Raw genomic sequence first — 57,671 nt, 5'->3', positions numbered from 1 at the left:
GAGCAAACTTAAAATCAACCACCAATAAATTTGCAAACCTTCAAGTTCTAAACCAAAAAACATTATTTTTCTCCTTTGCCCATAAGTGGAGTATGTCCTGCATGTGCGTCAAAACCTTTTTTAATCTGAGTAAGTATTATTTTAACTTCTGCAATCAATAAGGCTGTAAAAAGTACTGCAAAAATCCAAAATGAAATTTGAACATTGACTTTTCCAAGTTGTGTTGCTGCGATATGTACGGGAAGTAAGTCTTGAATTGCCCAAGGTTGTCTGCCTACTTCAGCAACAATCCAGCCTGCTTCAGCGGCGATATAACCCAATGGAATGGATAACAAACACACCCAAAGTACTTTTCTAAATTTCTCAATATCATTTGCCATAGTAAGATAAAGTGTAACGATGAAAAGTAAAAAGAAAAAACTTCCTAAAGCAACCATAATATGAAAGCTATAAAAAGTTAAAGCCACAGGCGGAATAGTATCACTTGGTTTTTCTAAATATCCATAACCAAAATCTTTAAAATGAGTTTCTAAAATAGATTTGTGATTTGCCATAGCTATTGTATCATTGTTTTCTTTAGCAAGTTTATAGTCTTTTAGAGCTTGTATAGCGATTTTTCCTCTATCGATACGATTTTGCATAGGTTCTATACCTTTGCTTTCATTTCCATAGATTAAATCTTCAATTCCTGGAACAAAAGAATTTGGATCACGGTTTCCTAATATAGAAAGAGCGTAAGGTATAGTAATGTCAAATAAAAACACACTTTCGTTATTGTCTATGGTTTTTTTAGGGTTTAAAATTCCAAAAGGCACAAGCCCTGCACGATGTTCACCTTGATAAACCCCTTCCATAGCTGCAAGTTTCATAGGTTGAGTTTGAGTTACACGATAAGCACTTTCATCTCCGCTGAAAAACAAAAAGATTGAACAAACCAAACCAAAACTAGCTCCTACAACTAAGCTTTTTTTAGCCTCGATAATATAACGTCCCTTTAACATAAACCAAGCTGAAATTCCTATTACAAATAAAGCTGAAATCACATAACCACTGCCTATGGTATGTAAAAATTTTGAAATAGCCACAGGAGAAAGTGCTACTTCAAAAAAGCTTTGCATTTCATTTCTTGCTGTATCAGGGTTAAAGCTCATTCCTACAGGATATTGCATCCAACCATTTGCCACTAAAATCCAAAAAGCAGAAAGATTACTTCCTATAGCCACACACCAAGTTGAAAGTAAGTGAAAACCCTTACTTACTTTATCCCAGCCAAAAAACATAACTGCAAAAAAAGTAGCCTCTAAAAAAAATGCCATAATACCTTCAATCGCCAAAGGTGCACCAAAAATATCTCCCACAAACCAGCTATAATTTGCCCAGTTTGTTCCAAATTCAAATTCCATTATAATACCTGTAGCTACACCGATAGCAAAATTTATAGCAAATAATGAAAGCCAAAATTTGGTGATTTTTTTCCATCTTTCATTTTTAGTTTTTACATAGATAGTCTCCATGATAGCAATGATAAAAGATAAGCCTAAGGTTAAAGGCACAAACAAAAAATGATAAAGTGCAGTTAAAGCAAACTGCGCTCTTGACCAATCAACGCTATTAAGTTCGTTCATTTATTTTCCTTCGAGTGTAAGATTTTTGAGTACAAAAGTGCTTTTTTCTTTGTCGCTTTTAAAAATAGAATTAAAATTTACATCAAAAACAAAAAGTTTTAAAATCACAAACATAACAAAAAGTTTGATAAAGATAATTTTCCAAAGGGTCTTTCCAAGAGTTAAATTTTTAAAACCTTCTTTGTAAAAATTAAAAATTTGAGAAATACTAAAATATAAGTGTTTAAGATGCATGTAAATTCTACCTTTAAAAACAACAAAATAAAACATTTTAAGAAGCGGAAAATTATAATGAAAATTATGTTATTATTTTCTTAAAAAATTTAAATACATAATCAAGGTTTTTAATGCAAAAAATTAAAGTTTTTATTTTTTTTATGATTTTTTTCTTTAATGAATGTTCTTCTAAATTTTGAAAATGTAAATCCTTTGGGGCGTTCATTTGGAGAATTTGAAGATACTAATTCTTTTTCTTTAAAACTAGGACTTGAACCTATTTTTCCTACTAATCAAGAAATTCCAAGTTTAATTAGCAATGCTGATTTAGCACTTATTACTCCTATTTACCCCACCTTTAACTAGTAGCATCAACAATAATGCAATAAGACAACTTGCAAGTGGAGCAAACCCCTTAGATATCTTAATGATACAAGAAATAGGAACTTTACTAAGAATAGCCACTCCAACAGGACGCCATGTGCAACAAGGTGGAACGCCTATTGATGAATATGAGTAGAATTTGAGGACTCTTTCAAGACCTGATAGGGTTTTTATTTATTATTCTCGCGTTGATGTAGGAGCTAATCGTGTAAATTTAGCTATAGTTTCAAGACCCATTATAGGAATTCGCGATGGAAGTGATGCTTTTTTCAATATCTATGCTTTAGCCAATGAAGGAACAGATGTAGGAGCAATTATCACAGCCCATAAATACACATTTTGTAAATATACCTCAAGTTAACTGGATGATAGCAGGGGATTTTAACCGTGATCCTTCTACTATAACAAATACAGTGGATAGAGAATTAGCAAATAAAATTAGAGTGGTTTTTCCAACTAGTGCAACTCAAGCAAACGGAGGACTATTGATTATGCAATTACAGGAAATTTAAACAGACAACAAGTCTATACTCCACCACTTTTAGCTGTGATTTTGATGCTTGCAAGTTTAAGATCATTTTCCAGTTAATTTTAGAAAATTTTAGGACATTTAATATGAAAAAAATTGTTGCTTTATTTTTTATGTTTATAACTTTAGCCTTTGCAACTCCTACTGGAGATTTGAAAGATTTTACCGAAATGGTTTCTATAAGAAGCTTGGAAACGGGAATTTTTTTAAGTGCCTTTAGAGATATCTCAAAAGATCCTATTGATCAAAATTGGAATATTAAAGAAATTGTTTTAAGCAATGAGTTAAAACAAAAAGATAAATTAGCTAATGAACTTCCTTTTGGTTATGTGCAATTTACAAATCCACAGGAAAGCGATCTTTGTTTGGCCATTCTAGAAGATGGAACCTTTGGAGCAAAATCTTGTCAAGATAATCTAAAAGATAGTAAACTAGAAACTGTATTTTCTATAATGCCAACAACAACTTCAGCTGTGCAAATTTGTTCTTTAGTTTTGGAATCTGATGAATGTATGGTAACTTTTTAATCCAAATATTCCTACACAAAAACGCTTTAGAATAGCCCCTTGCACCTTAGATCCTAATTTTTTATGAAGTAAACGAACTAATGATTATAACTCCACCTTTAACAGCTTCTACCCCTTTAGAATAAGATTTTTTCTTGTTCTATTTTTATATTTATTTAATATTTATGATATTACAAAAATACACAAAATAATCAATAACAACACAATATAATTTACTTTACTCTATAATTTTTTTATTTTAATTTAATTTTTTGTTACAATAAATTTATACATAAATAATTATCAAGGAGGAAAAATTGGAGCAAATTTTAACATGGCAACAAGTTTACGACCCTTTTTCAAACATTTGGCTAAGTGCTTTAGTGGCATTTTTACCTATACTATGTTTTTTAGTTTGTTTGGTTGTTTTAAAACTTAAAGGTTATCAAGCAGGTTTTTTAACTGTTATACTTGCTACTTTGGTAGCTTTATTTGCCTATAAAATGCCTTGGAATTTAGTGGGCGCAAGTTTTATTCAAGGCTTTACAAATGGTATGTGGCCTATAGCTTGGATTATCATTGCGGCAATCTTTCTTTACAAACTTTCTATCAAGTCGGGTTCTTTTGAAATCATTAAAAAAAGCGTGATGAGCATTACTCCAGATCATAGAATTCAAGTGATTTTAATAGGTTTTTGTTTTGGTTCATTTTTAGAGGGTGCTATAGGTTTTGGTGGCCCTGTGGCTATAACTGCTGCACTTTTAGTAGGACTTGGTTTGCGTCCTTTGCAAGCTGCAGGACTTTGTCTTATCGCAAATACCGCTCCTGTTGCTTTTGGTGCGGTGGGAATTCCTATTATTGCTATGGCAAATCTTGTCGGCATAGAACAGCATTCAGTTTCTGCCATGGTAGGTAGAATGCTAGTTCCTTTAAGTCTTACTATACCTTTTTTCATAGTTTTTTTAATGGATGGATTTAAAGGCGTTAAAGAAACTTTTCCAGCTATTTTAGTTGCGGCACTAAGTTTTACAACTACTCAATTTTTAAGCTCAAATCACTTAGGAGCAGAATTACCTGATATTATCTCAGCTGTAGTTTCTTTAGCGGTTACAACTGTATTTTTAAAATTTTGGAAACCAAAAAATATTTTTAGATTTGATAATGAAAGCAATTTCACTCAAGATAACACTCTAAGCTTTAATCAAATTTTAAAAGCTTGGTCGCCTTTTATTTTACTCATTGTTTGTATTATCATTTGGACACAACCTTGGTTTAAAGCTCTCTTTGATAAGGATGGAATTTTAAGCTATACAAGCATTACTTTACAATTTAGCAATATCACAACTGGAATTTTAAGCCCTTCTATCACAGGCATAGGAGAAGCTAAGCCTTTATCTTTGGCTTTAGGTATAGATTTAATCAATGGAAAAACCGTAGCTCAAGCAGGAACAGCGATTTTGCTTGCAGCTTTTTTAAGTATAGCTATTTTAAAAATCAAAGCTGAAGATGCAGCAGGATGCTTTTGGGCTACTTTAAAAGAAATGGCTATACCTTGTATCACCATAGGTTTAGTTGTGGCTTTTGCTTTTATTTCTAAAAATAGTGGTATGAGCACTACTTTAGGACTTGCTTTTGCACATACAGGTGATGCTTTTTCTTTCTTTTCACCAATCATTGGCTGGATAGGGGTATTTTTAACAGGCTCTGATACAAGTGCTAATTTACTTTTTGGAACCTTGCAACAAGTAAGTGCTCAAAAACTAGGTGTTAGTGAAGCTTTATTTTTAGCAGCTAATTCAGTAGGTGGGGTCGTTGGAAAGATGATCAGTCCACAAAGCATTGCTATAGCTTGCGCAGCAGTTGGGCTTGTAGGAAAAGAATCTGATCTTTTCAAATTCACATTAAAATATTCTGTAGCTTTTATTATTTTAATAGGAATTTGGACTTGCATTATAGCTTTTTTCTTACAAGAAATCATCCCTGAAGTTATAGTGAAATAATTAAAAAATTTAAGTTTTGCTTCAACAAATATTCGTTTTTAGAATATTTGTTGGAAAATTTACTTTGCTTTTATTTTTATAGGATTAGAATATTTATCCTAAATTATCCCAAAAGGAGAGATCATGAAAAAGGTGTATTTTTACGCCACATGCTTAGGAAGTGCTGCTATGCAACAAAGCGTTTTAAATGCAATAAAACTTTTAAGGCGTGAAGGTATTGAAGTGATTTTTAAAAAAAATCAAACCTGTTGCGCTCAACCTTCTTTTAACTCAGGTTATTTCGATGAAAGTCGTGAGATTGCTTTATATAATGTGGATTTATTTGATAAAGATTACCCCATCGTTGTGCCAAGCGGATCTTGTGCGGGTATGATGAGTCATGACTATAAAGAACTTTTTAAAAACAAACCTGAATTTTCTAAAGTCAAAGATTTTAGCTCTAGAGTCATAGAACTTTCACAATACCTTGATGAAGTTTTAAAAGTAGATTATGAAGATAAAGGTGCACCTATAAAAGTAACTTGGCATTCTAATTGCCATGCTTTAAGAGTGCAAAAAAGCATACAAGCGAGTAAAAATCTTATCAAAAAACTAAAAAATGTAGAATTAGTAGAACTTCAATACGAGGAAGAATGTTGTGGTTTTGGCGGAACTTTTTCAGTAAAAGAGCCTGAAATTTCAAATGCTATGGCAAGAAGTAAAATTAAAGATATACAAAGTAGCGGTGCAAAATATCTCATCAGTGGCGATGGAGGTTGTCTTTTAAACATAGATGGCACAATGAAAAGAATGGGTTTAGATATAAAAGGCATACATTTATATGACTTTTTACTTAAACGCTTGGAAGGAGAAAGACTATGAGTCAAAAAATTCCTCACGAACAAATCGTTCAAATTAAACTCAATGACAAGCAAATGCAAGAAAATTTAATGACTGCCATGCATACTTTACAAAAAAATAGACTCAATGTTATTGATGCTAGATTTAAAGACTGGCAGGGTTTAAGAGCTAAAGCTAAACAAGCTAAAAACAATGCCTTAATGAGTTTAGAAGAAAGGCTTTTAGAATTTGAAAAAAATGCTACAAAAAATGGCATTAAAGTGCATTGGGCAAGTAGTGATGAAGATGCCTGTGAAATCGTCTATGAAATCATGAAAGAAAAAAATATTACCAAGCTTTTAAAAGGTAAATCTATGGCAAGCGAAGAAATAGGCCTAAATCACTACCTAGAAAAAAAAGGTTTAAAAGCTATAGAAACCGATCTTGGAGAGCTTATTTTACAGCTTAATGAAGAGCCTCCTTTACATATAGTTGTACCTGCTATACATAGAAACCGCCATGAAATCGGAGAAATTTTCAAAGAAAAATTAGGAGCGAATTTAGAAAACAATGAACCTGAAAGTTTAAATGCGGTAGCTAGAGAGCATTTAAGAAAAGATTTTGAAGGCTTAAAACTTGGACTTAGTGGGGTCAATTTTGCCATGTCAAGAGAAGGAGCTTTTTGGCTTATAGAAAATGAAGGAAACGGTAGAATGTGCACTACAGCACCTGATATTCATATCGCACTTTGCGGCATAGAAAAAGTCATGGAAAGCTTTGAAGATGCGGCTACTATGGTTTCTTTACTCACTCCTTCAGCCACAGGACAATTTATACCAACTTATAATAATATCATTACAGGCCCTAGAAAAAATGGGGATTTAGATGGTCCTAAAGAAGTGCATGTGATTTTATTTGATCACAATCGCTCTAAAATGTTAGCTCATGAGGATTATTATGAGGCTTTGCGTTGTATTCGATGTGGGGCTTGTATGAATTTTTGCCCTGTTTATGATCAAATCGGCGGACATGCCTATCAAACCACTTATCCAGGACCTATAGGAGAAGTAATCAGTCCTAATATTTTTGGTATAGATCATACAGGAGATATTTTAAATTTCTGTTCACTTTGTGGGCGTTGTTCTGAAGTTTGTCCAGTGCAAATTCCTTTGGCTGATCTTATTCGTAAATTAAGATGTGATAAAATAGGACAAGGTAAAAATCCACCTTTAGGAGCAAATAATGTTCATCGCAATGCCTTAGAAGCCTTTGCTTTTAAACAATTTAAAAATATCGCAACCAATGGCAATAAATGGCGTTTTTCACTTTCAAAAGCACATTATTTCAACTGGACGGTACAAAATTTCGCAAGCGTTTTACCTGTGATTAAAAAATGGCACGCTTTTAAAGAATTACCTCAAATTAAAATGGATCTTTATAAAGAAGTGCAAAAACTAGAAGGAGTAAGCTATGAGTAAAATCGATGAAATTTCAAGCAAAAGTAAAGCAAGTATTTTAGAACATCTTAAAAAAGCTTACAAAGAAACAACGTTCACACGCATTGAAAGTATAGATCCTGTAGAACATATCCAAACCACCCAAGATATGCTTGCAGAAATGAAACAAAAAATGAATGATAACAAATACATCGTTGAAAATGCTACAAAAGATACCTTAGAAGAAAAAATCAATGAAATTATCGCAAAATATGACTTTAAAAGTATGATTTATGGGCTAGATTTAAATTTAAATTTAGAACAAATCAAAGCAGAAAAAAAGATTTGCTTTGATAAAGAAATCGAAAATTTAAGATCTGAGGTTTTTCATAGTGATTTTTCCATCATTCATGCAAGAGCAGGGGTAAGCTCTCACGGAGTTGCACTTGTACCTTCAAGCAAAACTCAACCTAGAATGCTAAGCCTTGCACCTAAACTTTGTATAGTGCTACTTAAAAAAGAAAATGTTGTTAAAAGTCTTAGCGAGGCTTTAAATTTGGTAAAAAAAGAAAATGAAATCTTACCTACTAATATCTTATTTATAGCAGGGCCTTCAAGAACAGCAGATATAGAACTTATCACTATTTTTGGTGTTCATGGGCCACAAATTGCACATATTATTATTTACTGATTCTATACTAGAATCAGTAAGTCTTAATTTTTAATATTAATTATATATATTTTTTATATTATACAAATATAAATAAAATAAATAATTTTTAATTAATAATATTTTAATAAAATATAATATTTCACTCAAATATATGAAATTAATTTTAAATACAAAAATTAAAGAAGGTGCTTTTGGATAAACTAATTCCAACTTGGAATGAAAAATAGAGTATTCATGACACAATGATTGACATTCAACACCAAAAACTTTTTGAACTTGCAGCAAAAATAGAAAATATGGTTTATAAATTTGTTCAAAGAGATGAGTTAAAAGAAATTTTAATAGAACTTTTTAACTATAATAAAAGAACATTTTAGCAACGAAGAAGATTATATGCAATAAATTCATTATCCTTGTTTAAATGAACACAAAATCATGTATAAAATATCATTCATGATATGTCTTATCTTATACAAAACATAAAAACCACTAATGATTTAAAAGAGAAGCTTTACACAGTTTCTAAAAAATTGCTTTTAGAACATATACTCTATGAAGATATGAAAGTTGAACAATATAGAAGTTCTTCTTTAGCTTCTGAAGATGATGGGGGAGGTAAGCTTTGAAGAAGTCAAAGAAGAAAAAGATGATGAAAATGCAGTTTATCTTTATACATGTGAATGCGTAGGACAAATGCATGATGTACCTTTTGGAATTCATCAAAAATTCAACTTAAGGGTGTAAAATTTAAATGTAAAAAATGTAAAGAAGCCATACAGTTTTATAAAAAATATTCAGAAAATTTCTAATTAACTATTTATGCGTTAAAATAATAAATAAAGTATAAGTTAGTCAAAGAAGGAAATTTAATGGATAAAAAATAAAATATTTTATTTTGGATAAATTTGACTATTCCTATCCTATACTAACCAAAGATACAAAATGCTCATTTTGTGAAAATTTTTTCCCAATAGAATATAGCTCAAACTTAAAAACAATAGAAAAAGAATGTCCATTTTTCAATAATAAAATGGACATTAAACCTAAAAACTAAGCCTTAGTTTTACTTACAATATTAATAATATTTGAAGCTACTTCATCAGCAAGCTCTAAATGAGAAGTAAAGCCTACACAAGAACAATTAATCTCGCCTAAAACATATTTATCATTGCCCTTTTCATCAGTATCTAAAATAAAATCAGCCGTCCAAATCAATGGTAAGTCGTAATTGCCTAATCTTTCCCTTACCTTAGGAAGCTCGCCTAAAAACATATCCACCAAAGTTTTCCAATCTTCTGGCTTATCATAACGATATTTTGCCCCACTAAAAAGCGTAGCAGAAAAAGCATCGGCATCTTCGGCTGGTTTTTTATGTACTACATTTACAGGAGTGTTATAAAGCATTAAAAGTCTGATTTCACCTTCTTTAATGCGCGGTAAAAAAGTCATATCCACAAGCATACCATTATCACCTATGATATATTGCTCACAAAAATCCATAAATTCCCCAAGCTCTCTATGTTCTACATGATTATCCTTAGCTTCCGTACACTTGATTTTTGTGTTTAAAGGCAAACTATCTCCACTAACGCTACCCTCTACACTCACACGCCAAATTCCCTCTCCTGTAGAGCCACGATTTTGCTTTAAAACCCTTTCACCTTTAGCCAAACTTTTTGGAAAATTTTCTTTAAAAGTCTTAATATCATAGTAAGCATAAGTATTGCTTGGAACAAGATCAGTATCTGCTAATTTTGTAAGTGCATCTTTAGCACCATAACCTATCATAGCATCAGGATGAGGCATACCTACAAGCTTATCAGCACAAAGTTTTCTTAACATATCAAAATACTCATTTTCTTCTTTAAGATTGCCAGGATTGATGCGAGAAACATAACCATCAAAATTTTCTTTCACATATTTGTAAATTTCATCTTTTTTACTCACTTCAAAAAAAATCACCTCAGCATTCCAACCCTTAGCTTTTAAGGCATTTACCATAGGTATAGTATCTTTTCTATAACCATCTTCACCTTTATCACTCCCACCTTTAACTTCAAAAAAAACAATATTTTTTTTCATTATTTTACTCCTTATCTAAAATATAAATAATTATTGCATAAAAATATTACAAAAATTAAATAAAAATATTTATATATTTTATCTAGCGTTTATAAAACTGCTATTAGTCTTATAAGCGATTTCGATTAAGCTTTTACTTATCAAGTTTGATGCTTGTCCTTCTAGGCGATTAAGAAATTTATCAATCTTATTTTCTTCTTTCCAAACGGGATTTGAAACATTAGCAAGTTTTTCAAGCTCCTTTTTAGCATTTTCATAATTACTAAGCTCATCTATAAGACCAAGCTCCTTAGCCTTGGCAGCTAAAAACACTCTTGCATTTGCCCATTGATCTTTTTTGTTAAGATCTAATGCTCTTTCCTTAGCAACAAAACCTGTAAAAAGATCATAACTTTGATCAATTAAACCCTGTAAAAAATTTCTTTCATTCTCATTCCAAGCTCTTGCAAAAGTTCCAGCACTTTTAAATTCACCTGCTTGAATAGTTTGTTCTTTAATACCGAGTTTATTAGCCAATCCACTTAAATCAGCTCCTTGCATAATCACACCGATAGAGCCTATAAAACTTGCCGGATTGGCTAAAATTTTATTGGCTCCAACTCCTGCTAAATAACTTCCGCTTGCCATAGTTCCGCTTGCATAGACAAGCACAGGCTTTTTAATTTTTAAATCCTTTATAGCTAGAGCTAGTTCCATACTAGGAGCAAAAGCTCCACCAGGAGAGTCTACAACAAAAAGCACTCCTTTGATATTGCTATCATTTTTAGCATTGATAATTTTTTCTAAAACCGCAGAGCTATCAAAAATTTCACCCTTTAAATCAATGCGTTCTAAATTTGCAAGATTGGAGCTTGAATTTGCACTAGACATTAAAATCCATATAACAATCAACAATAAAACAAAAGTTTTAAAATAAGTATTGATAAATTTTATTCCACACCCTAAAGCCTTAAAAAATGATTTTAAAATTTGCATTCTTTTCCTTTTATAAATAATTTATCCACTTCCTTAGCATTTAAAATAAACTGCAAAGGAGCTTGCTTTTTATCACATTCTCCTAGCTCAAATACGCTAAAATCAGCAATTTTACCTTTTTTAAGCTCTCCTAAATTTAAATTTAAAGCCCTTGCAGGATAAAGTGTTACCATTTGCAAAAGCTTAGAAGCTAACTCCAATAAATCAAAATTCTTATGTATAAGTAAATTCGCGCGCATTTCATCAAGTAAGGACAATGAAATATTTGAGCTAAGTCCATCGGTTCCTAAATGGATATTTAATCCACTTTTTAAAGCCGTTTTTAAATCTAAGCTTTTTTGACTTAAAAGACGATTTGAAAATGCACAATGTGTAATAGAATGTAAATTTTTATCTAACCATTCATATTCTTTTAAATAAACACAATGCGTAAAAAGAGTCCTTACTCCTTTAAAGAGTTTAGCAAAATCCTTTGGTGTATAAAGAGGCTTAGGATGAAGTGTGAAATTTTCAAGCCATTTTTTAAACCCCCCTTTAGACTCTCTAAGCCAGATATTTTCAGCCTTACTTTCTAAAAAATGCGTACTAACTAGTAAATTTTGCTTTTTAGCTAAATCAAGAGCAAAATGAGCCAAACTAGGATGAGTTGAATAAGGAGAATGAATCGAAATTGCTGGGATAAAAAAATCATTTTTAAATTTCAAAGAATTTTCAAATCTTTTTAAAAATTCTTGTTTTTTATCTTCAACTTGATTTTCATTTGTACCCAAAATTTCATTAAAAAATACTATACGCATACCCTTTTGACTAGCCTTTAAACAAGGATCTAAATCACTCCCAAAACTTGAAATTTCACCTATAGTGCCTATACCGCTTTTTTGCATTTTTTTAATGCTTTGAAGTATTAATTCTTCTTTGGCCTGTGCATTTAACATAGAACGAGAATTTATAACACTTTTAAGCCAAATTAAAAATTCTCCAAAATGTAAAGTTGTTGAATTTGCACTAAATTCTAAGTGTGTGTGAGGATTTATAAAAGCAGGTAAAATAACCGAATTTTTAGGTGTTTTGATGATTTTAGCCTTGGGATATTTTTTTCTTAAATTATCCAATTCACCCAATTCTAAAATTTTATCTTCAAAAACAAAGGCTTGATTTTCTAGTATTGTAAAATCTTCATCGCATAAAAAAAGATATCTTGCAGCAGCTATAAACACGATTTTCCTTTCAAAAATTACATTGTAGCAAAAATTTATTTTTAAAATGTTATAATAAAAGGTTAAAAAATAAATTTTTAAGGTTAAATCCATGAAAATAATGATTATCCAAGGCCCAAATGTTAATATGCTTGGCGTAAGAGAAGTGGGAATTTATGGTGCTATGAAAATGGAAGAAATTCATGAGCAAATGAAACTTGCAGCATCGCAAAACAATGTAGAACTTGACTTTTTCCAAAGTAATTTTGAAGGTGAAATCGTAGATAAAATTCAAGAATGCCTTGGAACAGTTGATGGAATTATTATCAATGCAGCAGGCTATACTCATACTTCAGTAGCTATTCGCGATGCTATTGCAGCAGTAGCTTTACCTACAATTGAAGTACATATTAGCAATGTTTATCGCAGAGAAGAATTTCGTCAAAAAAGTCTTATAGCGCCTGTATGTTCTGGAACTATTGTTGGTTTTGGTCCTTTTGGCTATCACTTGGCTTTAATGGGTATAATTCAAATTTGTGAGCAAATAAAAAATTTGCGCGCGATGCAACAAGCACAACAAACAAATAAATAATAATGCTAAAAATTCAAGGAGTAAAACACTTTGAAAAAAGTCGTTTTTTTCCTTTTTTTAGTCAAAATATACGATCTTTTAAATATTTAGCTCTTATAGGCTTAGGAAGCAATATAGAGCCCGAAAAAAAAAGATTTGATATGCTTTTTCGAGTAATGATGGATGATAAAAGATTTAAAATTTTATCCACATCTCCTATGTTGATAAATGAAGCCTTTGGTTTTAAAGAGCAAAAAGATTTTACCAATGCTGTTATGTTGATACAAACTAATTTGCATGCACGAGCACTTTTGAAAGTTTTACTTTATTATGAAGTAAAATTTAAACGCAAGAGAACTTTCAAAAACGCTCCTAGAACGCTTGATTTAGATCTTTTATACTTTTCACAAAAAGTCAAGCGTGATAAGTGGTGTGAGGTGCCTCATAAAGGGGCTAAAGAAAGAGTGAGTGTAATTTTGCCTTTAGGCATGATATAAGGAATATAAATGGGACAACTTATACATACTTTTACTGTTGAAGATACAGAACAAATTATACCCAAAGTAAAAGAAGATTACGGAGATAAAGCTTTAATTATAACAAATAAACAAATTCGTCCTAAAACCTTAAATCGCAGTGCGCTTTATGAGGTTATGGTAGCCATAGAAGAAAGCGACTATGAAGAACACTTAAAAAAACAAGGAAAATCTTTACCTGCAAAAAAAAGCTCGCCAAAACCATCTTCTACCTCTCTTACAGAAGAAAAAATTAGATCTCAAATCCCTCAAGAAGATGAAGATGTAGTCTTGGATTTCTCAAACACTCGCTTAAATACAAATTTAAACACTGTAAAAAACAATGACTTAACTAAAAAAACCTATCAAGATTTTCCACAAAACAAAATCAACCCTCATCAAAATAAGACTCTAGGCTTTGATGATTTTAAAGAAAAACTAAGTGAAGTTAGTAATGAAATTTCTAAAGTCACAAACACACCTTTAGAAAATTACACCCCTAATCTAAATTATAATAAAAAAATAGAAAATTTTGAAAAGCAATTTGAAAAACAAATCAACAAGCTTAACGATAAAATAGATCTTCTTGCAGATATGATGTGGGACGATAAAGCCGAAGCTAGAAAAAATCTTATGATACCTCCTGAATTTGCAAGTATTTATAAACAAGCCAAAGAAAGTGGAATGCTTGAAAATCATCTAGAAGCGATTATGAAGGCAACTATAGAAAATATGCCAGCTGCTATGAAAACCAACAAAGATGCGGTTCAAAGATATTTTCATTCACTTTTAAGAAATATCTTGCCTTGTCGCGTTGAAAGCGATATAAAAAAACAAAAAATCATGATGCTAGTGGGCCCAACAGGAGTCGGAAAAACAACAACCTTAGCTAAGTTAGCTTTTCGCTATGCTTATGGAGATAAGCGTTATAAAACAGGTATTATTACGCTTGATACTTATAGAATCGGTGCGGTTGAGCAACTTTTTCAGTATGCAAAAATGATGAAACTTCCTATTATTGATAGCATAGAACCAAAGGATTTAGATGAAGCGATAAAAAGCTTAAATAATTGCGAAGTAATTTTAGTTGATACTATAGGAAATTCACAATACGATCAAAGTAAACTTGCTAAAACTAAAGAATTTTTAATGCACTCAAATGCAGAAATTGATGTAAATTTAGTGGTTTCTGCAAACACCAAACATGAAGATTTAATGGAAATTTATAAAAATTTTTCATTCTTAAATATTGATACTTTGATTATTACTAAATTTGATGAAACAAAGGTTTTTGGAAATATCTTCTCTCTTATTTATGAAACAAATATTCCTCTAAGCTTTTTCTCTACAGGACAAGAAGTGCCAGATGATTTAGAAGTAGCCAATAGTGATTTTCTAGTTCATTGTATTTTAGAAGGGTTTAACAAAGGAAAAAATAATGAATAACCAAGCAAATAAACTTCACAATCTCATGAGTCAAAATGGAACCAAAAAATCCCAAAACACTCATTTTATAGCTATTACAAGTGGAAAAGGTGGCGTTGGAAAAAGTACGATTAGCGCAAATCTAGCCAATGTTTTAGCAAATAATGGCTATAAAGTTGGGCTTTTTGATGCTGATATTGGCTTGGCAAATTTGGATGTCATTTTAAATGTACGCATACAAAAAAATCTTTTACATGTTTTACGCGGAGAATGCTCCTTGGAAGACATTTTAATAGAAGTTAAGCCAAATTTATGGCTCATCCCAGGCGAAAGTGGAGATGAGATTTTAAAATATAATGATAAAAATATTTACGAGAGATTTTTAAATCAAGCAAGTATTTTAGATGAGCTTGATTTTCTTATTATCGACACAGGCGCGGGTATTGGTGGAAATATTTTAAATTTTTTAGAAATGGCTGATGAAGTTATAGTAGTAACTGTTCCTGATCCTGCAGCAATCACTGATGCGTATGCAACCATAAAAACAACTTCTAAGACAAAAGAAAATTTACTAATGCTCTTTAATGTTGTAAAAAACGAAAATGAAGCTTTAAAAGTGTTTGAAAATATTAAAAAAGTTGCAGATGCAAACATTAAAAATCCTTTAAATTTAGAATTCTTAGGTCATTTAAGTGCTTCTAAAGATGTAAGTGGTAGTATTAAAAAAAGAACTTTATTTAGCGATGAAAACACAGCCTCAAGTGATGAGCTTAAAGCCCTAGCTTCCAAGCTTTTATATAGATTGGAACGGAAAGTGCTTGATAATGTTTCAAATCGTAGTTTTTCAAGTTTTTTTAGAAAAATTATTGAAAGATTTTAGCAATAAAGAGAAGAGATTATGAGGCCAGAAAATTACGTAGCATTTTTTACTGTTTGTGGATTTTTTATAGGACTTGCATTTAGCATTATTAGTATAGATGAAGCCTTTGATATACTGATTTTTACTTGTTTTATTACTTTTATGTTTTATGTTTTTGTTCATATTGCCATTATGAATTTTATAGATGTAAAGAAAATTAGCGGTAGAATCTTTAATAAACACGATTATGAAAAAACTAGCAATAATATTATCAACGATTTAGTTATTCGTGAAAAGAAAATGGATATAATTTTAGAAAAGCTCAATGAAGAAAGAGAAGAGCTAAAGAAAAATGAATCCAAAGAAAGACGAAGAAATGCTAAAAGAGCCGCCTAAAGCTTATGCACAAATGCTAAAGAAAGAGCAAGATGAGCTTGTGCTTTCTTACATGCCAGCTCTGCGTGCTATGGCTTTTAGACTAAAAGAACGCTTGCCTTCAAGCATAGATGTTAATGATCTTATTAGCATAGGCGTTGAAGAAATGATAAAGCTTTCACGCCGTTACGATAAAGAACAAAATGATAACTTCTGGGGTTTTGCAAGAAAAAGAGTTAATGGCTCTATGCTTGATTATCTTAGAAGTCTTGATGTAATGAGTCGCAATAATCGCAAAATTATTAAAGATATTGATGTAATCATGGATGAATATTTCCTTGAGCATGAATGCGAACCTGATGATGAATATCTAGCCAAAAAACTTGATTTGGATGTAGAAAAAATCAAAGAAGTAAGAACAGCTCATGCTATTAGCTATACCCTGCCCATCGATGAGCAAATCGAACTTTACAACGAAGACAATACTTTAGAAAAAATTGAAAAAGAAGAACTTTTAGAAAAAATTCACGAAGTGCTAGATGATCTTAAAGAGCGCGATCAGTTAATCATTCAGCTTTATTATTATGAAGAATTAAGCCTAAAAGAAATCAGTGAAATTTTACAAATCAGTGAAAGTAGAATTTCACAAATTCACAAAAAACTTCTTAAAAAACTTAGAGAAAGGCTAATGTAATGGCTGAGATACTTTCCCAAGAAGAAATTGATGCCCTGCTTGAAGTTGTTGATGATAACACCGACACACCCATAGCCTCAAATTCAAAAGATGAAAAAGATGAAAGAAATATCGTTGTATACGATTTTAAGCGTCCAAACAGAGTTTCAAAAGAACAACTTAGGACGATTAAAGGCATACATGATAAATTGGCAAGAAATTTAGCCTCTCAAATTTCATCGATGATGAGAAGTATTGTTGAAACTAAACTTCATTCAGTCGATCAGATGACTTATGGAGAGTTTTTAATGTCTTTGCCAAGCCCAACAAGTTTTAACGTTTTTTCTATCAAACCTTTAGATGGAAACTGTGTTTTAGAAATCAATCCAAGCATAGCTTTTCCTATGATAGACAGGCTTTTAGGTGGTCAAGGCGATAGCTATGAAGCTTCGCGTGAGCTTACGGATATTGAGCTTAATTTGCTTGATTCTATTTTGCGTATCATTATGCAAAGACTTAAAGAAAGCTGGGCTACGGTAACTGAAATTTATCCTAGTATAGAAGCTAAAGAATCAAGTCCAAATGTTGTGCAAATCGTATCTCAAAATGAGATTGTTATCATGGTGGTAATGGAAATCATCATAGGAAATTCAAGCGGTATGGTAAATATCTGCTATCCTGTAGTACATTTAGAAAGTATATTAAGCCGTTTAGCAAACCGCGATATTATGATGGGTGAAACCTCAGCCAAAAAATCACGTAACAAAGAACTTAAAACTTTAATCGGTCGTGCTGAAGTGGTATATGAGGCAATTTTAGGAAAAACCTTAATTAATGTTCATGAATTTTTAGAACTTAAACAAGGCGATATTTTAAGGCTTGATAGAGAAGCAGATGATAAAGCTATAGTAAGCATCGATAAAAAAGATGTTTTCTTAGCACAAATTGGATTGCATCGTTTTAGAAAATCTATTAAAATTTTAGAACTCATACGCACAGATAAAGATGAAATCAAAGAAATTTTGGAAAAATACGAAGAAGAACGTAAAGCTAAAGCTAGTGTTTATGATGAGCCTGAAGAGGAGGATGAAGAAATATGATCAATGATTTTTTAAAAATGTTTACAAATGAATGCATCAGCACCATTGAAGGTTTAACAGGAAAAAGTGCTGAATTTAGCGAATATAAAGAATTTGATGTCAATGCAAGTGATACTTTAAAAGCACCTTTAGTGTATGCTATATTTGATATAGCAAATGGTGGAAAAATAGGAATTTTAGCCGGTGCTATTTTAATGAGTGCTATTGGTGAATGGATGATGGGTGAAGAAGAGATCACCAAAAACGATAAACTAGGTCCTGATGAAATGGATGCAGCTAAAGAAGCTATCCAAAACATCATTTCAGCATTTTCTACAACCTTAGGAGCCCAAAAAGACATTCCAAAAATGGATTTTAGTATAGAATCTTGTGAATTTGTGCCTGAAAGCGTAGATTTTAAAGATTTTAAAAAATTATTTTTATATGATGTAAAAATAGGCGATTTAGAAGAACAAGTTTCTTTAGCCATGGATCAAACACTCCATAACATCCTAAGCGGGAAACCTGCTGAAACAGGAAATACAAGCACTGATTCTAATCACAACGCTGAAGAAAAAGCGATAATGCTTAGCGAAGAACTTAAAAATATCAATCTTATCATGGATGTTCGTTTGCCTGTGCGTGTGCGTATAGGCAATAAAAAAATGCTTTTAAAAGATGTTTTAACTATGGATATAGGTTCAGTTGTGGAGCTTAATCAACTTGCAAACGATCCGCTTGAAATTTTAATCGGAGATAAAAGAATTGCTTATGGCGAGGTAGTAATTGTCGATGGTAACTTCGGCGTTCAAATTACAGAAATTGGTTCTAAAAAAGAAAGATTAGAACAACTAAGATAAAAAGTTTTAGCCTACAAATTAAGAATAATAAATATAAACGAATTAAAACTAAAACAAACTAAAAGGGCTGAAATCAAAATGTAAAGATTTTGGAGTATTTAATTTAAAAGGTTTTAGCTCTTTTTTAGGAGCAACAATTAAAGCATAACCACCTTTATTATATCTATCCCAAATACTAAAAAATTGACTTTTAGAACTTATATATTCTCCATGACTTGGATCAAGCACTTGTAAATAATTACCTTTATGATTGATAATTATAACAAAATGTGGAAAGCGTGGATCATCTTCAATTTTTACAAGCATTGGAATATTTACAAGTTTATCCAAGTTTTCTCTATTGATTTGATATGAATTGCTTTGAAAGCCCAGTTTTTTAACTGCATCGCTTAAATCTGCAAAGCTTGCCATATCCGTATAAAGTTCTTGTCCGCTCATAATCTTTAAAAGTTCAAGTTCATCAAACTTTTTTTGATCATCAAGTATATTAAGTAAAGTTGCTAAAGATGAAGCCCCACAAGATTGCTCATAAGTTTGTCTTATTACTCTTTCGTTTTTAATTTCTTGACAAGACTTAACCACCCATTCGGCTTTTGCACTCAAAGCAAGAATGGGTAAAAATAATAAAATTTTTAGAATTTTTTCCATAAGCTTATCCCAAATATGCTATCAGGAGAAGCAGAGCTTCCTCCAAAACTAGCATTAACAGAAACTGCGGTATCTAAATTAATGCTATAAGTAGAACCTAAACTTAAAGTTGGAATAGAACGCACTTCAGAATTTTGATAGCCATTGATTTTTTGTTTCATTTGAAATCTTTGCTCTGCTCCTAAATCTAAAGTAATTTTAGGACTTAGAATAATAGATAAATCCCCGCCCACATAAATACTATTTCCATACTCTATTTTAAGGGTTTTAAATTTTCTTGATTGATTATAACCAAATCCTGTATAAATACTATAAACTACAGGATCGCTATATCCCCTTAAACTAGCTTGTAAGCTTTGTGATTTCAGATAAAAGTTTTTGGTTTGATTGATTGCTTTTTCTCTTTGAACGACTGCAGTTTGAAAGGTAATTTGTGGAATTAAATCTGCAATGCTATCGCCTGTATAAATAAAACCTAGCCATAAACTATCAAAACCTATTCTGTTTTTACTAGAATACTCATTTGTAAAAAAGTTTGTATATTCTTGTCTTGCATAACTTCCGCCCCCTGAAATAAGTATGTCAAACTTAGGTGTTAGGGTATAAATGAAAGTTTGAGTTAAAAACACTTGCTTTGTATCATTCCAAATTGTAGGATCTCCGCCTATTGTTATATTAGGATAAAGAGAATACGAGTTTGCGTTTCCTGTGCTAAGTAAAGAAAAGCTTGTAATGCTTCTTAAGCCTATTTGCTTTTTAAATAAACTGTCTATATTTAGTTCATCGCTAGCAAAAACACAATTAACTAAAACCATAAATACTTAAACAAATCTTTTTCATTGTTGCCTTTCTAAATATTTTCAAATTTTTTTAAAAGCAATGAATGTTCCAAATAAAAAAAATTGATTTTAATATATAATTTGCGATATTATTCAAATAAAGAGTAAAAATAATTAAATAAGGGAAATTATGTTTAAAAAATTAGCAAGTTCATTGATTTTAGGTTCTTTGTTGGCAAGTTCTGCTTTTGCTGGGGATTTTTTAGCTAAAGTTAGTAATGGTGCTTTAAGTGATAATTCTCAAGGGGTTAAAGCTCTTAATTTAGATGAGATGAAACAAGTTAAGGGTGGGTATAGCGTTGTTCCTATCATAAATATAACAGAAATGTATGCAATAGCAAAATATGAGCAAGGAGAATTACAATATATAGCAAATTATCTTAAAGGGAATACTAATGCACCACAAGGACTTTGTGGCATAGATCAAACATCTTGGTCAAATCCTAGTAAAAATAGATTAATAACATTTTTGCAAGTAACACAAAACTCGCTCTCTTTGCTTCCTACTTACATTGTTAAAAGACAAGTAAAAGTTTCTGACTTAGGACAACCTTATGTGCTTTTCACTTATGGGGCAGGTGCTTATAATCCAAATACTTATCAAATGTATAAATTTAATTCTAGCTCAATGTTAAATAACAATATGATTATTAAAGAAATGGCTAATAAGTATAAAGAATATATGGAAAGTCAACTTGGTGGCTGGACCGCTAGAGCTAGAAGATAAAAAACTTATGAAAAAATCATTTTTGCCGATTTATCTTATAAATAAAACTTTACTTACAGGAAGGCAAAAATGATTAATGGTATAAATTCTTATTCAAACTACAATTACACAAATAATACCTCAAATACAAAATCATCTAATGCCATAGCAAATAATAACCTTGTAAGTGATAAATCACAAGCAGTAGATAAAATCTTAGGCTATGGCGTAGATAAAGAGGGCTTTTTTACAAGTGATTTCAACGAAGCAGCAGGCTTGCCAAAAGATTATAAGATTTATGCAGATGGTTTAAATAATTTTGTAAATAACTTTATTAAAAGACAACCTTTTTACTCTCAAATAGATATTGCTAAAACAATAGGAAATGCTTATAACTCTTTTTCTTCTTTTGTTAAAGATAAGGGATTAGGAGAAAGCTTTCAAGAACAGGATTTAAAAAATCTATCCCAAAAAGATGGGGTAAATTATTGGCAAGAATTACAAAGCGATAATGCTTTCATTTGGAAGCTTACTGATGAAAATATAGCAGATTTGGGTTCTAATAAATATCAAATACATGATAACAAAATATCTAAAGGTGGTGCTTTAATTGCGTTTTTTATAAATAATCTTAGCACAATTAAAGGACAAACAACCTTACTGGGTAAATTAGCTGGACTTAATAGCGATACGGACAACGATGAAATAAAAGAATTTTTGTCCTTTATGAATAAAAATCCTTTAAAATATTCCTACGAGCAAGATGGCTGGGGCAATCCCATGGGAGATAGTTTATCAATATGGAATTATATAAATAGAGCTAAAAATTTAGGAGATGATAAACTAATAAAAACTATTAAGAATTTAGGAGATGAATACAATAAGCTTATTAATTCTAATATGAGCCTAGAAGAATTTAAAACCAAATATCTTGATTTTAAACAAAGACACGATGAGTTTGTAAAATCACTAGAAGAAGCAGAAAAGGCAAAAGGTGTAGATTATAGCAATCCTTTAAAAAATACAAATAACAAAGAAACTTCAGAAGAAGGCAAAGAAAAGCCTTTTAAACCTATACAAGCAGAAAGTAAAAACAAAGAAACTTACAAAGATGATAATATAAGAAACGAACTTGTAAAAAAACTATTAGAAGATAAATTTAGTACTAGTAAAGAATTAGAACTTCTTTTTAGTATGAAATTTAGTGATGATGATACAGGAGAATTTAATAAAATCCTTTCTTTAAATTCTACACCAAAAAGTATAGATATTAAGGCTTAAAGATTTAAAAGTCTTTAAATTCCTAATCTTAATAAAATAAACCTATTAAAACTTATATAATAAAGAACTTATTATAAATTTTTAGCTAGAATGGAATTTATTTTAACTAAAGGTTGAAAAATGAATGAAAAAATAAGCCAAGATTTAGAAAAATTTGCTAACATACCAAACCTAAAAAATGCCGTAACTTTTTTTGGTTCAGCAAGACTTAAAGAAGATAATTTTTATTATCAGCAGGCTAAAATTTTGGCACAAAAATGTGTTCAAAATGGTTTTTGTGTGATAAGTGGTGGAGGTGGTGGTATTATGCGTGCAGCCAACGAAGGTGCTTTTTCACAAAAAAATAATACAAATTCAATGAGTTCTGTAGGGTTTAATATATTTTTACCTCACGAGCAAAAACTTAATGATTTTGTAGAATATAATATTACTTTTGAGAGCTTAGCCATACGCAAAATGGCTCTTATTAAAAAGAGTCTAGCTTTTGTGATCTTCCCAGGCGGCTTTGGAACACTTGATGAATTGTGTGAAATTCTTACATTAAAACAATTAGAATTTAAAAAAGATGTTCCTATTATTTTGTTTGGGAGTGAATTTTGGCGAGGTTTTGATGAGTTCGTCAGAAATTCTTTACTCAAACTTGAAGTGATTTCTAAAGGAGATGAGTTAAAGTATAAAATCACTGACGACTTGGATTTTATAATTAATACTTTAAAGGAAATTTAATGAAAATTCTAGTCGCTATGAGCGGTGGAGTTGATAGTACAGTCACTGCTTATAAACTTAAAAATTTAGGTCATGAAGTTATAGGTTGTTATATGAAGCTTCATGGCAAGCCAAATTACCACGAAGAAAATATCAAAAAAGTAGAAAAAGTTGCAAACTTTTTGCAAATTCCTTATCATATTTTAGACTTACAAGAAGATTTTAAAAACAAAGTTTATATGCCTTTTGTAGATACTTATAAAGAGGGTAAAACACCAAATCCTTGCGCTTTATGCAACCGTTTTATCAAACTTGGAAAACTTTTAGAATTTGCTAAAAGTTTAGGTTGTGAAAAACTTGCCACAGGGCATTATGCAAGACTTGAAAACAACTTAATAAAAACCGCAGTAGATGAAAGCAAGGATCAAAGCTATTTTTTAGCTAGTGCAGATAAAGAAGCTTTAAAATATCTTATTTTTCCGCTAGGCGAAATGAAAAAAGAAGATGTGAAAAAATTTGCTTCCACTATAGAGGTTTTAAAATCTTTTGCCACTCAAAAGGAAAGTTCTGAAATTTGCTTTGTTGAAGATACTTATGTGCAAGTTTTAGATCAGTTTATGGATACAAAAATTCCTGGAGAAGTATTAGATAGTAGCGGAAAAGTAGTAGGCAAACATGAGGGCTATATGCACTATACCATAGGCAAAAGAAGAGGCTTTGAAGTGCGTGGGGCACATGAGCCACATTTTGTTTTAAAAATCAATCCTAAGCAAAATCAAATCATCGTAGGAACCAAAGAAGAACTTAAAATCAGTGAATTTAAGCTAAAAAATATCAATCTTTTTATAGACGCTAAAGAGCTTGATTGCGAAGTAAAAATCCGCTATCGCTCAAAATCTACACCTTGCAAGGTAGAAATTTATGAAGATAAAAGTGCAAAAATCACTCTAAAAAATCCTGTTTATGGACTTGCTAGCGGACAAATGGCAGTCTTTTATGATCATGATAAAGTCATAGCAAGCGGTTTTATAGAATAATTTCTAGGAATTAATTCCTAGAAATTATTAATAAAATCCTAAAATTTTCCACCAAATAAGTCCAACAGCTATCATCTCACTACTATATCAACTATGGAAATCACAAAACCTATACTCCACCATTTTTTAAGAGTTACATAGCCTGTTCCAAAAATAACAGGAGCTGTTCCTGTTGCATAGTGAGTTAATGCCATCATAACATTACCTGAAGCTATCATAATAAAAGCATAAAGAAGTGGTGGTGTTCCTAAGGCAAGCCCTGCGCTATAAAAAACAAAAAACATTGCTGATATATGAGCTGTAGTAGAAGCAAAGAAATAGTGCGTATATAAAAAAGCAAGGCTTAAAAATATCATAATAGAAATTTCCCCAAGTCCCATAGCAGAAGCAAATTCACCTAAAGCTTCAGCTAAAAACTGAGTAACACCAAGTTTGCCAAGCAAAGTTGCCATCATTACAAGAGCTGAAAACCATACTAAAGTATTCCAAGCAGCTTTTTCAGCCAAAACTTCCCCAAAAGTTAAAACTCCACTAATCAACACCAAAGACAACCCAAGCAAAGCCACGCTAGTCGCATCAAGAGAAATTCCAAAAAGCAAACCAAAAGTCCCAGCCCATAAAAGCAAAAGCAAGACAAAAACACTGAGCATGATTTTTTCACTATTTTTCATTTTTCCAAGTTCTTTCAATTTATCTTTAGCAAAAGTGGAAGCATTAGGCGTGGATTTAATTTCTGGTGGAGAGAGAAAATAAAGCACCAAAGGCATCAAAAGCATAGCAGCTATACCAGGTAAAAACATTCCTAAAGCCCATTGCCCCCAAGTTAAATGCACTTCTAAATTTGTAGCTTGTGCTATAAGATCAACCACCAAAGGATTTGGAGCTGTAGCTGTAATAAACATAGCTGATGAAATAGGATTAGCTTGATAATTTACCAAAGAAAGATAAGTGCCTATTTTATTTTGCGTTCCATCTTCAGGAGTGGATTTAAAACTTCTTGCAATAGCTTGAACTATAGGATTTATGATAGCCCCTGCTCTTGCAGTATTTGAAGGAGTAACTGGAGCTAAAATGGTTTCACAAAAAGCTATAGAATAAGCAATACCTAAGGTTTTTTTACCAAAAATACTGATAAAATGATAAGCCAAACGCTCTCCAAGTCCTGTTTTAATAACTCCACGAGCCACAATAATAGAAATCACTATAAGCCAAATAAGAGAATTTGAAAAACCACTTAAAGCATCTTTTATACCTGTTTTAGATTTTAAATTTGATATAGCAGTATTTACCTTTTCATCTATACTCTTTTGAGATAAAAAATCAAGTGCTAAAGTATTTAAAGCTGAAATTTTAGTCTCATCAATAAGTTGTTGCGTAGAAGTTTTTGAAGTAGCCTTGGTGTAAATTTTACTTAGATTTTCAATCTGGTAATTTATATCTGTGCTTGATTTTAAAATTTCATTAACTTTTGCTTTTAAATTTCTACTTATATTAGCATTGATTAAAGCCTGCAAAATAGTGGCTTCAACTGCCTCATCCATAGTTGTTTTATAGATATTAGAATTATCTCTTAAAACAATTCCCTCAAGAGTTTTTATATGTGTAGCACGCACAGAACTTTGGGTAGTGGTAATGCCGCTAAGAGCTACTATGGCAATAGCTACCATACAAACAGCCCCCAAAGGCATTACTTGTAAAATCACTGCCATAATCACAGCAATAAAAAGCCCAAGAAAATGCCAAGAATTATCTTCCAAACCTACAGGAGTAGGTATAAGCCAAAACACAGCTGCAATTAAAATACACAGCACCAACAAGGGAATTTTCTTTCTATCCATTGTTTATCCTTTGATATTGGTAATGTAATTTGCAATGCTTAAATTCTAGTTAACTAATATTTTAATAAATCTTAAAATTATAATTTTTAAATAAATTTTTAATTTATTGTTACAAATATACATAATTTTTACTTTATAAAGAAGCTAGTCTAATTGAAAAATAAATAGGGAATTTTAAATGAAGAAAACCCTTCCCCAGATAACTGCGGCACACACTAAAATCAAGTGCTCTGCTGTGTTCCCACCCTGAAGCGGTGCTTAAAAATAGCATTGCACAGGTCTAAGAAAAGGCAAAGAAATTATATCATAATATACTTAAAAAGTGTTGAGCTATAAAAACTAAATATAAAAATGTATAAATATGTAACAAATTGGTTATATTTTATATAAATTTTTAAATTTAATTTGCAAAATTATTGTTTTTTTCAAGGAAATACGATTATATAGATATATTATATAAATTTTTAAGGAAAAATCATGGAAATCAAATGGAGTAAAGATTTTAGCATTAAAAACATACAATTAGATAAACAACACGAACTAATTTTTGAAATTGCTGAAATTGCAAACGATTTAGCTTTAAAAATTCAAGATAATGATGTGCAACACAAAAATGATTTAAAACAAATTCTTACAAAGTTATTCCAATATGTAAAAATTCATTTCAAAGATGAAGAAAAATTTATGGAAAGCATTGATTTTCCTTTAATTGAAGAACATAGAAAATCTCATCAAATATTATTAAAAAAGACTAAAGAACTTTTAGAACACTCAAATGATATTGTTAAAATGTCATTTGAACTTTCAACATTGACCAAAGATTGGATTTTAGATCATTTTGCTATTGAAGATTTATGGATAGCTAACTTCACAAAAAAAGCTCTACATCTTCAAGAGATTCATTATAATCTAGAGCAATACATAAAATTAAAATCGATTAGGCAAGATTTAAAGACTGAAAAAACCTATGATTATATTTGCAACTGTTATTTGCGTACTCATGCAGTTCCACAAACCATACACGAAGAACTTGTTAGCAAAGAAAATACTTTAAAATGTGAAAAATGTGGACAAATTTTAGTGCATTTAGATCATATTGATTTAAATCAAAATTATGAAATGTTAAATCATATCCTCGAAAACATAGGAGTGTAATGATGAGCTATGAAATAAAAACTTTAGAAACTTTCAATCCTTTTGAAAGTTTAAAATATGAACAAGCCAGCACAGATCAAATTCTTGATTTTAGAATTATAGATTTTAAACTTCTGTGTTCTAATATAAAACCAGTAAAAACAAAAACTTATGAAAGAAAGGATTTTGACTTATTTTATGCGGATGATTTTTTTGTAAAAAATTACAATACCATGGTGCAAAAATTTCTTATAGAAATTTATCCAAAAACACAAAAAAACTGTTTCGTGGTTAAGCTTAAATCTAATCCTAGTTTAACTTATCTTAAGGTCAATATTAATTTTTTGGATAATTTTAAATACTATCCAAATTTAAAATTTGATATTTTACAAAATATTTATAAAGTAATGATCAAACAAAAATTTTTAATCTTAAGACTTGATAAAAATTTATTTGACAAGATTGATGATTTTATCTTATCAATACAAAAAAGTCCATCTATTAAAGAAATAGAGCTTGAAATTGCCAAAGGTGTAGATAAGATTGAACATAAAAGTGATGAAATTATTTATCATAGAGATGTTAACGAAGAATGTTTTGACGAAAATATTAGCTATGATGAAGGAAGCTACTGCAAACCTATTGAAAAAAATGAGCTACTTTTTGAATACATTTATAGAATTCTTGGAAAAGAAGGTAGAAATTTAAGAGGAGAAATCCTTCATTTAAATCCAATAGCTTTTTTTGATAATCCTTTTATCATAAAAGATGAAAGCATTTATACAGAAGAACTAGAAGATAGAATTAAATATTTTAGTGCAAATTATGGATTTTTAAATAAAGACCGATCAGGATATAGCGTTACAAATAATTTAAAATTATCACAAGTAGGACTTAAAACAACCGGTTCAATCAAAACAAATACTGATGAAAATATAAACTTAGAAATCACTAATTTTGATATAAATGATGATGCTGTTAAATCAGGCATTGTAAATGTTCAAGCTTCAGACATAAAAGTAAATGGAAGCATTGGAGCGACAAAACTTTATGGAAGAAATATCAGCATCAAAGGCCTAACTCATGGAAAAAGCGAAATTTTTGCACAAGATATTTTTATTACAACACACAAAGGAACTTTGCAAGCTGATACTGTGTATATAAAAAATTTAGAAAACGGGATAGTTATAGCCAAAAATGTATTTGTTGAAAACTGCATGGGTGGAAAAATAGAAGCAGAAAATATTTATATTTGCAATTTATTAGCAGATAATATCTTATATCCCAAAAAAAATCTAATCATAACAAATAATATAAAATTTAAAAATAATATTGTAATTTCTCCACTAGATTTTATTAACAATAAATCAAACTCAGAAACTGAAAATCTTACAAATTTAAGCCTTAAAACAAAGAGTAAACTTGATAATATCATAAGTCAAATGCAAAATTACTATGATTATCTAATCAAAAATCAAATCAAGATTATCAAACTTCAAAAAACTGAAAAACTTAATGCTATAGATATGAAATTTTCAAATCTTTATCGTGATATCATAAAAAAATATAATCATCTTAGTGTCTTGTATAAAAAACTTATAAAATTAAAATATCATATTGACGCAAAGCTAAATTTTTTAGATGAAATGGTTTATAATGTAAAAATATACATAAAAGCCGAAAATATTGGAGAGGATAATTTTTTAAAATTTTATCCTAAAACAAACACCGAGCTTGAACTAAAGCATCAAATAAATTTAAAAGACTATGAAAAGGTTTTATACCTTGAAAAAGGGCAACAAGCAAGCTATATTAAATCAAGTCATGATTATAGCGAAAGCGATATAGAAGAAATTAAAATTATTTTTGAAAAACTAGAAAAAGATAATTCCTAAAAATTATCTTTTCATATTAATAGCCTTTTGTATCATTTGATCGCTTGTGGTAATGCTTTTTGAGCTTGCATCAAAGGCTTTTTGAGTTACTATAAGATTTGAAAGCTCTACGCTTAAATCAACATTAGATTGTTCTAAGAATCCGCCTTTAAATTTGGCTGTATTAACAATCTGTCCATTTTTCATAATAAAACTTGCTTCACCACTATTAGCTGTTGCAGCAAAGATATTATCGCCCATAGCAGCCAATCCTTGCTCATTGATAAAATTATATAAAGCAAGCTTTCCAACTATAGCATTTTTACCATTGCTAAATTGTGCTACAATACTTCCATCATCAGATATATCATATTGTTTAAAAAATCCTTCGGCTACACCATCTTGCTGTGTAACTACATTTTTTTCAACGCCTTCTTTAATATAAATCCCACTATAACCCGAACCAGGTTTATTAGCATCATAAGGAGAGCCTAAATCAATATTAATTGTTCCGCCATTTGGGTTTGCAATGCTTGTAATATTGTTTTGAAGCAAAGCACCATTTTTATCAAAAACCATATTTCCTTCAGTTGGATTGCCTACGGCATTGCCATTAGAATCATAAATTTGGGCAATGGCTTTATATTGTATATTATCGCCTTCTTGCGGCAAAACCCTTTCAAGCGTAACCCTTAAAGTACTTTTACTTCCATCTGCATTATAAATAGGGGATTCTAAAATATCTTTATTGGCTTTTTGTTGTTCTGTTGAAATTTGAGCTGTATCAAGCTTGATGCTATTTTCATCCAAACCCTTTAAATCAAGCTCATTGCTTTTAAAATTAAGATTTTCATCTAAAGTTGCTTCAAAGCTTTTTTTTACGCCATTATCGTCAGTGAAATTTAAAATGATCCTATCACCCACTTTAGCACTAAACACATCTTCTTTGCTAACACTACCGCTAACTACATATTTTCCATCTTCGGTTTTTGTAATGTTAAATTTACCAAGATCAAGATCTACTTTGACCACTTCTGTTGTTGTGTTAGTATTTAAACTTCCACTCCATTTTACATTTTGAGTTACTTGAGGAGGTAAATACATATTCACAGGTACTTTAATAGCCCCTTGAGAAGCAGTTGTGCCTATACCGAAAGAATTATTTGAATTTACGGTAAAACCATTATTTACCGGAGTTCCTGTGTTAAGATAATCCCCCATAAGCCCCGCAACCCTATCGCTATAGTTGATACCGGTAAAAGCAGGGTTCATTGTTCCTAAAACAAAATTTCCATAAGAATCTACCAAATATCCATTTGCATCTCTTTTAAACGATCCATTTCTAGTATAGTAAGCATTACCATCCGCTCCCAAAACCCCAAAAAATCCTTTTCCTTGTAAAGCCACATCAAATTCGCTATCGCTTGCCACAAGAGAACCTTGCTCAAAAACCACATTAGAAGAAGCTGATCCTGAGCCATATCCACCTTGAGCAGGATTAGTTGATTGAGTGGTTATGGTGCTATAAAAAATATCTTTAAATTGAGCATCAGAATACTTAAAACCTGTAGTATTAACATTAGCTATATTATTTGCATAAATATCAATACCAAAACTATTTGTTTTAACTCCAGAAATTCCATTATAAAATGAATTCATCATGGCTTATGCCTTTTCCTCTTTGTCGCCTTCTTCTGTAGATCCAGAATTAGAAGAATCTCCATCACTTGAGTCTCCACCTGAACTATCTCCAACGGAAGTTGAAGATGAACCAAGTTTATAATCACTAATTTCACCAATATCATCAAAACTTACATATTGACCACCCATTTTTGCATAAGCAATCCCATCAACAAATTTAATACCCTCTATAGGATAAGTTCCATAATTTGCAGTGATCTTTTCCCCGTTTTTATTATTATAAACCACTTTAACACTATACTCTCCATCCCCAGCATAAACACCATCATTATTTCTACCAGGCCACTCTAATGTAAATAAACCTTTTGATACTTCTTTTCCCTCATTACTTTTTTCACTAAATACCAACTTATTATTTTTATCATAAACCTCTAAGGTGATTCCTTTATCATCCGAATCTTCAGGCAAATACATTTTTAGTGCAATAACCTCATCTGCGCCTGTTAATTTGACTTTGTTTTCATTTACCGTAGCCATTTTTCCTATAGCTCCCACTGCTGCAGTACTCATGCTCGTGCTAAAAGAATTGGAAAGTTTTTCCATAGTTTCAACCATTTTTTGCATAGTTGTATTGGTATTTTGTTGCATTTCAAGTGCACTAAGCTGTGAGGTTTGTGTAAGCATTTTATCACTATCCATAGGATCTGTTGGATCTTGATGTTGAAGCTCTATCAAAAGAAGTTTTAAAAACGCATCTTTGTCTAAAGTAGCATTTGGATTACTAACCACACCGGAGCTATTGCTACTAGATGAATTATCCACTTTCGTATCCTTGTTGCTTGTTTGGTTAGTATTAGCAGTATTTGTCCAGTTAAGATTGCTATTCCAATTTGTTGTCGCCATGATAAAATCCTTTTTTTACATTCAGTCTTTTTTAATTAAAAGCAATAAGTGTTCCAACTTAGAAATACTTCGCTAAAACAAGCTCTAGATTGACTTTTTCACTTTCATTTTTTCCATCTAAAGCATCTTTAAAACCATATCCACTACGATTTTTTCCTTGATTTTGATTTTGCTCTCTTTTACCTTGATCACTAAAATTCATTTCAAGTCCAGTAAATCCCATATTTACAAGAGAATTTTTAAACTCGACTTGATTTTGGATAAACAAATTCATTGCATTGGTATTGGAGTTGAAATTGATATGAAGGTTATTACCTCTTTGTATCAAAGTTACTTCCACTTCTCCAAGATTATTAGGATTTAGAGTGATACTGAGCTTAGTGATAGGTGCTTTATATTGATCTACAGCCTCTTTTAAATCTTGTGAAAAATACTGCAAAGTCTCTTTAGGCGTGATATTGCGAGCATTGTTTTGTGTTACTTTACTTAAATCTTTGACTAAAGAATTTAAGTCATCTAAATTATTTTTATCTACATTTTCACTGTGCGTTTTTGTTTGCTCTTGAGTAAAAGTTTCTTTATTGGTATTGTTGTTAAAATTAGCATTATTCTCTTTGTTTTGAACTGCTTGAGTTTTATTTAAATTTTCAAAATTTAATTTTTGATCAAAGAAATTCTGTTTTATATCTTTATTTTCTTTGTTGTTGTTTTTAGGCTCTTTATTTAAACTAAAATCTTTTTGTGTTAAATTTGAAACTAAATTCTGAGCATCTTTGACAATTTCTTGATTTGAATTTTTATCAAGATTTAAATTTTGATTATTGCTCTTTAAATTTTTATTTTGATCTTGTATATTCTCTTGATTTAAATTGTTTTTTTCTTGATTTTTATTTAACTCTTTATTAAAATCTTTGTTTAAGTCTTTGCTTTCTTTATTTAGGTTGTTTAATTCTTTTTCATCTTTTTTTATTTGCTCATTATTTTTTGCATCTTTTGTGTTATCTTTATTTAAATTATCTTGGTTTTTTTTATCTTTTATATTTAACTCTTCTGTTAAATTTTTTGCAAACTCATCATTTTTGATATTTTTTAAAGTATTTTTAACATCTGTGGTATCTTCTTCTATTTTTGATTTAACTTTATCATTTTTTTCGTGTTTGCTTTCTTTGGATGAAAGCATGGAATCTAAATTTTTTAAAGTTTGAGAAAGCAAAGAACCGCTATCTTTAGAATTTGCTTTTTGCGTAGAATGAGTGCTTGTAGTATGAGTTGTATTTTGTAAATTGTGATTTAAATTTTTACTCATATTGGAAATTTTATTATTGATGATTTCTTTAAAAACATTATCCACAGCACCTTTAAAAAAATCAGCCTTATCTAAATTTGGAAAAGTTGCTTTAAGATCAAGAAGACGATCTACTTTAATATTTTTTACATTTAAGCCCAGATCTTTAGCTATATCCAAAAGCTCACTAAGATTTGATGCGCCTTTTAAAGCATTAAAATTAGCCTCTGTTTTGATAAGACTTGAAAGTTGAGTAGAAAGATTTGCCAGTTTAACATCTGCTGTATCTGTTTTTAGCTTATCCAACAAAGAAAGAATTTGCATAAAAGAAGCAGATTCGAAAATGCTTATCTTATCACTCTCATCAAAAGCTCCTTTTTGAAGTCTATTCATCGCTTCATTAACAACTTCTTTTTGGCTGATCTTCATATGATCAGGTAAAAATTCATTGGTTTCATCGATAGAATTAAGCAAAGAATTTAAAAAACTCTCCGTATCATCTTTAGTTGAATTTTTGCTATCGCTACTTTCATGTTCTTTATTTTTACTGGTTTTACTAAAAGAACTGCTAGTAGTAGAAGTTTTACTCGGCGTAAGATTTAAAACATCATTTTGCGGAGCTAAATTTGACATCACTTTTCCTTCAAAAAAAATTATTTTAAAAATTTATCTACCATTACATTAGGAAATTTTTCTTTCAAATAAGAATCTTCATATACTTTAATCATCTTATCTTCATTTAAAGCAGTTAAGATATTTAAAAGCTCTTCTAAATTTTTAGCATTTAAAATTTTCTCTAAATTTTCTTCATTTTCTAAAATTTCTGTAAGCTCGCTTGAAATTCTTGCCATTTTTTCGTTTTTATCTGATCTAAAAGTTTCTAAAAGTTCTAAAACTTGAAGCAAAACTTCATTTTTTCTCTCAGCTAAATCACTTTTAAATTCAACAAAAATCTCTTCATTTAATGGTTTTGACATTTTAACTTCCTTTTTAAAATTTTAATTTCATAAGTTTTTGAAGCAAGAAGTGTTCCAAGTTTTGATACTTTGTAGTTTAAGTTAAATTTTTGTATAATCTAAGCTTTTAAAAATTTAGCTTTGGAGAAGAAAATTTGGAAAACATTAGAAATATAGCAGTTATAGCTCACGTTGACCATGGTAAAACCACTATGGTAGATGAATTATTAAAACAATCAGGCACCTTTAGCGAAAGAGAACAAATTTCAGAACGCGTTATGGATAGCAACGATATAGAAAAAGAACGTGGCATTACCATACTTTCAAAAAACACAGCGATCAATTACAAAGGTACAAAAATCAACATCATAGATACTCCAGGGCATGCTGATTTTGGCGGAGAAGTAGAACGCGTTTTAAAAATGATTGATGGAGTTTTGCTTTTGGTGGATGCTCAAGAAGGCGTTATGCCACAAACTAAATTCGTGGTTAAAAAAGCTTTATCTTTAGGGCTTAAACCTATAGTTGTAATCAACAAAATCGACAAACCAGCTGCTGATCCTGAAAGAGTGATCAATGAAATTTTTGATCTTTTTGTAGCCCTAGATGCAAACGATGAGCAACTTGACTTTGCCATAGTTTATGCTGCAGCAAAAAATGGTTATGCTAAGCTTGATCTAAACGATGAAAGTGATAATATGGAGCCACTTTTTAAAACCATACTTGAACGCGTTCCAGCACCAAGTGGCACAAATGACAATCCTTTACAACTTCAAGTTTTCACTTTAGGGTATGATAATTTTGTAGGTAAAATAGGCATTGCTAGAATTTTCAATGGGGTTGTGAAGAAAAACCAAAGCGTAATGCTTGCAAAAGCTGATGGCACCAAAGTAAATGGTAGAATTTCAAAACTCATTGGCTTTATGGGCTTAGAAAAAATGGATATTGAAGAAGCAGGAAGTGGAGATATCGTAGCTATAGCAGGTTTTGAAGCTTTAGATGTGGGTGATAGCGTTGTAGATCCAAACAATCCTATGCCACTTGATCCTTTGCACATTGAAGAGCCGACTTTAAGTATAGTATTTTCTGTAAATGATGGCCCATTAGCAGGAACTGAAGGAAAACATGTAACTTCAAATAAAATCGCTGAACGCTTAGAAGCTGAAATGAAAACTAATATCGCTATGAAATACGAAAGCACAGGCGAAGGTAAATTTAAAGTAAGCGGTAGGGGTGAACTTCAAATCACTATTTTAGCTGAAAATATGCGTCGTGAAGGTTTTGAGTTTTGCATGGGAAGACCTGAAGTTATCGTAAAGGTTGAAGATGGGGTTAAAACAGAACCTTTTGAACATTTAGTTATCGATGTACCTGAGGAATTTAGTGGTGCGGTAATAGAAAAACTTGGCAAAAGAAAAGCTGAAATGAAAACTATGGCACCAACAGGCGATGGACAAACAAGACTTGAGTTTGAAATTCCAGCACGCGGACTTATAGGTTTTAGAAGCCAGTTTTTAACCGATACTAAAGGCGAAGGCGTGATGAATCATAGTTTTTTAGAATTCCGTCCTTTTAGTGGTGCGGTTGAAAAGCGTAACAATGGAGCGTTAATTTCTATGGAAAATGGCGTAGCTTTAGGGTATTCTTTGTTTAACCTTCAAGAGCGTGGAGTGCTTTTCATAGAGCCTCAAACTAAAGTTTATACCGGTATGATTATAGGTGAGCACTCTCGTCCAAATGATTTAGATGTTAATCCTATCAAAGGAAAGAATCTTACCAATGTAAGAGCAAGCGGAAGCGATGATGCAATCAAGCTTGTACCACCTAGAAAATTAAGCCTTGAAAGAGCTTTAGAGTGGATAGAAGAAGATGAACTTGTAGAAGTTACGCCTGTAAATGTGCGTGTTCGCAAACGCTATCTTGATCCAACTCAAAGAAAAAGAATGGAAAAAGCAAAATCTTAATGGATTTAAAAAGCTTAGAAAATAATAGACTTTATATACTTAAACGCTTAGGGATCTTAAAATTCCTAAGCATTATCGAAGCCTTGCTTGTAGGCTTTTTAGCCTTTGTTTTTATAAGAGATTCCTTAATTGCAGTAATTTTAGCTGTTTTTGTAGGTATTTTTTTCTTTCGTTTTACAGCCAAAAAACTAAAACTCGCACAAAAAGAATTACAAATTGACGCTTTAAATTTATTTTTGCGTCGTTTTGGGGCGAAATTTAAAAAGCAAAGTTTAAGCCAAAAAGACTTTTTAAAACTAGGACTTACAAAGGATTTGAAAGAATTTAAAAGTCAAAACTGCTTTGAATTTAAGGATTTTAAAATTTACGATATTCAGTTTTTGGACGAAAACAAACGCTTTTTTTGCGGAATTTTACTCAAAATTTTAAGTGCAAACAAAAATCCTAGCTTTGAAAACGAAGACCAAATTTATATCAAACTTCAAGATAAAAAGTTCACTTTAAATCATATCTTTTCTAAAGAAAATCATTATCTTATCGCTACTTTAAGCAATCCTTTCTTTATAGATATAAAAAAAGATTTAGAAAACAATTTCAAAAATCTAGAAGAAAATCTAAACTCTATAAAAAATAAACTATTTAAATAACTAACATAAAGTTAATATCATAAAATTTTAATAAATATTAATTATATACTTTAAAATATATTACTTTTAGTAACACTTTAAAATTTAATTTTATTTAAATTATTCTTATTATGCTTAATATTTAAGAAAAAATACATTAAAATCAATTTGAACTACAAATAAAAAGGAGGAAAATCATGAAAAAACACATTTTATTGCTTGGTTTATGTCTTAGTTTGAGTCTTAGCGCTAAAAGCGTGAGTGATTACAAAGTAGGAGAAGAATTAAGCGACAAGGAAGGAGTAGAGTATTTTAAGGAACTTTCTAAAAGACCTGTGCAAGAATGGCCAAATAAAAATTTAAGCATCAATGATGTTCCAAAAGGCAAGCAAGGGGATTTAATCCGTTATGGCATAAAGCTTTTAAGCAAGACAGAAAGCACTCTAGGACCCTATAGCAAGCTAAAAAAGACAAGCAACGAAGTAAATTGTATTTCCTGTCACATGGACAATGACGGCAATGGTTTACCAGGGACAAAAAAATATGTTATTCCATTTTTAAATGTCCTAAACAATTATCCAAGACTTGATATAGAAACGATGAAAATCATCTCTGTTGAAGATAGAATTCGCGGAATGGGCGGAACTGACTCTCATAGATTTCCTAATGATTCTAAAGAAATGAAAGCAATTTTAGCTTATTTTAAATGGCTAAAAGAAGCTTATGGTATCAAAGACGGCGTAAAACTTGAAGGAGATTTTTTTGCTAAGATGAATTTTCCAAATCGCCCAGCTGACCCTGTGCGTGGGAAAAAGCTCTTTGAAGAAAATTGTGTTGCTTGCCATGGCGAAAGAGGACTTGGGGTAAAAAATGATAATTACGAACAAGGTAGCGGACATTTATATCCATCTTTACTTATCTATCCTGATGGTGGACACATGGCTATGATACCATTTTTAGCAAGATTTTTAAAATCAGCCATGCCTTTTGGTGCGAGTGCGGATAATCCTATATTAAGCGATGAAGATGCGCTAGATATAGCAGCTTATGTCAATACAGGTTTTGTAAGAATGCCTATAACCACTACAGAAAATCGTGCAGGACTTGATACAGCTTATAGCAAATCCCCATCATTAAAACCTGAGTATTTTGCCTCACCGCAACAAAATTTAGACCCTAAAGAATACATAAAAGTAAAATACGGACCTTGGAAAAATCCAAATCACTTCCCAGGAGAATGATTAATTTTGGGCTAAGCCCAAAATTAATCCTCATCTTTGGCTAAATTTTCAAGACTTTTAATCCCTTCTTCACCTATCAAATTTCCACCTTGTAAGTCGCTAAATATCGCGTTTAAAGAACTCACTATGGCAGTGGAATTAAAACTTAGATTTTCTATAGCTCTTTCTCTTTTTTTCCATATATTTTGCAAAGCCCTTTTTTCAGCTTCTAACTCTTCTTTCATATTTTGATAAGTTTTGAGTATAAAAGTGATTTGCGTGTTAAATTCCTTAGAATTTAAGTATTCGTATAAAATGTGATTTTTTTCATCTTTGTTTTGCAGGGCATTTTTGAGTTTATAAGAATTTATAATGCTTTCTCTAAGCACTGCTAAAACACCTTTAAATTCATTAAAAGTACAGATCAAAATTCCTTCTTTAAAATGCGTTTTTTCTTTATCTTTTGGCATAGTTTTTGTGATCAAAACCGCTATATCACTTTTTGCGGCTATACTGTCTAGCTTAAGCTTATCCAGCCATTCTTTATTAAATTCTTTAGTGCGTTTGCTCTCATACAAAATACTTCCACAAATATTTCCAAAATTATCCTTTACTATATGCAGACAATCAGCTCCATTTACGCCCTTTGGCACTTCTTTTACTTCATCGCTTAAATACTCACTTTGTATGTATTCTTCTATGAGTAGTTCGGCTGCTTCGCCTTGGAGTTGCTGTGAGCCTTGTTCTATCCTGCGTTGTGCGTCTTCTAGCTTTTGGGCTACGCTTTTAAAATTCGTTTCTAGCTCTTTGTATTTAAGATCTTGCTCTTGAGTGCTTTTTTGAAATTCAAGACGCATTTTTTCTCTTTCAAATTCCAAATTTTTGCTTTCTTGTTCTTTAAATTCTTTAAAGGCCTCTTCTTTGGCTTGAAATTTCAGTCTTTCTTCATTTTCTTTTTGCTCTCTTTTTAGTCTTTCATTTTCAGCCTTTATGCTTAAAAACTCGCTAAGTTCTTTGCTTTTTTTCTCTAGTTCTTCTTGCATGATTTTCATTTCATTTTCATGCTCTTTGTTAAATTTCTCGCTGAATTCTTTTTGGAAATTTTGCTTTTGTGTGAGAAGTTCTTGTTCAAATTTTTGCTTTTCTAAAAGAAGCTTTTGGCTTACTTGCTCGCTTATGAGTTTTTCTTGTTCTATCTTTTGAGTTTTTAAATCATTTAAAGCTTTGGTGTATTCAGCTCTTTTAGCATTTACCTCATCATCAAATTCTTTTTTTTGTTTTAGCATTTCTTGCTTAGCTTTATCTAAAATTTGAGCATATAAAGCAGTGCTGATATCGATAAAACTTCCACAACTTGGGCATTTGATTTGTTCATTTTGGTTTAAATTTTGCATAAAAAATTTCCTTAGAATTTTTCTCTAAATTTAACATAGAAAAACAAAGATTATTCTAAGATTGACTTGTTAAAATCATTCTTTTAGAATAATTAGGATTACAAATGCAAAAACACACCAAAATTCACGGCTTTGCCAAATTTAAACTTATCATTATCCTTGCTTTGATGTCAAGCATAGCACCACTTTCTACAGATATGTATTTGCCTGCACTTTCTCATGTGGAGCAAAGTTTTCAAACCAACTCTTTTTTAACCCAACTTAGCCTTGCAAGTTTTTTTATCGCTTTTGCTTTAGGACAGCTTATATATGGGCCTTTAAGTGATATTTTTGGGCGTAAAATTCCAGCTTTGGTGGGGATATTTTTCTTCATCATTTCTAGTTTGTTTTGTGTGATCATTGATGATATTTATGCTTTTATCGCTTTGAGATTTTTTGAAGCACTTGGGGGTTGTGCAGGTGTGGTTATCGCAAGGGCTATTGTCAATGACTTGTTTGAGATCAAAGAAGCTGCAGGGATTTTTGCTTTGATGATGGTTTTTAGTTCTCTTGCTCCTATGCTTTCGCCAACTTTTGGGGGAATTTTGCTAGAGTATTTTTCATGGCATAGTATTTTTGCGACTTTGTTTGCTTTGGGAATTTTGCTTTTTTTGATGATACTTTTTGGTTTAAAAGAATCCGCACCTCATCTTAAAAACAAAAAATTTTCCCATCATGAAGCGATGAAAAGCTACAAATTTGTTTTAAGCGATAAACGCTTTTTGGTTTATATACTATGTGCTTCTTTTGCTTTGGCGGCGATGTTTGCTTATATCACAGGATCAAGCTTTGTTTTTACGCAGTTTTTTGGCTTGAGTGAGCAAAAATTTGCTTTGCTTTTTGGGGCAAATGCTTTAGGTTTTGTCATCTGTGCAAATATCAATGCGAGATTGGTTTTAAAATACGAAAGCGAAAAAATTTTGGCAAAAGCTTTGATGATAATGTTTATATCGACCGTGATTTTACTTGTAAATGCCTTTTTTCATCCAAATTTCTTGCTTTTTGAACTTAGTATTTTTACAAGTATCGCTATGCTTGGTTTCATCGCACCCAATACCACGACTTTAGCCATGGCAAGGTTTAAAGAACATAGTGGAACTGCTTCTGCGGTGCTTGGAACGGTGCAATTTGGTTTTGCAGGTTTTATCTCCTTCGTGGTTGGGGCTATTAACGCAAATACGCCGATAATCCTTGCTTTTGTAATGTGTGCTTGCGTATTGGTTGCAAATATGATATATTTTCTAATCAAAATAAAGGAAAAAAATGAAAACAAATAATATCTTTATGGCTTTAGCCATAGTTTTGGCAAGTTTGATTCTAGCTTTTGGATTTAATAAGGCTTTAAGTGATTTTAAAACACTTGAAAGAAGTGTAAGTGTAAAGGGTTTAAGCCAAAAAGAAGTCGAAGCAGATACTTTGATACTTCCTATAAAATTCACAAGATCAAATAACAATCTTACAAATTTATACGAAGAACTAGAACAAGATAAAGAAAATATCATTAAATTTTTAAAAAAACAAGGTATAAAAGAAGATGAGATCAGCTACAACTCGCCAAACATCATAGATCGTTTAAGCGATCCTTATGGCAACGACACTCAAGCTACATACCGATACATAGGCACTGCGAATTTACTCATCTATACGCAAAACGTAAAACTTGGAAAAAGCATACTAGAAAAGATTTCAAGTCTTGCAAAATTTGGCATAGTAACAAAAATCGATAATTATGACATAGAATACCTTTACACCAAGCTAAATGAGATAAAACCTCAAATGATAGAAGAAGCAACGCTCAATGCTAGAAATGCAGCGATAAAATTCGCACAAGATTCAAACAGCCATCTAGGCAAGATAAAAAAGGCTTCTCAAGGGCAATTTAGCATCAGCAACAGGGATAAAAACACCCCTTATATAAAAACCATAAGAGTGGTTTCTACTATAGAATACTATTTGAAAGACTGATGATAAAATTTCAAGCTAAGCTTTAAGGCTTAGCTTGGCACTATGGAATTTTTTCGTGCGGTTTTTTGGAAAGACAATGTAAATATAAAATATAATATTACATTTAATTATTTTAACTTGCAATACCATTCTTGGCTAATTTTACAATTGCTACTATGTGGCTCTGGATCAGCTTTTTGAATTTTGACATGCATTGGCATAGGAACAAAATCTCCAAATATAAGCGCTTCTCCTGGAACAGATTGCTTAATTTTACTTACAAAATCTTCGGAAAAATATGGAAGAACTGCGTTAATATGTCGCATATCATTTTCATTTTGAATTCTATGTATAATAAAATTTATACATTGTGATAATACAGTTTCTGAAAGTTCCGAAGGTCTTTGAGAAGAAATAAACAAATAAAGAGAAAATTTCCTACCTTCTCTTGCGATTCGCTCAAATACATTATCTTTTAATAAATACTTTTGATCTTTTTTGATATATCTATGAGCTTCATCTAAAACAAGATGCACTGGATTTTTTTGTCTGTTCTCTCCTTTTTGTTTTTTACGATATTCAAAAATTAATCTTGAAATTACACTTGTTAGTGTTTCTAGGGTGTCCTTACCTAATTCACTTGCATCAATGATGATCAGTTGGGTTTTCCCCCATAGGTAATCAAGATATTGTTTCACCTCTTTAATGTTTTTATGGTTTATTTCACGCATAAATGAGCATTCTGGATTACTGATAAAATAATCAAGTCGGGTTAGCATCGTTCCTACATAGCCTCTTGTTGTTTTTATTCCTCTTGTCTCTTCATCCACAAGAATCATTTCTGCTGCTATTTTAAGAAATTCATGTTCAAAAAATTCTCCATCTTTGTATTTATACTCAGATATTTTATTTACATCATCAAAATTAATTCGTTTTTTGATGTCTTTAAGAGTAGTAGATATTTCTTTATTTTTTTCTCCATAGTTCAAGCTACATTTTTGATAAAGACTCTTTGCATCTTTTATTAAACTTTCTGCCTCCTTATTGTTTTTAAATATATCCATTATAATTTTTCCAACTTTAGAAATTACAGATTGAAGTGTAGTTATTTTTGCAGTATCAGTTTCTGTTTGCACCAAAATATTATTAGCAAATGAATAAAGTTTATATCTTAGATAATTAATAAATTTTTTCTGTTCCTCTGCTTCATTTAAAGATAGTATTTTATAAAACCTATAAGCCTCTTGCAATACTTGATCCCAAAATGGCTTTTGTGTAGCATCTGTAGCCATTAAAAAAGCACACCACTCGTCCAAAGAAAGCAAAAAATGTGGCATATAAAATGGCTTAGTATTATTTTTAGCTCCTTTGGTATCCGATTCATCGCCATTTTCATTTTCTTTGATATTCGGTTTAAATAACTTTACTTTTACATCAGGGTGATCGAGTTTAGAAAAAGCTTGGCTATATTCTCCATTTACATCAAAAATAATGACTTTTGATCCAATAGCAGGGTGTTCTTTTTTATAAATTTCTTGAAGTAGATGAGCGATTGTATTGGATTTTCCACTTCCAGAATTTCCCAATACAGCAGAATGCATACCAAAAAACTTATCTTCTTGGATATAAATAGGGTGATTGATTTGGCTTTTGCTAACTCCTAAACAAACCCCTTGATTCTCTGTTTTATATTCTTTAGGTATAAGTATATTTTTTAAATCTTCATTGGTTAATAAACTTACATCGCTATACAAACTAGGATAAACACTTATGCCAAGGGTAAAATTATCATCTTTGTATATGCCTATGGGCTTTAACAACAACTCTCTATTACTATTAAGGTTAAAATCTTGTCCATCATCTTGCCTATCGGAATCAAAAATTGCAATAACTTCACAAACTATATCTTCTCCCAATGCATTTGATGTTTTTAAATAGCTTCCAATATTTCCAAAGTAATATATTTCACCTTTAATATTAAGCCCACCGCCCTTAACATTAGAAAAAATTCTTACTCTAAATTGATTAAATTGAATAGAAACTATTTTACCCACAATCATTTTTATCTCCTGTCACATTTTTCACTATGCTTGCAAATTTTTTATAAATTTCATCCCCTTCATTTTGTTTTTGTTCTGGAATTAGTTCATCTACAAAATAGTTAAAATAATGTATCGTTTTGCCCTCATCTTTTCCATAAATGACATAAATTCTCTTGTCGTTGATACTAAAAAGCGGAATCCTCCTTGCAAGTTTGTCTTTATCTGCAAATACAACCACAGAGAGAGAGTTATTAGAAGCAAGAGCCCTGTAGATAATAGTATTTATATGCTCATCACTAAAACTATATCCGATGATAAAAAGAACACTATTTGGAAGTGATAGCTTTTTTTGAAATTCTCTGATAAGATCAGTATAAGGAGACGTAAGGCTCTTGCCTTCTTTAAGTGGGGTTGGATAAATCAAACAAGTTTCTTTTAGTTCTTGCTCTCCCGATTTAAGATAAATTTCTTCTATATCAAAAAAAGAGTTATGGTTTTTAGTTTCTACCCAATTTATTGAGCCGTGCAATTTATAGAGATAAATCATATGATTAAGAGGCTCATATTTTTCAATCCCTTCATCCATTTTCTTTGCATAAATGTATTCAAATCTTGCAGGATTGAAGCTACGCTTAAGCCCACCTCCAAAACCATTGTTGTAATCAATATTGAGATAATCTAAAACATACTCATTAAATAAATCATTATTTGTAGTAAAAATATTTACTCTATTTAAATCTTTATTGCGATAAGTAACCTTTTTGTAAAATTTCATATAGTTTTCAAAAACTTCTTTTTGAACATCACTTCCACAATTAATGCCAATTTCAATATTAATTTTTTGAAAAATAATTTCTTCAATTTTTTCAATCAAGCTTTTCAAAGTGTTAAATTCTTTATTATCTTTATCTTGTGGATTGTTTTTAAGATATGTTTTTCCAGAATAGAGTATTTCCAAAATTTCTTCTAAGTTTCTCTCTTTAATTTTCTCAAAAATCTTTTTTTCACCTTCGTTTAATTTTTCGACAACACACTTTTGCAACTCTTTCATAGTTGGAATTGCACCATTGCTTGTTCCAGCACCAAAAAGAAAATTTACATTTTTGATATTAAATAAATCAAAAAGAACTGCCTTGATCTTATCTTTATTATCTTTATTACTTAATAAGTCTTCGGCACCTTGAAAGCAATGAATAGTGGTAGCTTGGGATTCATTTTCTTGTGCTTTGTTATCTATTTGCTTATTCATATTTCCTCCATTTTGTATTTTAGATTTATAAAAAACATTTATATATAATGCCAACTACTCCTTATTTTTAATGATTTTTATTTCTTCTTCGGTGAGATTGTAAAGTTTATAAGTCAAAGAATTGATTTTATTTTCTAGTTCTTGGGTGTTTGTGTTTTTGTCTTGTTCTTTGGCTTTTAAAATTTCATCGACTAAATTTATAAGTTCATCGGCTAATTTTTCATTTTTGGAATTTATTTTTGGTATAGGAAGTTTTTCTAGATTATTTGTTTTTAACTCTCCTTCTATTCCACCACCCATATAGAATTTTCTTAACATTAAATATATAAAATCAGAATTTAAAAATGCAAGTATGTATTTTAAAATATCTGAATTTGAAGTTATTATATTAGCAGGTGCCATTGCAAATGCGAAACTTGTTTCATAAGAAAAACAAGGTTCTTTTGCCATTATACACGGATACACTATCTTTTCTTTTTCAAATTCTTCGATATACGCACAATTTCTAAGATTATAAGGAGTCAAGCCTTTATCAGCTCTTTTTTCTAGTTGTGGATAAAATTCATCAAAATGCTTTTTTAAACTAGGATAATGCTTTATATTTATCGCTTCTACTTTTTCTCCATTTTGATTTTTGTAACCATTGTGAGTATTTATCACCCAAAGTCCCGCCCACTCGTAACTATATCTTTTTATATCTCTACCGCGTAGCATTTTGCGTATGAGTTTGGCGGTGCGTTCTTTTTCGGCTTCATCTTTGCAATTTGCTAAAATTTCATTTCTTTTTTCAGTAGTGATGATAAAGGCTTCATTATAGCCTGTTTTTATCCCATAGTTGATATTAAGCCCATACCATTCTTTAAGCGGAGTTCCTATGCGTTCTATCTTAGCCTTTAAGGCACTAGTATTCTCATCGCTAAAAGTGAAGCTTTCTTTGCTTAAAGAATTTTGCGAAAATTCTGCAAAGTCCTTATATAAGCCAATGTCATAAGCACAAGTTTTTAAAATTTCATTGCTTAGGGCAAGGTATTTGAATTTATTATCTTTGCTTTTTGATTTTTCAAAACAAAGTATGGAAATATCCACTGTAGCACTATCAAAAACTTTTATGCCGTTTAAATCAGTGTATTCTAAAAACTTAACATTTTTAAGCAAAAATTCACGCAAAGCTTCCCCATATCCTGCACGCGTGTATTTGTTAGAAGTGATATAGCTCAATACCCCCCCTATCTTTTAAAACATTAAATCCTAGTTCATAAAAATAAGTATAAATATCGCTCGTGCCTTTATAAACCTTATAATTTTTAGCTAAATGGGACTTGAGTTCTTTAAGCTCCTCTTGTCTTATATAAGGTGGATTGCCGATGATGAGATCAAAGCCTTTGAAATTTCCATCATCGTCCAAAATTTCAGGGAATTCAAAACGCCATTCAAAAGGATGATTGCTTTCTAGGTTGAAGATATTGTCGTATTCTTTTTTAAGATTTGCAAATTCTTTTGTGGCTTCTTTTTCATCAAAGTCAAAAAGAGTCAAATTCGCGCTAACAAAGAATTTCAAATTTTCATCATCTACGGCTAAGAAATTTCCGTATTTTTTAGAGTATTTTTCACATTTATCGTTAAAGCCTTTCATTTCTTTTTTAAATTTATCCGCAAAGCAGAAATTTTTAAAAGAAATTTTGAGATTTTTTATCTCTTGGTTGATGTGGCTTTTATCTGTGTAAAAGCCTTCTTTATAGTCTTTTACTATGCGTTTGTATTTGTTAATGCGTTCTTTGATGTTAGGATAGTGGTTTAGGCTTTTGCCTGTTTCAAAGTAAGATACCAAAGAATTTCCGCATTTTATGTTTATATCGATGTTTGGCAGGGTTTTAAGATCGTGATAATTCTCATCATCAAAGCTTTGATAAAAACTATGTTTTAAAAGCTCTATCCAAAGCCTTAGCTTGGTGATCTCGCATGAGTTAGGGTTGATATCGACTCCAAAAAGGTTGTTTTCTATGATGTCTTTTTTGGTATGAAAAAGTTCTTGCTGGATAAGATGGGCTTTATCTTTAGGTGTTTTTGGGCGTTTATACTCTATAAACTCACCTTTTCTACCCGTGATGAGAATTTCATCGTTTTGCACTTCTAGATAAAATTCTTCATCAAAAAGATTTAGCTCATCATAAATGCTTAACATAACATTTAAAGCAGAAACCAAAAAATGCCCGCTTCCCACCGCAGGATCGCAAATTTTTATAGAGTTTAAAAGCTCTTTTTGTGCTTTTTTGTCTTCTTTTCTTAAAGACTTTCTTAGTTCGCTTATATCTTTAGCATCAAGATCAAATTGAGCGTTGAATTTATCAAGTACAACTTTTGTAATGCTTTCTTTGCACATATAAGAAGTGATAAAGCTTGGCGTGTAAAAACTTCCTTCTTTGTAGCCATTGAGTTTTTCAAACACATTTCCTAAAACACTTGAACTTATGAGTTCTTTTTGGCTTAAAATTTCGCTTTGCTCATCATCGCTACCAAAATCAAAACTATCCAAAAATTCAAACAAGTATTCTAAAAGCCCCACTTGTCCTTTTTTAGCCTTGCATTTATCATCTTTTAGCACGGTGTTTTTATAGTAAAAAAGCTTTAAGTCATTGCTTAAGCTTGAAATTTCAAGTGTGTTTTCTATGCTTTGTTTTTCAAACAAAGAAGAATTTAGATAAGGCAGATAAGCAAATTCGCTTTTCTTTCGCGTGCTTTTTTCTTTGGCTAAGACTTCAAAGAAAAGTTCGCTAAGCTTGTCAAAATCAGGGATTTTTTTGAAATTTAAAAATTTCAAATTTTTATCATCATTAAAACGCACCAAATTTGACTCTATAAGCTTTAAAAATAAAATGCGATTAAGCCATAAGATCAAAAGTTTTAAGATGGTTTCAAAATTTTCTTTTTCAAGCTTAGAATTTATAGCGGTGTAGAAAGTGCCTTGCTCTTCTTTACTTTCTTCACTTTTTGCGATGATGAGTTTTGAATTTTGTTTGCTCTCACAAAGCCCTAAGATATATAAAAGCTCTTTGTAAAAAGCGTTGTTGAGTGAATTTGCATCGTTGGGGTTAAACTCACTTAGCAAACAATCTTTGCTAAAAATTTTAAACAAAGGCTTAAGCTTACCAAAGCTTAATTTATCTTGCTCTAAGATAGGTTTTAAATCCACAAAAAGCCCTTTTAAAGTGCTATCGCCATTTAAAATCTTTTCAAATTCTTTATAAATTTCGTCGGTATTGCCTTTAAAAAGCGAGTTTTTGCTTTCAAAATTTTCAAAAGCTTCTTTAAAATACTTGCTTTTGTTAAAAAGCTCTTCAAACAAATCCGCCTTAAAGATAAAAAAGCTATAAAAATCCGTGATGATGATGTGCTTAAGCGATGAATTTAACGCTTTTCTTTCGCGAAGATAGTATAAAATGCACTCATACAAAGCCTTGCAGTTGGGTTTGCTTGGGCTAAAAAATTCTCTAGAATGAGGTAGTTTTGCTTCAATGATGACTTGAGCAAGACCATCTTTTTTTAAGGCTAAGTCTATACCGCTGTTGCCTTTGTGTATGCTTTTGACTTCGCATTGAAAAGATAAATTTTCAAAAAATTTGCTAAGAGCGTTTGCCACAAGGGAATCTTCGTTGTTTTTGAGATTGTTTTCTAAATTTATTTTGTAGTCTTTTATAGTTTTGATAAATTCGTTTAGTTCTGTTTCTAAGATAGGCTTTTTGCGGTGGTAGGGATTTAAAAATTCTTTTTCATTTATAGCTTCAAATTTCATATTGCACTTTCAATAAATTTTAAATATTTTAGCAAAAAAATCTCAAGTTTGGTATAAAATTTAAAAGTTACTTTTTGTAATTTTATAAAAAAATAATTATATAAAATGAGAATATTTGATACAAAATTTTAAAATTTTAAATATTTTTGTAAAAATATATCATTTTTTAAATTTATCAATACCCCTAGTTTTGTTACAATAATTCTATATATCATTAAAAAGGAGTAAAATGCGTTATTTAGCTATATTTGCGATTTCAATCACGCTAAGTTTTGGTGCAGCTAATCCGCCTATACAAGATAGAACGGGCACAGGACTTGTTTTATCAAGTCATGAACTAGCCAATAAAATAGGCAAAGAAGTTCTTGACAAAGGCGGAAATGCCATAGATGCAGCTGTAGCAGTAGGTTATGCTTTGGCTGTAGTGCATCCTGCAGCAGGAAACATAGGTGGTGGTGGCTTTGCAGTCATTCATCTAGCCAATGGAGAAAATACCACGCTTGATTTTAGAGAAATGGCACCTTTAAAAGCAAGCAGAGATATGTATCTTGATAGCAAAGGAGAAGTTATAAAAGATGCTTCAACTATAGGTTATCTAGCTGCTGGAGTACCAGGAACGGTTAAAGGTATGAGTGCTATGCTTGATCGCTACGGCACTATGAAACTAAAAGACTTGATGGCTCCTGCTATAAAACTAGCTGAAAAAGGTTATCTCATCAACGATAGACAAGAACAAACCATGCTAGAAGCTAAAGATATGTTTAAAGAATTTCCTAGTTCAAGCAAATATTTCCTTAAAAAAGATGGCAGCACTTATAAAAGTGGGGATTTGTTTGTCCAAAAAGATCTAGCAAAAACTTTAAAACTTATCGCAAAGGAAGGTCCTGATGCTTTTTATAAGGGAAAAATCGCTGATTTAATAGCAGCGGATATGGCTAAAAACAAAGGCATTATCACTAAAGAAGATCTAGCACAATACCAAGCTATTTGGAGAAAACCTGTAGAAGGCACTTATAGGGGTTATGATATCATTTCCATGTCGCCACCTAGCAGTGGGGGTGCTCATATCATCGAAATTTTAAATATCATGGAAAATGCCAATATAGAAAATTTAGGCTTTGCAAGCTCTAAAACTTTACACATAATGGCTGAAGCTATGCGTCAAGCTTATGCGGATAGATCAGAATACATGGGCGATCCTGATTTTGTAAAAATCCCACTTGATAAACTTACAAGCAAAGAATACGCTAAAGAAATTTATGCAAAAATTCCAAAAGATAAGGCTTTACCAAGCTCAAAAGTAAAACCTGGTTTAGGACAAATTCACGAAGGACATAATACCACTCATTATTCTGTACTAGATAGCAAAGGCAATGCTGTAAGCATTACCTATACGATCAATGCGAGTTATGGTTCAGGCGCTGCGGTTGAAGGGGCAGGGTTTTTACTCAATGATGAAATGGATGATTTTTCAATCAAACCAGGCGTGCCAAATTTATACGGACTTGTAGGCGGAGAAGCTAATGCTATAGAACCTAAAAAAAGACCTTTAAGCTCTATGAGTCCAACTATCATACTAAAAGATGGAAAAGTATTTATGGTAGTAGGTAGTCCAGGTGGTTCTAGGATCATCACGACAGTTTTACAAGTGATTTCAAATGTGATCGATCATAAAATGGATATATCAACAGCGGTAGAATCTCCAAGATTTCACATGCAGTGGCTACCTGATGAAATCAGAACAGAGCCTTTTGGAATCATCAAAGATGCGCAAAACAATCTTGAAAAAATGGGCTATAAAATCACCAAAGAACCTTATATGGGTGATGTAAATGCTATCATGGTCGATCCAAAAACTGGAAAAATCGTAGGCTCTATGGATACAAGAAAAGAATTCTAACTTCTTATTTACCCTTGAAATTTCAAGGGTAAATTTATACAGGATTTTTAAGTCTTCTTTTAAAAAATGCTCCTAAAATTAAAATCACTGTAAAAGCAATGAAAAAATATAAAAATTTAGGCACAGGCACAGGATCTCCTGCTGCATAAGAATGCAATCCTGAAAGATAGAAATTTACCCCAAAATAAGTCATCAAAATAGAATAAAATCCTATAACACTCGCACTTGCAAAGGCGTAAGGATTGTTAAATTTTGAGATAAATCTAAGATGTAAAATCATAGTATAAACAATAATAGAAATTAAAGCCCAAGTTTCTTTAGAATCCCAACCCCAGTATCTTCCCCAGCTTTCGTTTGCCCAAACTCCACCTAAGAAATTTCCTATAGTGAGTAAAGCAAGTCCTATTATCATCGCCATTTCGTTGATACAATGTAAGTTTAAAATACTTTGATCTATTTGAGCTTTTTTTGGATTTCTTAACATAAATAAAATCAAGCTAAATACTCCAAGCAAAAAGCAAAGTCCTAAAAATCCATAGCTTGCAGTGATGATAGAAACATGGATATTAAGCCAATAGGATTTTAAAACGGGCACAAGATTTGTAATTTGTGGATCCATAAAACCAAGATGTGCTACAAAAAGAGAAATTCCAGCCATAATACTTGCAGTACAAAGTGCTAAAGAAGATTTTTTATAAAAAACAAGTCCCGCAAAAGCACAAGCAAAAGCTATATAAACCATACTTTCATAAGCATTACTCCAAGGAGCGTGATCTCCTACATACCAACGAAAGATTAAAGCTAAAGCATGAGCCAAAACACTTAAAGCAATGAGAATAAAAATGGCATTTTTAAGCATTTTTGGAGCTTTTTTAAGGCTTAAAATTTCATAGACTAATAAGATAAAAAGCATACTACCTAGTAAAAGATAAATAGGGGTGAGATTGTCAAAAATATTATAATGATTTAAAAAAAGCTCTAAAGAAATTTGAGTAGGTGTAGGGATAAGATTTGATCCATAAAAATTTTGGAAATTTTTAAGTCTTTCTAAACTTTCATCGGCTTTAGAAAAATCTTTGGTACTAAGAGCTTGTTCAAAATCAAAAAAATATTTTGCCAATAAGCTTTGTATATTTTCTATATCCTTTAAATCAAAAGGCATAGGTGTAGCAGGAGAATACCAAGTATAGGTTTTTTGGCTTGGATCAGGAAATATTCTAAAAATTTCTCCGCTATAGATATAAAAAGCGGTGTTGATTTTTTCATCAAGAGCTAAAATATCTTTATCAAACTGATCTCTTAAAGTAGGTTTTTTACGGTTTGCTTCTTCTATATAGTTTGAAAGTTTGTAAAAATCTCCATCAAAAACATCATCATAAGCAAGATATTTTTCATTTTTATCCACGCCTAAAATTTCTTTTAGCTTTGCAGTTTTTACGCTAATCATTTTTATTTGTCTAAAATGTTGTGGATACATCATCATACCAAGAAAAATTTGATTATAGTTTAAACCTAAAAAATCATTTTTTTTGGTAATCTTATGGATGTAATTCATCGCTAAAGTATCGATAGGTTTTATCCTGCCATCAAAGTCTTGCACAAGTAAGCTTCCAAAAAGCATAAAATGTTTTGCAGAATTTTCTTTGATATTTTGTATAAGCTTTAAGGTGTTTTCATCGGCAAAACTTTTTATGTTAAAAGCAAAAAGACAAAAAAGAATTAATAAAAGATTTTTTTGATTTTTAAGATAGTTTGATAATTTTTGAAATCTTGAGTTTTTAGCAAATAAAATCCATAAAAAACCTAAAGTCAGCAAAGTATAGCCTATATAGGTTGGAATTTTTCCAGGATCTTTATTGACTGAAAGTATGGTGCCTTGTTCGTCTTGATCATAAGAACTTTGAAAAAATCTATATCCGCCATAATCTAAAACATTATTCATAACAATTTTATACTCAAAACTTTTATCTTGATCGATCACTTCTATATCTGAAGCATAAGAAGAAGGACTCATAGAACCTGCGTAGCGATCTAGGATAAAATCTTTTAAAGCCAAAGAAAAAGGCAGTTTGATCTCTTCAGGACCCCAGTTGAGTGCAAAAATTTCACCTCCTAGTCTAAAAGGTAAAACATTTTCATTGTTGTAATTTGGAGTGAGTAAAATTTCTTTGCTTTCATTATTAAAAGAAATTTGCATTTTGATGATAGGATTGCTCATTGCATTAGGAGCTTTTTCATAATCAAGTAGTTTTAAATTTATAGTTTTATTTTGCTGCATGGAAACTTTTTTTTCAAAACTATTATGGAGTAAAGGATTAAAAGCTACTCCAAAGGATTGATATTCTACAACCTTACCTTCATCATTATAAAGCATTAAGGCTATAAATTCATCTCTTGTCACAATGATATCAGAACTTTGTCCTTCTCTAATGTGCATACCTCCTTCTATGCCAAAATAACGCGTGATTGCAGCGCCAAGTAAAATTACTATAAAAGCACTATGCAAGAGCAAGGAAGCATATTTTTTTCTTTGTAAAAGTTTGTGTATAAAAATAATACCTATAAGATTGATTAAAAGCAAAAGGTGTAAGATATCAAACCATAAAGCATTATAAACTAAGGCTTTAGCAGCATTTGTGCCAAAATCATTTTCGACAAAAGTCGCTACTGCACAAGAAAGAGCATAGATAAAAAGTAAAATAAGACTCATCCAAAAGGAAAAAAAGATTTTCTTAAACATTTTTCTCCTTGTATGCTAGAAAAAGTGTTTTAAAAAGCTCATCTTCATTAAGCTTTTGATTTTTTTCATCTTTTAAAATTTCCATAGTCAAAGCAAGGCGTTTAGCACTCATAAAACCAGGATAAATCAGTAAAGTTTTATGTTTAGGAGTAAAAAATATCAAAGTAGGCGTAGCGTCTATATTGAATTCTCTTGAAAGTTCTTCTGTGCTTGTTTTTTTATTGTCGTAATTATGAATTTTATGATAACTTGTATTGATATAATAAGAATTATATGTGTTTTTTAAGATATTTTGAACTTCTTTGTTGTTTTGAATTTCGTGTTTTAATTTATCGCAATAAACACAATTATTTGCACTAAAAATAATTAGCACAGGTTTGTCAGAAAAAACAATATTTTGATTGTCTTTAAAAAATTCTGCGATTTCTTTGTAAGAGTTGAGATCAAGATTGTTTGTATCTTGTTTGTATTGTTCTGTAGTTTTTGTTCCTTTGGAAAGAATATTTTCATCTATTTTTTCATCATTACAAGCACAAAATAATAATATTATAAATCCTAAAATCAGTTTTTTTAACATCAAATCCTTTCATTTAAAATTGCCTAGAAAATCTAGGCAATTATTATTTTAACAAATCCACTATAAAAGCATAAATCATCAAGAATAAAAAGATCATTCCCGTAATCAGCATCAAATAACCTGCTAATTTAGCAATGCTTTTATAAGAATTAAATTTAGAGTTTTTCTCATATAAACTTTCAAGCCTTCCGCTTTCTTTTAGGCGTTGATAATACGCATTTCTTTCTTGTTTAATCTCGGCTTCACTTTGGGTTCCTGAGAAAATTACCATATCCATAGGGAAGCGATCTGCTCTAAAATGAGTATTGAAGAAGTGGATTGCAAAGATAAATCCTGTTGCAAGTAAAGCTTCATCAGAATGCACTAAAGAACAAAGATTGATCATCCAACCTGGTAAAAAGGTACTAAAGAAAGTAGGGAACCATAAAACCAATCCTGAAAGTCCTATAACAAACATACCCCAAAATACTGCTAGATAGTCAAATTTTTCCCAATAAGTCCAGCGGTCAAATTGTGGTCTTTCACCCATGCCAAAGAACCATTTAAAATGTGCTTTCATATCTTTAAAGTCTTGCCAATTTGGCATTAAAGAATCAGGTCCAAAAAGGGCTTTTAAAATTTTCATTTTATCAAGTTTTCCTGTTTGTGGATCACGCACTAAATCTCTTCTTTTCCAGTTTACAAGTATGATTTCTCCAATATGAGAGAAAAAGACTATAAACATAACAATAGCACTAATATGATGCACTATGGTTGCACCGATTGGTCCACCCATAAGATCTATCATGGTTTTTGCCCAAGGAGCGGTATAAAATTTTTGCGGCAAACCTGAGAAAGCAAGTCCTAAGAAACTTGCCGCCATAAAGAAATGCTGAATTTTATGGAAGGTTGAAAAACGTTTGATTAAAACCTTGTCATTGTGTGCATTTTCTTTTGCTTTTTTCCATTCTGCAGGATGTGAAAATCTTGCTAAAATCAGTCTTATACTCCAAAGTAAAGTATGCAAACCAAAGAACACAAAAACTCCTATCACTAAAGCGGTCATAAAAATATAAGCACCGTGAAGTAAAGGATAGTTTTCTCCATCACTATGATCAGCATGTGCAATAAAATTGGCAAAATTTTCATTAGAATTTGGATGACACTGTGCACAAGTTTGAACACGATTTAAAGACGATAGGGTTGAGTTTAAATCTTCAACTTTTAAAATATTGTGTTTGCCGTGACAATCATAACAGGCTGCGATTTTTGGAGCACTACCAGGACTATTTAATACCATAGCCTTACCATGAAAAGTATCATGATAGCGATCTTGTTTATCTTGATGACATTCACCGCATTTAAAATCACTTCTTTGTTTTAAGGTCATTGTATTCATTAACGGATCGTTGTTGTGGATATCATGACAAGTAGTACAAGTTGGAATTTTTTTCTTTTTTCCATCTTTATCAAGTTGTATTTGGCTGATATTTTGATGAATACTGTGTTTAAATTCTTTATCTATATCTTTATGACAACTTGCGCAGTTTTTATTGATAAGATCTAAATTTGCAGCATTATTGTAGCGAATAGATTTTTTATCTTCGCCTTTTCCGTGGCAATCCCTACAACTTGGAACATCTCCAAAATACATTCTTGAATGAATGCTATCTTTAAAATCATCTAAATTTTTAGCGTTTTGCCATTTTTCTATTTGTTCTTTTTGAACTTTTCTTCCAGAAAGCACCCAAGATTCTATACCATCTAACATAACATAAACATGGGTATAGCCTAATTTTTGGCTTAAATTTGCAATATTAGAAGCATCAAAAGTAAAACGATTCGACCCATAAAAAATTAAAGTTGCATTAAAATCATCAGGTAATAAATTTTGCCAATTTTGCGCATCAACTAAAACAGCATTAGGTATATTACCTGCAACTTCTCTTTCTTCCTTGGAATTAACATCCACAAAATATACATTTTTTTGCCCTAAAAGTTTTTCAGCATCTTTCATGCTGATAGGAGTTACACCTTCAACTATACCTATTTGAATTTTTCCGTCGGCAAGTAAAAAAGGGGTTGAAAAACAAAAAACAGCAAGCAATATAAATTTTATTAAACTTTGTTTCAAAATTTACTCCTTAAACTCGCCCAAAAAATGGGCGAAAATTTTATTTTAAAATATTTTTAGCTTCTTGTATATAAACCAAAGCCTCATCTACTATTTTTTTGGAGTAAACAGGACCATGCACACCCCAAGAACCATCTTTTTGCAATTTTTCTGCAATAGCCCTTGCTTGATTTGCCAAAGTAATAACACGAGATTTTTTCTCTACAGAAAGTTTAGGATTTTCAGCCATAGCTTTATCAATTTCTTTCACGCCTTTAAGAATATTTTCATATCCATCTTTTACAGGTTTTTGCCAACCTACAACAATGTCGTAGATAGTCTCTTGATCTGTAAAATGAAGTTTTTTAGGTAAATTTGATTGAACCGCACTGTGACATCCACTTGCACCTGGCCCCATTAAATTTGGATCACTAAAACTTGTACGTCCACAAGCCCACATTAAATCAAGGAAAAATCTTCCATCATCATCTCTAGCGATGGTCCATCCTGGAGTTTTTGGAGATCTTTCTTTACCTTCTGGCGGATTAAGAGTTTTAGCAGTTTTATCAACTTTTATTTTCCAAATGTGAGAAGCTCTAACATTATCAAATCCACCTTTATCGGGATTTTGAACTGCTCCAAAGTTTTCACAACTCATCATATTTGGCATGTGACAAGCTGTACAATTATCTTTTGAATGAATTCCTCCTTGTTTAAAGAAGCTAGCTTGTGTGTCATGACAATCTGTACAAGTTTTTTTAAGCCCTACTTTAGTATATCCATCTTTCCAATCATTGAAAGTAACCTCATGAGGATCGTGGCAAGTAGAACATCTCATACCCTTATCATAGTGAGCTGAACTATACATTTGCGCACCTTCAGTTCCACAAGCTGGACAGCTAGATTTGAAGAAGGCATTAAATGGTTTTCTAGGATTTTTCTTAGCATCTTCTTCATTATAAGAAAATCTTTGATGACATCTTTCGCAGTTTGATGGCATACCTGCACCTCTAGCACCATAAAGATGAGCGCCTGCACCATGACATTCTTCACAAGAAATACCTTTTGAAATTGTATGTTTTCTAAGCTCTTGAGTATTTCCTAAAGCTTTATAAAATTCTTCTTTGCTTTTAAAATCAAATTTAAAACTATGACAGGTTTCGCAATAAGAACTTGCAGGCTGAAAAAGCATATTTTTACGATATTGTGCTGCATAAGAATTTGTTCCCCAAACTTGAGAGCCATTACCTCCAAATTGTTCCATAGTAGTAGGGAAACCTGGAGAAAATTCTGCTATTTTTTTGGTCATTTCAGGTGTTAAAAACTCACTCCAAAGCCTTGAGAATTGATTGCCGCCAGCTACAATTTTTCCTGTCATATTACTAAGATTTCCATCTTCAACATGATAAGTTCCACGAACCAACCATCTATCAATAAAACCATATTTTGTTCTAGGTGTTCCAATTACAGCATAGACATCATCAGGATAAATTCCATCTGGTAAAATAGTAGATTGTGAGTTATACATAGGTTTTTTTAAATCATTTCCTACTTCTTCAAACTCATCAGGAAAACGAACGGTTTTTGCATGACGTGATCTTTCCCAAGCTTTATATTGAGCAGGATGACATTCACCACATTTTTTTGGACCTACAAATTTATTTGGAAAATCTAAAAAAGATTCCATTCCTAAACGATAAGTCACTGAAGTATGAGCTAGATTGTTTTGCTGTGCAAAAGTAGGACCATTAGAAAATTCTACATATTCTTCTTCCCTATCACTAATAGCATATTTACCTACTATACAACCTTCTTTTTCATATTTAAACATAGGATGATGTTCTTTAAGATATTTAAAAAACGCATCTTCTTGGTGCACATAACCCTCAAGTGTTCTTGGTTTAGTATCGCCATCTTGTGCAGCTTCTCCTTGAATAAGAACATTTGAATTTTCTGCACTACTCACATTTAAAGCAAATCCCACCCCAAGCAATAGGGTTAAAACCTTTCCCTTAGAAATAAGCTTTTTCATAAGATACACCTTATAAATAAAATTTTTAAGATAATATAATTATGAAATAAATAGTTTAAGATATAAATTATATTATTTAAATTATATTAACTTTTATATATAAAGTTTATGTTAATTAAACTTAATAATTAATAAAATTAACAATTTCATCGTGAATTTATATATTAATTTCTATTTTTTATTTAAAATTCTATCAATAAACCAAGTAGCCGATCACGCAAACAACTTTTTTAAAAGAACTAAATTTATACAATCCATACAAATATATTAAACCTTCCAAACCCCTAAAAACACCCTATTCTCTCTAAAAACCCTAACCAGCAACAAACTCTTTTTTAAACACAATTCTAAGCATCATCTAAAACAACAATAAAAATAAACATAGGATTTATATATAAAGTAAGTAATGAAGATATT

At 31.1% G+C, this 57,671-nt stretch carries 43 protein-coding genes, 1 other RNA gene and 6 pseudogenes (1 of these 50 running past the window's edge); 28 read left to right on the top strand and 22 right to left on the bottom strand.

Annotated features, from left to right (window positions below):
• The 3 genes in view from cydB to AJN64_RS05535 are tightly spaced (each overlapping or abutting the next) and all read right to left on the bottom strand, a layout consistent with a single transcriptional unit that may run on beyond the window.
• A protein-coding gene (gene cydB / locus AJN64_RS05545; protein ID WP_044779850.1) for a cytochrome d ubiquinol oxidase subunit II crosses the window boundary here: on the bottom strand, positions 1 to 63 show its beginning. Its footprint begins 1,062 nt before the window's first position; the window shows 63 of its 1,125 coding nt (coding positions 1–63); it begins with the start codon at positions 61 to 63; its stop codon lies beyond the left edge, outside the window.
• Positions 63 to 1,625: a cytochrome ubiquinol oxidase subunit I gene (locus tag AJN64_RS05540; RefSeq protein ID WP_044779851.1), complete on the bottom strand. Its 1,563-nt coding sequence runs from the start codon at positions 1,623 to 1,625 to the stop codon at positions 63 to 65. The genes cydB and AJN64_RS05540 overlap by 1 nt, the downstream gene beginning before the upstream one ends.
• Complete coding sequence (locus tag AJN64_RS05535) at positions 1,626 to 1,859, bottom strand: DUF4492 domain-containing protein (RefSeq protein ID WP_002860921.1); 234 nt, start codon at positions 1,857 to 1,859, stop codon at positions 1,626 to 1,628.
• A gap of 159 nt (positions 1,860 to 2,018) precedes the next feature.
• On the opposite strand from AJN64_RS05535, the gene AJN64_RS05530 reads away from it, so the two are divergent.
• The 8 genes and pseudogenes from AJN64_RS05530 (at position 2,019) to AJN64_RS09770 (ending at position 8,997) form a co-directional block, all read left to right on the top strand.
• The gene (locus tag AJN64_RS05530) at positions 2,019 to 2,207 is read left to right on the top strand and encodes a hypothetical protein (protein WP_002860919.1); all 189 of its coding nucleotides are present in this window, start codon (positions 2,019 to 2,021) and stop codon (positions 2,205 to 2,207) included.
• Positions 2,208 to 2,223: 16 nt separating this feature from the next.
• Positions 2,224 to 2,830 (top strand): annotated as a pseudogene (locus AJN64_RS09555) (cytolethal distending toxin subunit B family protein); the annotation flags it as partial.
• Between the two features lie 10 nt (positions 2,831 to 2,840).
• A pseudogene (locus AJN64_RS05520) lies at positions 2,841 to 3,406 on the top strand (cytolethal distending toxin subunit A/C).
• A gap of 171 nt (positions 3,407 to 3,577) precedes the next feature.
• Positions 3,578 to 5,260, top strand: a complete 1,683-nt coding sequence (locus AJN64_RS05515) for an L-lactate permease (RefSeq protein ID WP_070285063.1) — start codon at positions 3,578 to 3,580, stop codon at positions 5,258 to 5,260.
• A gap of 120 nt (positions 5,261 to 5,380) precedes the next feature.
• Positions 5,381 to 6,121, top strand: coding sequence for a (Fe-S)-binding protein (locus AJN64_RS05510; protein WP_079860354.1), 741 nt, complete (start codon positions 5,381 to 5,383; stop codon positions 6,119 to 6,121).
• Positions 6,118 to 7,557: a LutB/LldF family L-lactate oxidation iron-sulfur protein gene (locus AJN64_RS05505; protein ID WP_002860914.1), complete on the top strand. Its 1,440-nt coding sequence runs from the start codon at positions 6,118 to 6,120 to the stop codon at positions 7,555 to 7,557. Before AJN64_RS05510 ends, AJN64_RS05505 begins: the two co-directional genes overlap by 4 nt.
• Complete coding sequence (locus AJN64_RS05500) at positions 7,550 to 8,206, top strand: lactate utilization protein C (protein ID WP_002932947.1); 657 nt, start codon at positions 7,550 to 7,552, stop codon at positions 8,204 to 8,206. The genes AJN64_RS05505 and AJN64_RS05500 overlap by 8 nt, the downstream gene beginning before the upstream one ends.
• A 224-nt stretch (positions 8,207 to 8,430) precedes the next feature.
• A pseudogene (locus AJN64_RS09770) lies at positions 8,431 to 8,997 on the top strand (hemerythrin family protein).
• A 241-nt stretch (positions 8,998 to 9,238) separates the two neighbouring features.
• Here the strand turns inward: AJN64_RS09770 and AJN64_RS05485 are convergent.
• The 3 genes from AJN64_RS05485 to AJN64_RS05475 form a co-directional block, all read right to left on the bottom strand.
• Positions 9,239 to 10,270 carry a Cj0069 family protein gene (locus AJN64_RS05485; protein ID WP_070292786.1) on the bottom strand — a complete coding sequence of 344 codons (1,032 nt, stop codon included), beginning with the start codon at positions 10,268 to 10,270 and terminating at the stop codon, positions 9,239 to 9,241.
• A 78-nt stretch (positions 10,271 to 10,348) separates the two neighbouring features.
• Positions 10,349 to 11,245: a signal peptide peptidase SppA gene (gene sppA / locus AJN64_RS05480; protein ID WP_044779363.1), complete on the bottom strand. Its 897-nt coding sequence runs from the start codon at positions 11,243 to 11,245 to the stop codon at positions 10,349 to 10,351.
• Entirely contained in the window at positions 11,233 to 12,462 is a 1,230-nt protein-coding gene (locus AJN64_RS05475) for a metal-dependent hydrolase (RefSeq protein WP_052858897.1), read from the bottom strand. Before AJN64_RS05475 ends, sppA begins: the two co-directional genes overlap by 13 nt.
• Before the next feature lie 91 nt (positions 12,463 to 12,553).
• Here AJN64_RS05475 and aroQ point away from each other — a divergent pair, with 91 nt between their 5' ends.
• From aroQ to fliY, 8 genes are read left to right on the top strand one after another with little or no spacing between them, the layout of a single operon-like run.
• Complete coding sequence (gene aroQ / locus AJN64_RS05470; protein WP_002852001.1) at positions 12,554 to 13,033, top strand: type II 3-dehydroquinate dehydratase; 480 nt, start codon at positions 12,554 to 12,556, stop codon at positions 13,031 to 13,033.
• Between the two features lie 2 nt (positions 13,034 to 13,035).
• Positions 13,036 to 13,509, top strand: a complete 474-nt coding sequence (folK, locus tag AJN64_RS05465; protein ID WP_002851803.1) for a 2-amino-4-hydroxy-6-hydroxymethyldihydropteridine diphosphokinase — start codon at positions 13,036 to 13,038, stop codon at positions 13,507 to 13,509.
• A 9-nt stretch (positions 13,510 to 13,518) separates the two neighbouring features.
• Complete coding sequence (gene flhF / locus AJN64_RS05460) at positions 13,519 to 14,973, top strand: flagellar biosynthesis protein FlhF (protein ID WP_070292785.1); 1,455 nt, start codon at positions 13,519 to 13,521, stop codon at positions 14,971 to 14,973.
• Complete coding sequence (gene flhG, locus AJN64_RS05455) at positions 14,966 to 15,832, top strand: flagella biosynthesis ATPase FlhG (protein WP_052858893.1); 867 nt, start codon at positions 14,966 to 14,968, stop codon at positions 15,830 to 15,832. Before flhF ends, flhG begins: the two co-directional genes overlap by 8 nt.
• Before the next feature lie 18 nt (positions 15,833 to 15,850).
• Positions 15,851 to 16,207: a hypothetical protein gene (locus tag AJN64_RS05450; protein WP_002854547.1), complete on the top strand. Its 357-nt coding sequence runs from the start codon at positions 15,851 to 15,853 to the stop codon at positions 16,205 to 16,207.
• Positions 16,188 to 16,880 (top strand): RNA polymerase sigma factor FliA, encoded by a 693-nt coding sequence (locus AJN64_RS05445; protein ID WP_002871494.1) that lies wholly within the window; start codon positions 16,188 to 16,190, stop codon positions 16,878 to 16,880. Before AJN64_RS05450 ends, AJN64_RS05445 begins: the two co-directional genes overlap by 20 nt.
• On the top strand, positions 16,880 to 17,959 hold the full coding sequence (fliM, locus tag AJN64_RS05440; protein WP_002851710.1) for a flagellar motor switch protein FliM: 1,080 nt from the start codon (positions 16,880 to 16,882) through the stop codon (positions 17,957 to 17,959). The genes AJN64_RS05445 and fliM overlap by 1 nt, the downstream gene beginning before the upstream one ends.
• Positions 17,956 to 18,798 carry a flagellar motor switch protein FliY gene (gene fliY / locus AJN64_RS05435; protein WP_070283800.1) on the top strand — a complete coding sequence of 281 codons (843 nt, stop codon included), beginning with the start codon at positions 17,956 to 17,958 and terminating at the stop codon, positions 18,796 to 18,798. Before fliM ends, fliY begins: the two co-directional genes overlap by 4 nt.
• A 48-nt stretch (positions 18,799 to 18,846) precedes the next feature.
• On the opposite strand, the gene AJN64_RS05430 is transcribed toward fliY, so the two are convergent.
• Positions 18,847 to 19,446: a C39 family peptidase gene (locus AJN64_RS05430; protein WP_070292784.1), complete on the bottom strand. Its 600-nt coding sequence runs from the start codon at positions 19,444 to 19,446 to the stop codon at positions 18,847 to 18,849.
• Positions 19,431 to 20,286, bottom strand: a pseudogene (locus AJN64_RS05425) (hypothetical protein). Before AJN64_RS05425 ends, AJN64_RS05430 begins: the two are co-directional and overlap by 16 nt.
• 129 nt (positions 20,287 to 20,415) lie before the next feature.
• On the opposite strand from AJN64_RS05425, the gene AJN64_RS05420 reads away from it, so the two are divergent.
• The 4 genes from AJN64_RS05420 to mnmA all read left to right on the top strand — a co-directional run bounded on the left by AJN64_RS05420 (position 20,416) and on the right by mnmA (position 24,014).
• Complete coding sequence (locus AJN64_RS05420) at positions 20,416 to 21,012, top strand: bacteriocin (RefSeq protein ID WP_070292782.1); 597 nt, start codon at positions 20,416 to 20,418, stop codon at positions 21,010 to 21,012.
• 69 nt (positions 21,013 to 21,081) lie between these two features.
• Entirely contained in the window at positions 21,082 to 22,272 is a 1,191-nt protein-coding gene (locus AJN64_RS05415) for a Cj0814 family flagellar-dependent secreted protein (protein WP_070292781.1), read from the top strand.
• Positions 22,273 to 22,392: 120 nt separating this feature from the next.
• Positions 22,393 to 22,998: a TIGR00730 family Rossman fold protein gene (locus AJN64_RS05410; RefSeq protein WP_070292780.1), complete on the top strand. Its 606-nt coding sequence runs from the start codon at positions 22,393 to 22,395 to the stop codon at positions 22,996 to 22,998.
• Positions 22,998 to 24,014 carry a tRNA 2-thiouridine(34) synthase MnmA gene (gene mnmA / locus AJN64_RS05405; protein WP_052858887.1) on the top strand — a complete coding sequence of 339 codons (1,017 nt, stop codon included), beginning with the start codon at positions 22,998 to 23,000 and terminating at the stop codon, positions 24,012 to 24,014. Before AJN64_RS05410 ends, mnmA begins: the two co-directional genes overlap by 1 nt.
• A 27-nt stretch (positions 24,015 to 24,041) precedes the next feature.
• Here mnmA and AJN64_RS05400 read toward each other — a convergent pair.
• Together AJN64_RS05400 and ffs are read right to left on the bottom strand one after the other, a co-directional pair.
• Positions 24,042 to 25,852 (bottom strand): annotated as a pseudogene (locus tag AJN64_RS05400) (DASS family sodium-coupled anion symporter).
• A gap of 189 nt (positions 25,853 to 26,041) precedes the next feature.
• Positions 26,042 to 26,139: signal recognition particle sRNA small type (gene ffs, locus AJN64_RS05395), an RNA gene on the bottom strand.
• Between the two features lie 190 nt (positions 26,140 to 26,329).
• Between ffs and AJN64_RS05390 the strand changes: the two genes are divergently transcribed.
• Both AJN64_RS05390 and AJN64_RS05385 read left to right on the top strand, forming a co-directional pair.
• Positions 26,330 to 27,007 carry a hemerythrin family protein gene (locus tag AJN64_RS05390; protein ID WP_002860894.1) on the top strand — a complete coding sequence of 226 codons (678 nt, stop codon included), beginning with the start codon at positions 26,330 to 26,332 and terminating at the stop codon, positions 27,005 to 27,007.
• Positions 27,008 to 27,009: 2 nt separating this feature from the next.
• Positions 27,010 to 28,881 (top strand): flagellar assembly protein A, encoded by a 1,872-nt coding sequence (locus tag AJN64_RS05385; RefSeq protein WP_070292792.1) that lies wholly within the window; start codon positions 27,010 to 27,012, stop codon positions 28,879 to 28,881.
• A 3-nt stretch (positions 28,882 to 28,884) separates the two neighbouring features.
• Here AJN64_RS05385 and AJN64_RS05380 read toward each other — a convergent pair whose 3' ends face one another.
• The 4 genes from AJN64_RS05380 to AJN64_RS05365 are packed head-to-tail and all read right to left on the bottom strand — an operon-like array spanning position 28,885 to position 33,666.
• A complete protein-coding gene (locus tag AJN64_RS05380) occupies positions 28,885 to 30,522 on the bottom strand; it encodes a flagellar hook-basal body complex protein (protein ID WP_070292779.1) in 1,638 nt (545 codons plus the stop codon).
• Positions 30,523 to 30,525: 3 nt separating this feature from the next.
• On the bottom strand, positions 30,526 to 31,404 hold the full coding sequence (locus AJN64_RS05375; protein WP_002860891.1) for a flagellar basal body rod modification protein: 879 nt from the start codon (positions 31,402 to 31,404) through the stop codon (positions 30,526 to 30,528).
• 58 nt (positions 31,405 to 31,462) lie between these two features.
• Positions 31,463 to 33,325 (bottom strand): flagellar hook-length control protein FliK, encoded by a 1,863-nt coding sequence (locus AJN64_RS05370; protein WP_074498169.1) that lies wholly within the window; start codon positions 33,323 to 33,325, stop codon positions 31,463 to 31,465.
• 17 nt (positions 33,326 to 33,342) lie between these two features.
• Positions 33,343 to 33,666, bottom strand: coding sequence for a hypothetical protein (locus tag AJN64_RS05365; RefSeq protein ID WP_002868349.1), 324 nt, complete (start codon positions 33,664 to 33,666; stop codon positions 33,343 to 33,345).
• A 134-nt stretch (positions 33,667 to 33,800) separates the two neighbouring features.
• Between AJN64_RS05365 and typA the strand changes: the two genes are divergently transcribed.
• The 3 genes from typA (at position 33,801) to AJN64_RS05350 (ending at position 37,476) form a co-directional block, all read left to right on the top strand.
• Positions 33,801 to 35,609 (top strand): translational GTPase TypA, encoded by a 1,809-nt coding sequence (typA, locus tag AJN64_RS05360; protein ID WP_002799607.1) that lies wholly within the window; start codon positions 33,801 to 33,803, stop codon positions 35,607 to 35,609.
• Positions 35,609 to 36,256, top strand: coding sequence for a poly(A) polymerase (locus tag AJN64_RS05355; RefSeq protein WP_070292778.1), 648 nt, complete (start codon positions 35,609 to 35,611; stop codon positions 36,254 to 36,256). Before typA ends, AJN64_RS05355 begins: the two co-directional genes overlap by 1 nt.
• Positions 36,257 to 36,432: 176 nt before the next feature.
• Complete coding sequence (locus tag AJN64_RS05350; RefSeq protein WP_002871423.1) at positions 36,433 to 37,476, top strand: c-type cytochrome; 1,044 nt, start codon at positions 36,433 to 36,435, stop codon at positions 37,474 to 37,476.
• A 23-nt stretch (positions 37,477 to 37,499) separates the two neighbouring features.
• On the opposite strand, the gene AJN64_RS05345 is transcribed toward AJN64_RS05350, so the two are convergent.
• Positions 37,500 to 38,849: a DUF2130 domain-containing protein gene (locus AJN64_RS05345; RefSeq protein ID WP_057096259.1), complete on the bottom strand. Its 1,350-nt coding sequence runs from the start codon at positions 38,847 to 38,849 to the stop codon at positions 37,500 to 37,502.
• 104 nt (positions 38,850 to 38,953) lie between these two features.
• Between AJN64_RS05345 and AJN64_RS05340 the strand changes: the two genes are divergently transcribed.
• Together AJN64_RS05340 and AJN64_RS05335 are read left to right on the top strand one after the other, a co-directional pair.
• Complete coding sequence (locus AJN64_RS05340) at positions 38,954 to 40,165, top strand: multidrug effflux MFS transporter (protein ID WP_070282824.1); 1,212 nt, start codon at positions 38,954 to 38,956, stop codon at positions 40,163 to 40,165.
• The gene (locus tag AJN64_RS05335; protein WP_070292777.1) at positions 40,152 to 40,853 is read left to right on the top strand and encodes an SIMPL domain-containing protein; all 702 of its coding nucleotides are present in this window, start codon (positions 40,152 to 40,154) and stop codon (positions 40,851 to 40,853) included. Before AJN64_RS05340 ends, AJN64_RS05335 begins: the two co-directional genes overlap by 14 nt.
• A 107-nt stretch (positions 40,854 to 40,960) precedes the next feature.
• Here the strand turns inward: AJN64_RS05335 and AJN64_RS05330 are convergent, their stop codons facing one another.
• The 3 genes and pseudogenes from AJN64_RS05330 to AJN64_RS05320 form a co-directional block, all read right to left on the bottom strand.
• The gene (locus AJN64_RS05330) at positions 40,961 to 42,892 is read right to left on the bottom strand and encodes an ATP-binding protein (RefSeq protein WP_070292776.1); all 1,932 of its coding nucleotides are present in this window, start codon (positions 42,890 to 42,892) and stop codon (positions 40,961 to 40,963) included.
• A complete protein-coding gene (locus tag AJN64_RS05325; RefSeq protein ID WP_083271924.1) occupies positions 42,879 to 44,123 on the bottom strand; it encodes an SIR2 family protein in 1,245 nt (414 codons plus the stop codon). Before AJN64_RS05325 ends, AJN64_RS05330 begins: the two co-directional genes overlap by 14 nt.
• Positions 44,124 to 44,177: 54 nt before the next feature.
• Positions 44,178 to 47,913, bottom strand: a pseudogene (locus AJN64_RS05320) (class I SAM-dependent DNA methyltransferase).
• Positions 47,914 to 48,142: 229 nt separating this feature from the next.
• On the opposite strand from AJN64_RS05320, the gene ggt reads away from it, so the two are divergent.
• Positions 48,143 to 49,813, top strand: coding sequence for a gamma-glutamyltransferase (gene ggt / locus AJN64_RS05315; RefSeq protein ID WP_002922352.1), 1,671 nt, complete (start codon positions 48,143 to 48,145; stop codon positions 49,811 to 49,813).
• Between the two features lie 34 nt (positions 49,814 to 49,847).
• Here ggt and ccsA read toward each other — a convergent pair whose 3' ends face one another.
• From ccsA to AJN64_RS05295, 4 genes are read right to left on the bottom strand one after another with little or no spacing between them, the layout of a single operon-like run.
• Entirely contained in the window at positions 49,848 to 52,553 is a 2,706-nt protein-coding gene (gene ccsA / locus AJN64_RS05310) for a cytochrome c biogenesis protein CcsA (protein WP_070292775.1), read from the bottom strand.
• Positions 52,546 to 53,130 (bottom strand): SoxW family protein, encoded by a 585-nt coding sequence (locus AJN64_RS05305; RefSeq protein ID WP_002922818.1) that lies wholly within the window; start codon positions 53,128 to 53,130, stop codon positions 52,546 to 52,548. Before AJN64_RS05305 ends, ccsA begins: the two co-directional genes overlap by 8 nt.
• A gap of 43 nt (positions 53,131 to 53,173) precedes the next feature.
• Positions 53,174 to 55,243, bottom strand: coding sequence for a rhodanese-like domain-containing protein (locus AJN64_RS05300; RefSeq protein WP_083271921.1), 2,070 nt, complete (start codon positions 55,241 to 55,243; stop codon positions 53,174 to 53,176).
• A gap of 40 nt (positions 55,244 to 55,283) precedes the next feature.
• Positions 55,284 to 57,254: a cytochrome c3 family protein gene (locus AJN64_RS05295; protein WP_002922821.1), complete on the bottom strand. Its 1,971-nt coding sequence runs from the start codon at positions 57,252 to 57,254 to the stop codon at positions 55,284 to 55,286.
• Between the last annotated feature and the right edge of the window lie 417 nt (positions 57,255 to 57,671).

It is taken from the genome of Campylobacter sp. BCW_4332 (assembly GCF_001763175.1).
Taxonomy (GTDB): domain Bacteria; phylum Campylobacterota; class Campylobacteria; order Campylobacterales; family Campylobacteraceae; genus Campylobacter_D; species Campylobacter_D jejuni.
The sequence above is the reverse complement of the archived record's forward strand: the minus strand, read 5'-3'. Positions and strand labels throughout refer to the sequence as shown.

Coding starts and splice junctions, on each gene's coding strand:
- AJN64_RS05380 (WP_070292779.1), bottom strand. CDS start 30,522: ATGATGAATTCATTTTATAATGGAATTTCTGGAGTTAAAACAAATAGT.
- AJN64_RS05305 (WP_002922818.1), bottom strand. CDS start 53,130: ATGTTAAAAAAACTGATTTTAGGATTTATAATATTATTATTTTGTGCT.
- AJN64_RS05340 (WP_070282824.1), top strand. CDS start 38,954: ATGCAAAAACACACCAAAATTCACGGCTTTGCCAAATTTAAACTTATC.
- AJN64_RS05535 (WP_002860921.1), bottom strand. CDS start 1,859: ATGCATCTTAAACACTTATATTTTAGTATTTCTCAAATTTTTAATTTT.
- AJN64_RS05385 (WP_070292792.1), top strand. CDS start 27,010: ATGAGCTATGAAATAAAAACTTTAGAAACTTTCAATCCTTTTGAAAGT.
- AJN64_RS05375 (WP_002860891.1), bottom strand. CDS start 31,404: ATGGCGACAACAAATTGGAATAGCAATCTTAACTGGACAAATACTGCT.
- AJN64_RS05325 (WP_083271924.1), bottom strand. CDS start 44,123: ATGAATAAGCAAATAGATAACAAAGCACAAGAAAATGAATCCCAAGCT.
- folK (WP_002851803.1), top strand. CDS start 13,036: ATGCTAAAAATTCAAGGAGTAAAACACTTTGAAAAAAGTCGTTTTTTT.
- AJN64_RS05410 (WP_070292780.1), top strand. CDS start 22,393: ATGAATGAAAAAATAAGCCAAGATTTAGAAAAATTTGCTAACATACCA.
- AJN64_RS05500 (WP_002932947.1), top strand. CDS start 7,550: ATGAGTAAAATCGATGAAATTTCAAGCAAAAGTAAAGCAAGTATTTTA.
- fliM (WP_002851710.1), top strand. CDS start 16,880: ATGGCTGAGATACTTTCCCAAGAAGAAATTGATGCCCTGCTTGAAGTT.
- AJN64_RS05450 (WP_002854547.1), top strand. CDS start 15,851: ATGAGGCCAGAAAATTACGTAGCATTTTTTACTGTTTGTGGATTTTTT.
- AJN64_RS05530 (WP_002860919.1), top strand. CDS start 2,019: ATGAATGTTCTTCTAAATTTTGAAAATGTAAATCCTTTGGGGCGTTCA.
- mnmA (WP_052858887.1), top strand. CDS start 22,998: ATGAAAATTCTAGTCGCTATGAGCGGTGGAGTTGATAGTACAGTCACT.
- AJN64_RS05345 (WP_057096259.1), bottom strand. CDS start 38,849: ATGCAAAATTTAAACCAAAATGAACAAATCAAATGCCCAAGTTGTGGA.
- AJN64_RS05295 (WP_002922821.1), bottom strand. CDS start 57,254: ATGAAAAAGCTTATTTCTAAGGGAAAGGTTTTAACCCTATTGCTTGGG.
- AJN64_RS05415 (WP_070292781.1), top strand. CDS start 21,082: ATGATTAATGGTATAAATTCTTATTCAAACTACAATTACACAAATAAT.
- fliY (WP_070283800.1), top strand. CDS start 17,956: ATGATCAATGATTTTTTAAAAATGTTTACAAATGAATGCATCAGCACC.
- AJN64_RS05350 (WP_002871423.1), top strand. CDS start 36,433: ATGAAAAAACACATTTTATTGCTTGGTTTATGTCTTAGTTTGAGTCTT.
- aroQ (WP_002852001.1), top strand. CDS start 12,554: ATGAAAATAATGATTATCCAAGGCCCAAATGTTAATATGCTTGGCGTA.
- AJN64_RS05335 (WP_070292777.1), top strand. CDS start 40,152: ATGAAAACAAATAATATCTTTATGGCTTTAGCCATAGTTTTGGCAAGT.
- AJN64_RS05330 (WP_070292776.1), bottom strand. CDS start 42,892: ATGATTGTGGGTAAAATAGTTTCTATTCAATTTAATCAATTTAGAGTA.
- ggt (WP_002922352.1), top strand. CDS start 48,143: ATGCGTTATTTAGCTATATTTGCGATTTCAATCACGCTAAGTTTTGGT.
- AJN64_RS05420 (WP_070292782.1), top strand. CDS start 20,416: ATGTTTAAAAAATTAGCAAGTTCATTGATTTTAGGTTCTTTGTTGGCA.
- AJN64_RS05365 (WP_002868349.1), bottom strand. CDS start 33,666: ATGTCAAAACCATTAAATGAAGAGATTTTTGTTGAATTTAAAAGTGAT.
- AJN64_RS05540 (WP_044779851.1), bottom strand. CDS start 1,625: ATGAACGAACTTAATAGCGTTGATTGGTCAAGAGCGCAGTTTGCTTTA.
- AJN64_RS05430 (WP_070292784.1), bottom strand. CDS start 19,446: ATGGAAAAAATTCTAAAAATTTTATTATTTTTACCCATTCTTGCTTTG.
- AJN64_RS05505 (WP_002860914.1), top strand. CDS start 6,118: ATGAGTCAAAAAATTCCTCACGAACAAATCGTTCAAATTAAACTCAAT.
- flhG (WP_052858893.1), top strand. CDS start 14,966: ATGAATAACCAAGCAAATAAACTTCACAATCTCATGAGTCAAAATGGA.
- AJN64_RS05445 (WP_002871494.1), top strand. CDS start 16,188: ATGCTAAAAGAGCCGCCTAAAGCTTATGCACAAATGCTAAAGAAAGAG.
- AJN64_RS05390 (WP_002860894.1), top strand. CDS start 26,330: ATGGAAATCAAATGGAGTAAAGATTTTAGCATTAAAAACATACAATTA.
- sppA (WP_044779363.1), bottom strand. CDS start 11,245: ATGCAAATTTTAAAATCATTTTTTAAGGCTTTAGGGTGTGGAATAAAA.
- AJN64_RS05355 (WP_070292778.1), top strand. CDS start 35,609: ATGGATTTAAAAAGCTTAGAAAATAATAGACTTTATATACTTAAACGC.
- AJN64_RS05485 (WP_070292786.1), bottom strand. CDS start 10,270: ATGAAAAAAAATATTGTTTTTTTTGAAGTTAAAGGTGGGAGTGATAAA.
- ccsA (WP_070292775.1), bottom strand. CDS start 52,553: ATGTTTAAGAAAATCTTTTTTTCCTTTTGGATGAGTCTTATTTTACTT.
- flhF (WP_070292785.1), top strand. CDS start 13,519: ATGGGACAACTTATACATACTTTTACTGTTGAAGATACAGAACAAATT.